The 57,671-nt window shown below is 56.1% G+C and carries 50 protein-coding genes (2 of these 50 cut by a window edge); 26 read left to right on the top strand and 24 right to left on the bottom strand.

Features of this window, described 5'->3' with window-relative positions; genetic code table 11:
- The 3 genes from fhuA to hrpB form a co-directional block, all read right to left on the bottom strand.
- On the bottom strand, positions 1-329 hold the start of the coding sequence (fhuA, locus tag C3406_RS16855; RefSeq protein WP_103823287.1) for a ferrichrome porin FhuA. Its footprint begins 1,921 nt before the window's first position; the window shows 329 of its 2,250 coding nt (coding positions 1-329); the start codon lies at positions 327-329; its stop codon lies off the left edge, out of view.
- Between the two features lie 236 nt (positions 330-565).
- Complete coding sequence (gene mrcB / locus C3406_RS16850; RefSeq protein ID WP_103823286.1) at positions 566-3,082, bottom strand: bifunctional glycosyl transferase/transpeptidase; 2,517 nt, start codon at positions 3,080-3,082, stop codon at positions 566-568.
- Between the two features lie 112 nt (positions 3,083-3,194).
- Complete coding sequence (gene hrpB, locus C3406_RS16845; protein ID WP_103823285.1) at positions 3,195-5,624, bottom strand: ATP-dependent helicase HrpB; 2,430 nt, start codon at positions 5,622-5,624, stop codon at positions 3,195-3,197.
- 73 nt (positions 5,625-5,697) lie between these two features.
- Here hrpB and thpR point away from each other — a divergent pair, with 73 nt between their 5' ends.
- From thpR to panD, 9 genes are all read left to right on the top strand, one after another.
- Positions 5,698-6,228, top strand: a complete 531-nt coding sequence (gene thpR / locus C3406_RS16840; protein ID WP_103823284.1) for an RNA 2',3'-cyclic phosphodiesterase — start codon at positions 5,698-5,700, stop codon at positions 6,226-6,228.
- A gap of 12 nt (positions 6,229-6,240) precedes the next feature.
- Entirely contained in the window at positions 6,241-6,945 is a 705-nt protein-coding gene (sfsA, locus tag C3406_RS16835; protein WP_103823283.1) for a DNA/RNA nuclease SfsA, read from the top strand.
- A 177-nt stretch (positions 6,946-7,122) separates the two neighbouring features.
- Entirely contained in the window at positions 7,123-7,578 is a 456-nt protein-coding gene (gene dksA, locus C3406_RS16830; RefSeq protein ID WP_012016093.1) for an RNA polymerase-binding protein DksA, read from the top strand.
- A 72-nt stretch (positions 7,579-7,650) separates the two neighbouring features.
- A complete protein-coding gene (gene gluQRS, locus C3406_RS16825) occupies positions 7,651-8,538 on the top strand; it encodes a tRNA glutamyl-Q(34) synthetase GluQRS (RefSeq protein WP_103823282.1) in 888 nt (295 codons plus the stop codon).
- Positions 8,539-8,591: 53 nt separating this feature from the next.
- Entirely contained in the window at positions 8,592-9,989 is a 1,398-nt protein-coding gene (gene pcnB, locus C3406_RS16820; RefSeq protein ID WP_231604294.1) for a polynucleotide adenylyltransferase PcnB, read from the top strand.
- Positions 9,986-10,465, top strand: coding sequence for a 2-amino-4-hydroxy-6-hydroxymethyldihydropteridine diphosphokinase (gene folK / locus C3406_RS16815; RefSeq protein WP_103823280.1), 480 nt, complete (start codon positions 9,986-9,988; stop codon positions 10,463-10,465). The genes pcnB and folK overlap by 4 nt, the downstream gene beginning before the upstream one ends.
- 122 nt (positions 10,466-10,587) lie before the next feature.
- Positions 10,588-11,379 carry a 3-methyl-2-oxobutanoate hydroxymethyltransferase gene (panB, locus tag C3406_RS16810; RefSeq protein WP_103823279.1) on the top strand — a complete coding sequence of 264 codons (792 nt, stop codon included), beginning with the start codon at positions 10,588-10,590 and terminating at the stop codon, positions 11,377-11,379.
- Between the two features lie 11 nt (positions 11,380-11,390).
- Positions 11,391-12,245 carry a pantoate--beta-alanine ligase gene (panC, locus tag C3406_RS16805; RefSeq protein ID WP_103823278.1) on the top strand — a complete coding sequence of 285 codons (855 nt, stop codon included), beginning with the start codon at positions 11,391-11,393 and terminating at the stop codon, positions 12,243-12,245.
- A gap of 85 nt (positions 12,246-12,330) precedes the next feature.
- Positions 12,331-12,711: an aspartate 1-decarboxylase gene (gene panD / locus C3406_RS16800; RefSeq protein ID WP_032616579.1), complete on the top strand. Its 381-nt coding sequence runs from the start codon at positions 12,331-12,333 to the stop codon at positions 12,709-12,711.
- A gap of 3 nt (positions 12,712-12,714) precedes the next feature.
- Here panD and C3406_RS16795 read toward each other — a convergent pair whose 3' ends face one another.
- From C3406_RS16795 to C3406_RS16780, 4 genes are all read right to left on the bottom strand, one after another.
- Positions 12,715-13,962 carry a polysaccharide deacetylase family protein gene (locus C3406_RS16795; protein ID WP_103823277.1) on the bottom strand — a complete coding sequence of 416 codons (1,248 nt, stop codon included), beginning with the start codon at positions 13,960-13,962 and terminating at the stop codon, positions 12,715-12,717.
- 62 nt (positions 13,963-14,024) lie between these two features.
- Positions 14,025-14,465 carry a PTS sugar transporter subunit IIA gene (locus C3406_RS16790; RefSeq protein ID WP_103823276.1) on the bottom strand — a complete coding sequence of 147 codons (441 nt, stop codon included), beginning with the start codon at positions 14,463-14,465 and terminating at the stop codon, positions 14,025-14,027.
- 105 nt (positions 14,466-14,570) lie between these two features.
- A complete protein-coding gene (locus tag C3406_RS16785; RefSeq protein ID WP_103823275.1) occupies positions 14,571-15,341 on the bottom strand; it encodes an ABC transporter permease in 771 nt (256 codons plus the stop codon).
- Complete coding sequence (locus C3406_RS16780; RefSeq protein ID WP_103178306.1) at positions 15,338-16,264, bottom strand: ABC transporter ATP-binding protein; 927 nt, start codon at positions 16,262-16,264, stop codon at positions 15,338-15,340. Before C3406_RS16780 ends, C3406_RS16785 begins: the two co-directional genes overlap by 4 nt.
- 107 nt (positions 16,265-16,371) lie before the next feature.
- Here C3406_RS16780 and can point away from each other — a divergent pair, with 107 nt between their 5' ends.
- Positions 16,372-17,034 (top strand): carbonate dehydratase, encoded by a 663-nt coding sequence (gene can / locus C3406_RS16775; protein ID WP_103178305.1) that lies wholly within the window; start codon positions 16,372-16,374, stop codon positions 17,032-17,034.
- A 76-nt stretch (positions 17,035-17,110) separates the two neighbouring features.
- Here can and hpt read toward each other — a convergent pair whose 3' ends face one another.
- A complete protein-coding gene (gene hpt, locus C3406_RS16770) occupies positions 17,111-17,647 on the bottom strand; it encodes a hypoxanthine phosphoribosyltransferase (RefSeq protein WP_103178304.1) in 537 nt (178 codons plus the stop codon).
- Between the two features lie 205 nt (positions 17,648-17,852).
- Between hpt and C3406_RS16765 the strand changes: the two genes are divergently transcribed.
- Positions 17,853-20,243: a glucose/quinate/shikimate family membrane-bound PQQ-dependent dehydrogenase gene (locus tag C3406_RS16765; RefSeq protein WP_103823274.1), complete on the top strand. Its 2,391-nt coding sequence runs from the start codon at positions 17,853-17,855 to the stop codon at positions 20,241-20,243.
- A gap of 84 nt (positions 20,244-20,327) precedes the next feature.
- Here C3406_RS16765 and cueO read toward each other — a convergent pair whose 3' ends face one another.
- On the bottom strand, positions 20,328-21,881 hold the full coding sequence (gene cueO, locus C3406_RS16760; RefSeq protein ID WP_103823273.1) for a multicopper oxidase CueO: 1,554 nt from the start codon (positions 21,879-21,881) through the stop codon (positions 20,328-20,330).
- A 145-nt stretch (positions 21,882-22,026) separates the two neighbouring features.
- Between cueO and C3406_RS16755 the strand changes: the two genes are divergently transcribed.
- The 3 genes from C3406_RS16755 to speD all read left to right on the top strand — a co-directional run bounded on the left by C3406_RS16755 (position 22,027) and on the right by speD (position 24,142).
- The gene (locus C3406_RS16755) at positions 22,027-22,374 is read left to right on the top strand and encodes a YacC family pilotin-like protein (RefSeq protein ID WP_103178301.1); all 348 of its coding nucleotides are present in this window, start codon (positions 22,027-22,029) and stop codon (positions 22,372-22,374) included.
- Between the two features lie 110 nt (positions 22,375-22,484).
- On the top strand, positions 22,485-23,342 hold the full coding sequence (gene speE / locus C3406_RS16750) for a polyamine aminopropyltransferase (RefSeq protein ID WP_103178300.1): 858 nt from the start codon (positions 22,485-22,487) through the stop codon (positions 23,340-23,342).
- 5 nt (positions 23,343-23,347) lie between these two features.
- A complete protein-coding gene (gene speD, locus C3406_RS16745; RefSeq protein WP_103181029.1) occupies positions 23,348-24,142 on the top strand; it encodes an adenosylmethionine decarboxylase in 795 nt (264 codons plus the stop codon).
- 30 nt (positions 24,143-24,172) lie between these two features.
- On the opposite strand, the gene yacL is transcribed toward speD, so the two are convergent.
- Together yacL and acnB are read right to left on the bottom strand one after the other, a co-directional pair.
- Positions 24,173-24,535 (bottom strand): protein YacL, encoded by a 363-nt coding sequence (yacL, locus tag C3406_RS16740; protein WP_103178299.1) that lies wholly within the window; start codon positions 24,533-24,535, stop codon positions 24,173-24,175.
- 157 nt (positions 24,536-24,692) lie between these two features.
- Positions 24,693-27,290, bottom strand: coding sequence for a bifunctional aconitate hydratase 2/2-methylisocitrate dehydratase (gene acnB, locus C3406_RS16735; protein ID WP_103823271.1), 2,598 nt, complete (start codon positions 27,288-27,290; stop codon positions 24,693-24,695).
- A gap of 890 nt (positions 27,291-28,180) precedes the next feature.
- Between acnB and C3406_RS16725 the strand changes: the two genes are divergently transcribed.
- Both C3406_RS16725 and C3406_RS16720 read left to right on the top strand, forming a co-directional pair.
- Entirely contained in the window at positions 28,181-29,716 is a 1,536-nt protein-coding gene (locus C3406_RS16725; protein WP_103823270.1) for a DUF3300 domain-containing protein, read from the top strand.
- Between the two features lie 10 nt (positions 29,717-29,726).
- Entirely contained in the window at positions 29,727-30,521 is a 795-nt protein-coding gene (locus C3406_RS16720) for a DUF2950 family protein (protein ID WP_103823269.1), read from the top strand.
- Between the two features lie 56 nt (positions 30,522-30,577).
- On the opposite strand, the gene lpdA is transcribed toward C3406_RS16720, so the two are convergent.
- The 4 genes from lpdA to pdhR all read right to left on the bottom strand — a co-directional run bounded on the left by lpdA (position 30,578) and on the right by pdhR (position 37,667).
- Positions 30,578-32,002 (bottom strand): dihydrolipoyl dehydrogenase, encoded by a 1,425-nt coding sequence (gene lpdA, locus C3406_RS16715; protein WP_103178294.1) that lies wholly within the window; start codon positions 32,000-32,002, stop codon positions 30,578-30,580.
- Between the two features lie 199 nt (positions 32,003-32,201).
- Entirely contained in the window at positions 32,202-34,103 is a 1,902-nt protein-coding gene (gene aceF / locus C3406_RS16710) for a pyruvate dehydrogenase complex dihydrolipoyllysine-residue acetyltransferase (protein ID WP_103823268.1), read from the bottom strand.
- Positions 34,104-34,117: 14 nt separating this feature from the next.
- Positions 34,118-36,781, bottom strand: coding sequence for a pyruvate dehydrogenase (acetyl-transferring), homodimeric type (aceE, locus tag C3406_RS16705; protein WP_103178292.1), 2,664 nt, complete (start codon positions 36,779-36,781; stop codon positions 34,118-34,120).
- A gap of 121 nt (positions 36,782-36,902) precedes the next feature.
- Positions 36,903-37,667 carry a pyruvate dehydrogenase complex transcriptional repressor PdhR gene (gene pdhR, locus C3406_RS16700; RefSeq protein ID WP_039030352.1) on the bottom strand — a complete coding sequence of 255 codons (765 nt, stop codon included), beginning with the start codon at positions 37,665-37,667 and terminating at the stop codon, positions 36,903-36,905.
- Between the two features lie 538 nt (positions 37,668-38,205).
- Here pdhR and aroP point away from each other — a divergent pair.
- The 3 genes from aroP (at position 38,206) to C3406_RS16685 (ending at position 42,089) form a co-directional block, all read left to right on the top strand.
- Complete coding sequence (aroP, locus tag C3406_RS16695; RefSeq protein ID WP_146052349.1) at positions 38,206-39,576, top strand: aromatic amino acid transporter AroP; 1,371 nt, start codon at positions 38,206-38,208, stop codon at positions 39,574-39,576.
- 160 nt (positions 39,577-39,736) lie between these two features.
- Positions 39,737-41,128, top strand: a complete 1,392-nt coding sequence (locus C3406_RS16690; protein ID WP_103823266.1) for a glycoside-pentoside-hexuronide (GPH):cation symporter — start codon at positions 39,737-39,739, stop codon at positions 41,126-41,128.
- Between the two features lie 10 nt (positions 41,129-41,138).
- Positions 41,139-42,089 carry a glycoside hydrolase family 43 protein gene (locus C3406_RS16685; protein ID WP_103823265.1) on the top strand — a complete coding sequence of 317 codons (951 nt, stop codon included), beginning with the start codon at positions 41,139-41,141 and terminating at the stop codon, positions 42,087-42,089.
- Positions 42,090-42,107: 18 nt separating this feature from the next.
- Here C3406_RS16685 and ampE read toward each other — a convergent pair whose 3' ends face one another.
- Both ampE and ampD read right to left on the bottom strand, forming a co-directional pair.
- Positions 42,108-42,962, bottom strand: coding sequence for a beta-lactamase regulator AmpE (gene ampE / locus C3406_RS16680; protein WP_103823264.1), 855 nt, complete (start codon positions 42,960-42,962; stop codon positions 42,108-42,110).
- On the bottom strand, positions 42,959-43,522 hold the full coding sequence (gene ampD, locus C3406_RS16675) for a 1,6-anhydro-N-acetylmuramyl-L-alanine amidase AmpD (protein WP_103823263.1): 564 nt from the start codon (positions 43,520-43,522) through the stop codon (positions 42,959-42,961). Before ampD ends, ampE begins: the two co-directional genes overlap by 4 nt.
- A gap of 87 nt (positions 43,523-43,609) precedes the next feature.
- On the opposite strand from ampD, the gene nadC reads away from it, so the two are divergent.
- The 4 genes from nadC (at position 43,610) to hofC (ending at position 47,707) form a co-directional block, all read left to right on the top strand.
- Positions 43,610-44,503, top strand: coding sequence for a carboxylating nicotinate-nucleotide diphosphorylase (gene nadC / locus C3406_RS16670; protein WP_103823262.1), 894 nt, complete (start codon positions 43,610-43,612; stop codon positions 44,501-44,503).
- 183 nt (positions 44,504-44,686) lie between these two features.
- A complete protein-coding gene (gene ppdD / locus C3406_RS16665) occupies positions 44,687-45,139 on the top strand; it encodes a prepilin peptidase-dependent pilin (RefSeq protein WP_103823261.1) in 453 nt (150 codons plus the stop codon).
- Positions 45,136-46,521: a type II secretion system protein GspE gene (gspE, locus tag C3406_RS16660; RefSeq protein WP_103823260.1), complete on the top strand. Its 1,386-nt coding sequence runs from the start codon at positions 45,136-45,138 to the stop codon at positions 46,519-46,521. Before ppdD ends, gspE begins: the two co-directional genes overlap by 4 nt.
- Positions 46,511-47,707 (top strand): protein transport protein HofC, encoded by a 1,197-nt coding sequence (hofC, locus tag C3406_RS16655; protein ID WP_103823259.1) that lies wholly within the window; start codon positions 46,511-46,513, stop codon positions 47,705-47,707. The genes gspE and hofC overlap by 11 nt, the downstream gene beginning before the upstream one ends.
- Before the next feature lie 31 nt (positions 47,708-47,738).
- Here the strand turns inward: hofC and C3406_RS16650 are convergent, their stop codons facing one another.
- Positions 47,739-48,782, bottom strand: coding sequence for a GMP reductase (locus C3406_RS16650; protein WP_103823258.1), 1,044 nt, complete (start codon positions 48,780-48,782; stop codon positions 47,739-47,741).
- A 235-nt stretch (positions 48,783-49,017) separates the two neighbouring features.
- Between C3406_RS16650 and coaE the strand changes: the two genes are divergently transcribed.
- From coaE to yacG, 3 genes are read left to right on the top strand one after another with little or no spacing between them, the layout of a single operon-like run.
- Complete coding sequence (gene coaE, locus C3406_RS16645; protein WP_103823257.1) at positions 49,018-49,629, top strand: dephospho-CoA kinase; 612 nt, start codon at positions 49,018-49,020, stop codon at positions 49,627-49,629.
- Positions 49,629-50,372 (top strand): cell division protein ZapD, encoded by a 744-nt coding sequence (gene zapD, locus C3406_RS16640; protein WP_103823256.1) that lies wholly within the window; start codon positions 49,629-49,631, stop codon positions 50,370-50,372. Before coaE ends, zapD begins: the two co-directional genes overlap by 1 nt.
- 9 nt (positions 50,373-50,381) lie before the next feature.
- Positions 50,382-50,576: a DNA gyrase inhibitor YacG gene (gene yacG / locus C3406_RS16635; RefSeq protein ID WP_103823255.1), complete on the top strand. Its 195-nt coding sequence runs from the start codon at positions 50,382-50,384 to the stop codon at positions 50,574-50,576.
- Positions 50,577-50,614: 38 nt separating this feature from the next.
- On the opposite strand, the gene mutT is transcribed toward yacG, so the two are convergent.
- From mutT to ftsA, 6 genes are all read right to left on the bottom strand, one after another.
- Positions 50,615-51,004, bottom strand: a complete 390-nt coding sequence (gene mutT, locus C3406_RS16630; protein ID WP_103178278.1) for an 8-oxo-dGTP diphosphatase MutT — start codon at positions 51,002-51,004, stop codon at positions 50,615-50,617.
- A 57-nt stretch (positions 51,005-51,061) separates the two neighbouring features.
- A complete protein-coding gene (gene secA, locus C3406_RS16625) occupies positions 51,062-53,767 on the bottom strand; it encodes a preprotein translocase subunit SecA (RefSeq protein ID WP_103823254.1) in 2,706 nt (901 codons plus the stop codon).
- 60 nt (positions 53,768-53,827) lie between these two features.
- The gene (gene secM, locus C3406_RS16620; RefSeq protein ID WP_139157116.1) at positions 53,828-54,331 is read right to left on the bottom strand and encodes a secA translation cis-regulator SecM; all 504 of its coding nucleotides are present in this window, start codon (positions 54,329-54,331) and stop codon (positions 53,828-53,830) included.
- 250 nt (positions 54,332-54,581) lie between these two features.
- Entirely contained in the window at positions 54,582-55,499 is a 918-nt protein-coding gene (gene lpxC, locus C3406_RS16615) for a UDP-3-O-acyl-N-acetylglucosamine deacetylase (RefSeq protein ID WP_103178276.1), read from the bottom strand.
- Between the two features lie 101 nt (positions 55,500-55,600).
- Positions 55,601-56,752, bottom strand: coding sequence for a cell division protein FtsZ (gene ftsZ, locus C3406_RS16610; RefSeq protein ID WP_103823253.1), 1,152 nt, complete (start codon positions 56,750-56,752; stop codon positions 55,601-55,603).
- Positions 56,753-56,815: 63 nt separating this feature from the next.
- A protein-coding gene (gene ftsA, locus C3406_RS16605; RefSeq protein WP_103823252.1) for a cell division protein FtsA crosses the window boundary here: on the bottom strand, positions 56,816-57,671 show its 3' portion. The gene runs 401 nt beyond the window's last position; 856 of the gene's 1,257 nt are visible here — the last part of the coding sequence; its start codon lies off the right edge, out of view; it ends in the stop codon at positions 56,816-56,818.

The following is a 57,671-nucleotide window of genomic DNA, read 5'->3' as shown; positions in this document are numbered from 1 at the left end:
CCTGGCGTGTAGCTCAGTGCTTCTTTCACCGAGCGCGGCTGGTGCAGCGCCATCTCTTCCGCGGTCACGACGGAAATCGACTGCGGCACCTTCTCAATGGAGGTATCCGTCTTGGTGCCGGTAGCGGACTGGCGTGCCGCAATGGTCGCCGCCGGTCCCCAGGCGCTCTCCTGCGGAGCAGGCGCTGCGGTGACGGTGATGGTTTCTTCTTTTTTAGGGGTTTCGGCAGCGTGAGCGTAAGCAGACATGCCGCTAACCGCTGTGGCTACAACAACTGCGATTTTACGCAGTGAAGATTGCATTGGCTGAGCAGTTTTTGAAAGCGCCATTGGTATATCTCTGATGAAAGCGTGAATGATAACGTAAACGAGAATTATTATTATGACCGCAGCATATTATGCGAAACATTCACGGCATAGCAAGTGATATGCGCCCCTACAGGAAATAAGGGTATAAGAATTAAACAATGGAAAATAGAGGGTTAATAAATGGAGATTTGAGTGTTGGAGGGATGTTTAATTGAGGTGAAAATTCCCTCTCCCGCAGGAGAGGGAATAGTGGTGAGTTAACCGCCGAACATATCCTTGATCCAGCCCGCGACACCGTCGCTCTCCTTCTTCTCGGGCTGCTGCGGCTGCTGTTGTTGCGGCTGCGACTGCGGCTGAGAAGACTGGTCAAACGGATTGCCCGATGGTTCCGGGGCAGCCTGCTGACACAGGGAGTCCGGGTTGCTGGTCCAGACCGGCACACGGCGCATCCCGCCGCCACACACAAAGTTGCCCGACTCATCCACGCCCATATCGACGATATCTTCCGGTGGCGTCAGGGTTAACGGCACCGGCGACTGGTTAGCCAGATAGCGCTGGTAGATAGACATCGCCCCGCTAGCGCCGTACAGCTTCGTCGGCTGGTTGTTATCGCGCCCTACCCAGGTGATCACCACTTCACGTCCGTCGATACCCGCAAACCAGGTGTCGACGTTGTTATTGGTGGTCCCGGTTTTACCCGCCAGATGCAGGCCAGGGTACTTCGCTCCCAGCTGACGCCCGGTACCGCGCTGCACAACCTGCTGCATGGTCCAGAGGGTCATATAGGCAGCCTGCGCCGGTACGGCACGCTCCGCCTGCGGGAAGCTCTGGTACAGCGGAGTGCCGTCTTCGGCAATCACTGAACGTAGCGCAGAGAGCGGAGCACGGTTCCCGCCGCTGGCGATGGTCTGGAACGCCTGCGCCACTTCAATTGGCGTCAGGTTCAGGGCCCCCAGCAGCATGGCCGGAACCGGATGCAGCTGATCTTTCGGCACGCCCAGCTTCAACCAGGTATCGGTGACTGCTGGCAGGCCAAGCGCCATCCCGAGGTTAACCGTCGGCACGTTCATGGAACGCGTCAGGGCATCCACCAGCATCACCTGGCCGCTGTACTGCTTATCGTCGTTCTGCGGCGACCAGACCTGGCCATTTGGCTGACGCAGGGCAATCGGGGCATCGGCGATCCAGGTGTTGAGACGATACTGGTTCGGCTGGCTCAAAGCGGTGAGATAGGTCGCCGGTTTAGCCAGAGAGCCGATCGAACGGCGTGCCTGCATGGCGCGGTTATAGCCCGCAAACTGCGGCTCTGCCCCGCCGACCATCGCCCGCACTTCGCCGGTGGTGCGATCGACCACCACCATCGCGGTCTCCAGATCGCTCAGCTTACGCTGTTTTTTCAGCGCCGGAATGCCTTCTACCGCCGCTTTCTCTGCGGCATCCTGCGCCACGGAGTCAAAGGTGGTGAAGATCTTCACGCCGGAGAGATCTTTAACCTTATCGCCCAGTTTGGCCTGCAGCTCCTGACGCACCATCTGCATAAATGCAGGCTGCGGGGAAATGACGCCGCCGCGCGGCTGTACGCCTAACGGACGCGCGCTGAGCATGTCATACAGCTCCTGGTCGATCACCTGCTGCTGTTGCAGCAGACGCAGCACCAGATTACGCCGCTCCAGAGCCAGTTTCGGGTTACGCCACGGGTTGTAGATGGAGGCACCCTTAACCATGCCCACCAGCAACGCCTGCTGGTCGAGGCTCAGCTCTTCCACCGGACGGCCAAAGTAATAAAGACTCGCCAGCGGGAAGCCGCGGATTTCATTGTCGCCGCTCTGACCGAGGTAGACCTCGTTCATATAGAGCTCAAGAATGCGGTCTTTGCTGTAGCGCGCATCCATCAGCACGGCCATGTAGGCTTCGTTGGCCTTACGCCAGTAGGAGCGTTCGCTGGAGAGGAACAGATTCTTCACCAGCTGCTGGGTCAGGGTACTTGCCCCCTGCACCGTGCGTCCTGCGGTGAGGTTCGCCAGCACCGCACGACCAATGGAGTAGAGGCTGACGCCATCGTGCTCATAGAAGTGACGGTCCTCGGTCGCCAGCAGGGTGTCCACCAGCAGATCCGGGAAGCCATTACGCGCAACAAAGAGGCGCTGCTCGCCGTTTGGCGAGGAGAGCATGGTGATCAGCCGCGGATCGAGACGGAAGAAACCGAACTGACGGTTGTTCTCCATGTTCTCAATGGTTTCCAGATGATCGCCATCGAAGGTCAGACGCGCACGCACCTGCCCTTCTTTGCTGTCCGGGAAGTCAAACGGACGGCGGATCATCTCAATGCTCTTCGCCTGCACCGTAAACTCGCCGGGACGGGTCATCTTCGTCACCTGGCGGTACTGGGTCGCCTCCAGCAGCTTGACCATCTCATTCTTGCTGATGGACATATCCGGCTCAAGGTTAACCATCCGGCCATAGACCGCCGCCGGCAGCTGCCAGACTTTGCCGTCAATACGGCTGCGGATCTTCTGATCCAGATAGACGCCATAGATCGCCAGCAGGATGAGGAAAACAATAAACAGCTTCAGCAGCAGCCAGAACCAGCCGCGCTTGCCACGAGGTTTACCTTTTTTGCCTTTTCCTTTACGTGGCGCAGGTGCGTCATCGTCATACTCATTATCAACATCGTCGTACTCTTCATCTCTGAGGCGTCGACGGCCTGCCTTTTCTTTTGCCGGACGGGCAGGTCTTCCTTTACGTCCAATTGGCTCGCGGTCATTCCCCGCCATGCTTTCTCTCCGCAACTATCAGGCGCAAAGGCCCGATTCTCTGGTCTTCCCCCTGATGGAGGAAGAAGAAATCTCTCAAATTTACCCTCTCAGAGGGTATTGCCGGGTGGCGCTACGAATACTTCTTCGTGCGACGGGTCGGCGCGGTATTTGCCGGGTCGTCCGGCCAGACATGTTTGGGATAACGCCCTTTCATCTCTTTTTGCACCTCGCGGTAGCTGCCAGCCCAGAATGCACCCAAATCCCGGGTGATCTGTAGCGGACGCTGGGCCGGTGACAACAGCTCCAGCACCAGCGGCACCCGCCCCTGCGCAATGGCAGGCGTGGTCGCCTCGCCAAACATATCCTGCATGCGTACTGCCAGCGCCGGAGGATTATCTTCATGATAACGAATGGCTATCCGGCTGCCGGTGGGCACAGTGTAATGCCCCGGAAGCTCGGTATCCAGACGTTGGCGTAACGACCAGTCGGTTAAGTTCTGTAACGCCGCCTTAACATCCAGCGCTTTTAACGCGCGCAGGGAGTGTACGCCACTCATTTGCGGCAGTAACCAGTTTTCCAGATTTGCCAGCAGCGAGGCTTCATCTACCGCGGGCCACGCGTACTCCGGCAGCCACTGGGCTGCGCAGTGCAGGCGGAGCCGGTACTGCTCCGCCTCCGGGGTCCAGTTCAGTACGCTGAGCCCCTTATCGCGGATGCCGTTAAGCATCGCCTGATGCAGCTCCTCTTCCGAGGGCTTTGCCAGCGGCTTAACGCTCACCGTCAGGCGGCCAATCTGCGAACGCCGCAGCGCCTTCAGCGTGCCTTGCGCTTCATCCCACTCTACGGTGTCAGACTGTGCCACAAGGCCCGGAGAAGCGGCGATCAGAGTATCAATATCCACTGCTATGGCCTGCAGAATACGGGCATCCGGCGACTGGCTGCCCTGCAACAGCAGCGGGGCAATCAGCCACTCGTGACGGGTCATGGCGTCGTCGCTCTGTAGCATCGCGCCCATGCCGTTCGCCAGTTGATAGCGTCCATCAAGCCCACGGCGGCGGGCAATCCGGTCAGGAAAGGCCTTCGCCAGCAGCACGGGCACCCGGTCGCTGTCCGGTGCCCCGCCCCGGCTGTTCAGGCGTGCACTCAGCTGTCGGGCGCGCTGCTGCCACTCCGGCTGATTGCGGGAGAAGGCCTGAGTCAGATCGCTACTGGCGCCACGCGGCGGCTGTTCAAGGATAGCGGCCAGCTTTGCCGCCGTCGCAATATCGTCGTCATCCGTCGCGCTGGCCAGCATGGCCGCCAGCCGCGGATCGTTGCCAAGCGTCGCCATCTTCTGACCAAAGGCGGTGAGCTGCTCTCCCGCCAGCGCCCCAAGCTGCGTTAATAAGCGCCGGGCCGCCGCAAGGTTAGTCGCAGGCGGCAGATCCAGCCAGTTTAATTGCGAGGGCTCCCGGCAGCCCCACTGCAACAGCTCCATCAGCAGGCCGCTGAGATCGCTTTGCATAATTTCGGGTGTGCCCTGCGCCGCGGCGCGTTCTGCCTGTTCAAACGACATAAGATGCAGGCAGATACCCGGCTCCAGTCGCCCGGCACGCCCGGCGCGCTGGGTCATGGAGGCCTGGCTCACGCGCTGGGTCAGCAGGCGGGTCAGGCCGGTGCGCGGGTCGAAATTCGCCACCCGCTCCTGGGCGGAGTCCACCACCAGCCGGATGCCCTCGATGGTCAGGCTGGTTTCGGCAATATTGGTCGCCAGCACCACTTTGCGCTGCCCTGGCAGGGCTGGCAGGATCGCTTTACGCTGCTCGGCCAGCGGCAGCGCGCCATACAGCGGGCAGAGCACCACGTCATCACTTACGCGACGTGACAGCTGCTCCTGCACACGCTGGATCTCAATCACGCCGGGTAAGAACAGCAGCAGCGAGCCCGGCTCCTGGCGCAACAGTTCGGCGGTCGCCACCGCCACCGCCTCGTCGAAGCGCAGCTGGGCGGAGAGCGACTGATAGCGCCGCTCCACCGGAAACGTCCGGCCCTCAGACACAATGGTGGGTGCCTCCGGCAGCAGGCGCTGGAGCCGCTCGTTATCCAGCGTCGCAGACATGATCAGCAGTTTGAGATCGTCCCGCAGCCCCTGCTGGACATCCAGCAGCAGCGCCAGCGCCAGATCCGCCTGCAAACTGCGCTCGTGGAACTCATCGAGGATCACCAGCCCTACGCCGTTAAGCTCAGGATCCTGCTGCAGCATCCGGGTGAGGATCCCCTCGGTGACCACCTCCAGCCGGGTGTTGGCCCCCACGCAGGTTTCGGCGCGCATCCGGTAGCCGACCGTCTCGCCGGGCTTTTCCCCCAGCAGCTCCGCCAGGCGCTGCGCCACATTGCGGGCCGCGAGCCTGCGCGGTTCGAGCAGGATAATTTTGCCGTTGATCGCCCCCTGCGCCAGGATCTGCAGCGGCAGCCAGGTCGATTTACCCGCACCGGTTGGCGCGTTCAGCAGCACCTGGGGGGCGTGTTGTAAGGCGAGAAGGAGATCGGGAAGGACAGCGGCGACCGGCAACAAGGACACGAATGGCTCCAGAGGGTTAACTTTAGACGGCGTACATTGTAGCATCGCCACAATTCATTACCGAGTGCGCCGTATGTCCGAGTCAAAAAGGTTGTTTTTTGCCATTGAAATGCCTGCCCCGCTCCAGCGGCAGATCGTCCGCTGGCGCGCCGACCATTTTGCGCCGGAAGCGGGCCGTCCGGTGGCGGGCAGTAACCTGCACCTGACGCTGGCGTTTTTAGGGGATGTCAGCCCCGAGAAGCAGCAGGCGCTGGCAGCAATGGCCGGACGCATCCGCCAGCCGGAGTTTACCCTGACGCTGGACGATGCCGGACAGTGGCTGCGCTCCCGCGTGGTCTGGCTGGGTACCCGCCAGCCGCCGCGGGGGTTATTGCAGCTAGCCAATATGTTGCGGGCCCAGGCGGCGCGCAGCGGCTGCTATCAAAGCCCCCAGCCGTTTCATCCGCATATCACCCTGCTGCGCGATGCCAGCCACGCCGTCGCCATTCCGCCACCGGGTTTTCACTGGTCGTTTGCGGTGAAAGATTTTGTCCTCTACGAGAGCCGTTTCGCAGGCGGGCGCACGCGCTACACGCCGCTCCAGCGCTGGACGCTTACCGAATAACAAGGAATTTGCATGCAGTTTACCCCTCCCCTACAGCCCGCCACGCTGATACAACGCTATAAACGTTTTCTTGCCGACGTGGTAACGCCCAACGGTGAAACCCTGACCCTGCACTGCCCCAATACCGGGGCGATGACCGGCTGCGCCACGCCGGGGGATACCGTCTGGTACTCCACCTCCAGTAATATCAAACGTAAATATCCTCACACCTGGGAAATAACCCAGACCGCGGACGGAGAATATATTTGCGTCAATACGCTGCGAGCGAACCAGCTGGTCAAAGAGGCGATTAGTCTGGATTTTATTCCGGAACTGCGCGGCTATAACCTCTTAAAAAGCGAAGTAAAATATGGCAGCGAAAGCAGCAGAATCGACTTTATGTTGCAGGCAGATGATCGCCCTGAGTGCTATATTGAAGTGAAATCAGTGACGTTAGCTGAGAAAGATAACGGTTATTTCCCGGATGCGGTGACGCTGCGAGGGCAGAAGCACCTCCGGGAGCTCATGAGTGTAGCGGCGGCGGGCAAACGCGCCGTGCTGTTATTTGCGTTATTGCACAGCGCAATTGGGCGATTTTCACCTGCTCGCCATATTGACCTTAAGTACGCGCAACTGTTGAATGAGGCACAAAAGCAGGGGGTAGAGGTTTTGGTGTATAAAGCTGAACTTTCTGCCGATAATATCACTCTGAGATCCGCTCTCCCCGCCACGTTATGAAAGGGGTTGAGCGTTGGCTAATAAGTATTCTGGTCGTGTGCGCAAATACGCTTTTCCTCACAGGCTTGTCAAGTGTTACGTTTAGATAATTGCCATACGGAAAAGCATCTGCTATTTATAGCGGCCTGATTTTTCCCCCAACACGGGGATCGATAGTGCGTGTTAAGGAGAAGCAACATGCAAGAAGGGCAAAACCGTAAAACATCGTCCCTGAGTATTCTCGCCATCGCTGGGGTGGAGCCGTATCAAGAGAAGCCGGGCGAAGAGTATATGAATGAAGCCCAGCTATCACACTTCAAGCGAATCCTTGAAGCATGGCGTAATCAACTCCGGGATGAAGTGGATCGCACCGTTACACATATGCAGGACGAAGCGGCTAACTTCCCGGATCCGGTAGACCGTGCCGCCCAGGAAGAAGAGTTCAGCCTCGAACTGCGTAACCGTGACCGCGAGCGTAAGCTGATCAAAAAGATTGAGAAAACGCTGAAAAAAGTCGAAGACGAAGATTTCGGCTTCTGCGAGTCCTGCGGTGTCGAAATCGGCATTCGTCGTCTGGAAGCCCGTCCGACAGCCGACCTGTGCATCGACTGTAAAACGCTGGCAGAAATCCGCGAAAAACAGATGGCCGGTTAATGCCAGCCCTGTTATGACGCTACCACAGGCGGGAGTTCTCTCCCGCCTGATTACTTTCTGCGCCGTGTAATTATGCCTGCTGACTATATTGGGCGCTTCGCGCCATCCCCCTCTGGCGAACTGCATTTCGGCTCGCTTATTGCCGCCCTTGGCAGCTATCTGCAAGCCCGTGCCCGACAGGGTATCTGGCGCGTGCGGATTGAAGATATCGACCCTCCGCGTGAAGTTCCCGGTGCAGCAGAGTCCATTCTGCGGCAACTGGAACATTACGGCCTGCACTGGGACGGCGACGTTCTCTGGCAATCCCAACGCCACGAGGCCTACCGGGAACGCCTGGCCTGGCTGCACGCCCAGGGCCTTTCCTATTACTGCACCTGCACCCGCGCCCGCATTCAGAGCGTCGGCGGCGTCTATGACGGCCACTGCCGCACCCTGCATCACGGCCCGGAAAATGCGGCGGTGCGCGTGATGCAACAGCATCCCGTCACCTGCTTTACTGACCGGTTACAGGGTGAGCTCCACGCCGATGCGCGCCTGGCGGGCGAGGATTTCATTATCCATCGGCGGGACGGGCTGTTTGCTTATAACCTGGCGGTGGTGGTGGATGACCATTTCCAGGGCGTAAGCGAAATTGTGCGCGGGGCCGACCTGATTGAACCTACCGTCCGGCAGATTTCACTCTACCGGCTGTTTGGCTGGCCGGTTCCGGACTACATTCACCTGCCGCTGGTGGTGAATGAAAAAGGGATGAAACTCTCGAAACAGAATCATGCCCCCGCATTACCAACCGGCGATCCTCGCCCTGTTCTTATCAATGCTTTACAATTTCTAAACCAGGATGTAACAAATGAGTGGCAGGATCTGCGCACCGAAGAATTGCTGGAAAAAGCGGTGGCCAACTGGTCGCTCATTCGCGTGCCGAAAATCCAGCATTCTCAAATGCGTCTCGCTGAGCTATGATTAGCCGCTATTTTTTGTCCTGAATTCTGAAACACACACTACCGAGGTGTACTATTTTTACCCGAGTCGCTAATTTTTGCCGTAAGGTGCTGAGCCGCGATGAGAGCATGGCGGATGACGTCATTGTTCAAAATACGATGTCGGTTATTCCGCGCGAACAGCATGCTATTTCCCGCAAAGATATCAGTGAAAACGCCCTTAAGGTGCTTTATCGCCTGAATAAAGCTGGCTATGAGGCGTATCTCGTTGGTGGCGGGGTGCGTGACCTGTTGCTGGGCAAAAAGCCGAAAGATTTTGACGTGACCACCAGCGCCACGCCTGAGCAGGTGCGTAAATTATTCCGCAACTGCCGTCTGGTTGGCCGCCGCTTCCGTCTTGCTCACGTGATGTTTGGGCCGGAGATCATCGAAGTGGCCACCTTCCGTGGTCATCACGAAGGCACGCCAACCGATCGCACCACCTCCCAGCGCGGCCAGAACGGTATGCTGCTGCGTGACAATATCTTCGGTTCTATCGAAGAAGATGCCCAGCGTCGCGATTTCACGATTAACAGCCTTTATTACAGCGTGGCTGACTTTACCGTCCGCGATTTCGTTGGTGGGGTGCCGGACCTGAAAGCCGGTCTGATTCGCCTGATCGGCAACCCGGAAACCCGCTACCGTGAAGATCCGGTGCGGATGCTGCGTGCCGTGCGTTTTGCCGCCAAGCTGGGTATGCGCATCAGCCCGGAAACCGCCGAGCCGATCCCGCGCCTGGCGACGCTGATCAACGATGTGCCCCCGGCGCGTCTGTTTGAAGAGGCGCTGAAGCTGCTGCAGGCTGGTCACGGTTTTGCCACTTATCAGCTGCTGCGCGAATACAGCCTGTTCCAGCCCCTGTTCCCGACCATTACGCGCAACTTCACCGAAAAAGGTGACAGCGCGATGGAACGTATCATCGACCAGGTGCTGAAGAATACCGATAACCGCATTCAGAACGATATGCGCGTTAACCCGGCATTCCTCTTTGCGGCGATGTTCTGGTATCCGCTGCTGGAAACGGCGCAGAAGATTGCTCAGGAGAGCGGTCTGGCCTACTACGATGCCTTCGCCCTGGCTGCTAACGATGTGCTGGATGAAGCCTGCCGTTCGCTGGCGATCCCGAAACGCATCACCACGCTGGTGCGTGATATCTGGCAGCTTCAGCTGCGGATGTCCCGTCGTCAGGGTAAACGCGCATGGAAGTTAATGGAGCATCCAAAATTCCGTGCGGCTTACGATCTGATGGCCCTGCGTGCCGAAGCGGAGAACAACCGTGAGCTGCAGGCGCTGGTGCAGTGGTGGGGTGAGTTCCAGGTTTCTGCGCCACCGGCACAGAAGGACATGCTAACCGGTCTCGATGAAGAGCCGGCGCCGCGTCGCCGCCATCGTCGTCCACGTAAGCGTGCTCCACGCCGCGAAGGGGCCGCATGACGCTGGCCTATATCGCCATCGGCAGTAATCTGGCCTCTCCGCTGGAGCAGGTCAATGCTGCCGTCCAGGCGCTGGGCGACATTCCGCAGACCCGCGTTGTCGCCCTCTCCTCTTTCTATCGTACGCCTCCTCTGGGCCCGCAGGATCAGCCCGACTACCTCAACGCCGCCATTGCGCTGGAAACCGCCCTTAGCGCTGAGGCGCTGCTGGACAACACCCAGCGTATTGAGTTGCAGCAGGGGCGCGTGCGTAAAGAAGAGCGCTGGGGACCGCGCACCCTCGATTTAGATATCATGCTGTTTGGTGATGCGGTGATTAACACCGAACGCCTGACCGTGCCGCATTACGACATGAAACGCCGCGGCTTTATGCTCTGGCCACTGTTCGAAATCGCCCCCGATCTGATCTTCCCTGACGGCGAAAGTCTCAGCGCCCTGCTGACGCAGCTTAACGCCGAAAAACCGGCCAACTGGTAACAGCAAATTTTAGTTGATTAACCACGAAATATTTGTGGTTAATCGGTTGCCTAAAATCATTGTTCCCCCGAATGTTACTGTTAGAATGCGCAAAGATTCGCTTTGGGCTATCAGGAAACAGTATGAAACCAACCACCATCGCCACCCTGCAGAAATGCAAACAGGACAAGCAGCGCTTCGCCACCATTACCGCCTATGACTACAGCTTCGCCAAACTCTTTGCCGAAGAGGGCATTAACGTCATGCTGGTCGGCGACTCGTTAGGGATGACGGTCCAGGGACATGACTCCACTCTGCCGGTAACGGTCGAGGATATTGCTTATCATACCCGGGCAGTTCGCCGCGGTGCGCCAGCCTGTCTGCTGCTCGCCGATCTGCCGTTTATGGCCTACGCCACGCCTGAGCAGGCGTTTGAAAGTGCCGCCACGGTGATGCGCGCCGGCGCCAACATGGTCAAAGTAGAAGGCGGTGCCTGGCTGGTTGAGACCGTGCGTATGCTCACCGAGCGCGCGGTACCGGTCTGCGGCCATCTGGGATTAACCCCGCAGTCGGTCAATATCTTTGGCGGCTATAAGGTGCAAGGGCGCGGTGACGCCGCCCAGACGCTGTTTGATGATGCGCTGGCAATTGAAGCAGCGGGCGCACAGCTGCTGGTGCTGGAGTGCGTACCGGTTGCACTGGCGAAACGCATTACCGAGGCGCTCTCTATTCCGGTGATTGGCATTGGTGCCGGTAACGTCACCGACGGACAAATTCTGGTAATGCACGATGCCTTTGGCATTACCGGCGGGCATATCCCGAAATTTGCGAAGAATTTCCTTATCGACGCAGGCGACATGCGCGGCGCAGTCAGGCAGTATATTGCCGACGTTGAATCGGGTGTTTACCCGGGTGAAGAACACAGTTTCCAGTAAGGAGTCTTGTTGTGCTAATCATTGAAACTCTGCCGCTGCTGCGCCAGCATATTCGTCGCCTGCGCCAGGAAGGTAAACGTATCGCGCTGGTTCCCACCATGGGCAACCTGCATGACGGTCACATGAAGCTGGTGGACGAAGCCAAAGCCCGCGCCGATGTGGTGGTGGTGAGCATTTTCGTTAACCCGATGCAGTTTGACCGCGCCGACGACCTGGCCCGCTACCCGCGCACGCTGCAGGAAGATTGCGAGAAGCTGAAAAAGCATCAGGTCGATTTCGTCTTCGCCCCGGCACCGAATGATGTCTATCCGAAGGGCACGGAAGAGACGACCTATGTGGACGTACCGGGCATCTCCACCATGCTGGAGGGCGCCAGCCGTCCGGGTCATTTCCGCGGCGTCTCCACCATCGTCAGCAAGCTCTTTAACCTTGTGCAGCCAGATATCGCCTGCTTCGGCGAGAAAGATTTCCAGCAGCTGGCCCTGATCCGCAAGATGGTGGCCGACATGGGCTACGACATCGACATCGTTGGCGTGCCGATTGTGCGTGCCAAAGATGGCCTGGCGCTGAGCTCCCGCAACGGCTACCTCACCGCTGACCAGCGCAAAATCGCGCCGGGCCTGTATAAGGTGATGAGCGCGATGGTTGAAAAGCTGCAGCAGAAAGCCCTGAGCAGCGAAGAGATTATCGCCATTGCTGAACAGGAGCTGAATGACAAAGGTTTCCGGGCTGATGATATTCAGATCCGCGATGCCGATACGCTGCTGGAACTCTCTGCCACCAGCAAACGCGCGGTGATCCTGGTTGCTGCGTGGCTCGGTCAGGCGCGCCTGATCGACAACAGTGTCGTTGAACTGGCTCAGTAATGACTGAGCTGATAGATAGCTAATGGATTAGTTTCCCTTCCCACTTGCGGGCAAGTGGGTTACGAAGAAGAGTAAAGGTAACATCATGATTCGCAAAATGTTGCAAGGTAAGCTTCACCGTGTGAAGGTCACTCAGGCCGATCTGCACTATGAAGGCTCCTGCGCGATCGATCAGGATTTTCTCGACGCGGCGGGTATTCTTGAAAACGAAGCCATTGATATCTGGAACGTGAGTAACGGCAATCGTTTCTCAACCTATGCTATCGCGGCTGAACGGGGTTCTAAAATCATCTCCGTGAACGGTGCGGCCGCGCACTGTGCCAACGTGGGTGATATCGTCATCATCGCCAGCTTCGTTATGATGTCCGACGAGGAAGCCCGCCGCTGGCAGCCGAAAGTGGCCTACTTCGAGGGCGACAACGACATGAAACGCACCGCGAAAGCGATCCCGGTACAGGTCGCCTGATCGTTATCCTTGCGGCTGATTACTGATCAGCCGCGACATGGTCTCTAAAGAGTCCGTTCTGAGAACGTATAAACGCTTCAGCAGGAATGGATTATCCCCCGGTTTTACCTTCCCTTTCACCGTTGTCACCGCCAGGTGAAATCCTGCATCATTCGCCGCTTTCACCGCGTTATCGTTGTAACCGCCAAACGGGTAGGAGAGATACAGTACGTGCGGGTTAAACTGCGCCAGCGCGCGGCGGGAGTGTTTGAAATCCATCAGGATATTATGATAACTGCGGCTGAGCAGGATCGGATGGCGGTTATTGTCCACCCGGTGCAGGAAATGGGTATGCGACTGCACGTCGAAAACATCCTGGATCTCCTGCAGCTCGGAGATGCTCATAAACTGCAGCGTCTTTGGATCCCACTTCAGCGGATGCGCTTTGATCCGTGAGGAGATGATAAACGCCGTGGCGTGAAAGCCGTACTGCCTGAGGATTGGCCAGGCGTAGCGGCTGACCGATTTCAGGCCGTCGTCAAAGGTGATCACCACTGCCCTGGCGGGCAGGTTCATTTTGTTACGCACATAACCTTCGAGCTGATACATCGTCAGCGTGGTGTAGCCCTGGTCGCGCAGCCAGGTCATCTGGTTACTGAAAGCGCGTACGCTGGTGGTGGTTGAGGTGTGGCGGAAACGGGTGTTCTCTTCATCGCGCAGGATATGGTGATAAGTGAGCACCGGCAGGCCATTATCTTCCTGCGCATCCAGACTGCTGACCCAAGCCAGGCGGTTAGCGATGCGGATCTGATACCACGTCTGATTCAGGCGATCCTTGAGTTTATTGAGGATCGGATAGCGCAGATTATCTGCCAGCGTACCGAACGGGGCGCTGCCGGCGCTGGGGGCGTTGTAGACCGGCGTATCCTTCCACGTAATTAAATTCTGGTTGCTGAGCGGCTTGTTCAGATCGCCCAGGCTATCCTCCACCCGCTGTTTGCCCTGCACTTCGCCCAGATGCCCTTTGTCGATAAAACCGGTGCCAAAGCCAAACCGGAATTCATAGTAATCCGCCGGGGTGGGAGAAACGGCGATGATCTGCCCGGCGCGCACATTGCCGACGGTCACGACGCGGTTACCTACCTGCGCCCAGATGGTGGCATCTTCGGTGGTTTGCATATAACGGGCCGGAGCCCCTTGCTGGCTTAGCAGACTGGCAGAAGCGCCGCCGGAAACCAGCAGCAGAAGCAGAAGAAAAATACGCGAGAACATAGTGAATTATTCAGTACGAAAATCGGACGACATTGTAGCAAAAGCGACCGTAATACCAATGCTTAATATTTCTCCGGTCCATGCAGCAGAACGAAGGGCGGGTTTTTCTGCTGCTGGTGCCAAAGGCTGCTGACGTCCGGCGCGCCGTGGGCCACGATGGCGTTACGAAAGCTGGCGCTGTCGGTCGTTTCACGCAGGGGGTACATCATCTCCAGCAGCGGATAGCTTATCCCGGAGATCACTTCGCAATTCTCATGCTTATGGCTGAGCAGCGCTGCTGCACGATAGGGCGCTGCGCCGGAGATGTCGGTCAGGAAGATCACCCCATCACCGCTGTCGGCATGGTGCTGGGCATCACACAACATACGGCTGAGCATATTGCAGCTTAAGCCGCGCCAGAAATTGACCACCTGGCACTGCACCAGCGGCCCAAAGCGAGCGGCAAGCCGATCCGCCATCAGCTGCGCGTGTTCTTCATGGCACGTTATTACCCAACCCAGCATCGTCACCTCTCATCAGAAAGGGGTAGTGTAGCGGGAGAGATAAGGTATGGGGGTGACGGTGGTCAATAAAGCGGCCCGGCAGCAGAACGCCGCCGGGCCTGATGGTTAGCTACGCAGCCCGCGTCCGCGCTGGATCAGGTTCCAGCACAGCAGATAGAAGGCAACGATAAAGATCACCAGCACGGCAACGGTGGTCACCAGCGGCACGTCGGAAATGCCGAGGAAACCAAAGCGGAAACCGCTGATCATATAGACGATGGGGTTCAGGTGTGACAGCCCCTGCCAGAACGGCGGCAGCAGCGTCAGGGAGTAGAAGACCCCACCGAGGTAGGTGAGCGGCGTCAGGACGAAGGTCGGGATCAGGCTGATATCGTCAAAGGTTTTGGCGAAAACCGCGTTCAGCAGCCCCGCCAGGGAGAACAGTATCGCCGTCAGCAGCAGCGTCAGGCCGACAAACAGCCAGGAGTGCACCTGGAACGGCACAAAGAACAGCGAAACGGCGGTGACCAGAATGCCGACGCACAGGCCGCGCGCTACCCCGCCGCCGACGTAACCGGCGATGATGACGTGGGTAGGCACCGGCGCCACCAGCAGCTCTTCAATGTTGCGCTGGAACTTGGCGCTGAAGAACGACGACGCCACGTTAGCGTAGGCGTTGGTGATGACCGCCATCATGATCAGACCCGGCACGATAAACTGCATATAGGTAAAGCCGTGCATCTCGCCGATGCGCGAGCCAATCAGGTTGCCGAAGATAATAAAGTAGAGGGTCATGGTGATCACCGGCGGAACCAGGGTCTGGATCCAGATACGCATGAAACGGTTGATCTCTTTGGCCCAGATACTTTTCAGCGCCACCCAGTAAAGCTGCATCATGCGCGATCTCCTTGTTTCTCATGGACCAGCGAGACGAACAGCTCTTCCAGTCGGTTTGCTTTGTTACGCATACTTAATACCTGAATCCCCTGCTCGCTCAGCTGGCTGAAGACGCTGTTGATCCCCTGCTCGCGCAGCACTTCCACTTCAAGCGTGGAGGTATCCACCAGACGGTACTGATAGCCTACCAGCTTCGGCAGCGGACTTTTTGCCGCCAGGTCGAGAATGAACGTCTCTGATTTCAGCTTGGAGAGCAGATCTTTCATTGAGGTGTTTTCCACCAGCTCGCCGTGCTGAATGATGCCGATATTGCGACAGAGCATCTCAGCCTCTTCCAGATAGTGGGTGGTGAGGATAATGGTGGTGCCTTTGTCGTTTAAATCCTTCAAAAAGCTCCACATTGAGCGGCGAAGCTCGATATCCACCCCGGCGGTGGGCTCATCGAGGATCAGCAGCTTTGGCTCGTGCATCAGGGCGCGGGCAATCATCAGACGACGCTTCATGCCGCCAGACAACATCCGCGCACGTTCGTTGCGTTTCTCCCACAGATCGAGCTGCTTAAGATACTTTTCGCTGCGCGCGACCGCCTCTTTGCGCTCCACGCCGTAGTAACCCGCCTGGTTGACCACAATCTGCTGTACGGTCTCAAACGGATTGAAGTTAAACTCCTGCGGCACCAGCCCCAGCTGGCGTTTGGCATTGACTACATCTTTCTCCAGGTCGTAGCCAAACACGCTCACCCGGCCGGAGGATTTGTTAACCAGCGAGCTGATGATACCGATGGTGGTGGATTTACCTGCCCCGTTAGGCCCCAGAAGCGCATAAAAATCACCGGCTTCTACTTTGAGATCTATCCCGCGCAGCGCCTGGACGCCGCCCGGATAGGTTTTTTTAAGTTGCTCAAGCTCAAGTGCAATCGCCATGAAATAAACTTACCTATAGTTCTGACACACGTTGTGTGGTTTCATTAAAAGTCGGGTTACCCTATAGTAGCGCAACGCAATCACTCGGTTACAGGCCGTTAGCCTCCATGAATGACATAGATACACTCATCAGCAATAACGCACTATGGTCAAAGATGCTGCTGGAAGAAGATTCCGGATTTTTTGAGAAACTGTCTCAGTCGCAGAAACCACGCTTTCTCTGGATTGGATGCTCCGACAGCCGCGTTCCGGCTGAACGTCTTACCGGCCTTGAACCTGGCGAACTCTTCGTTCACCGCAACGTTGCGAACCTGGTGATCCACACCGACCTGAACTGTCTCTCCGTGGTGCAGTATGCGGTGGATGTTCTGGAAGTCGAACACATCATCATTTGTGGTCACTACGGCTGCGGCGGCGTGCAGGCAGCGGTTGAAAACCCGGAACTGGGCCTTATCGACAACTGGCTACTGCACATTCGTGATATCTGGTTCAAACATAGCTCACTGCTGGGGCAAATGCCGCAGGAACGCCGCCTGGACACCCTGTGCGAGCTGAACGTGATGGAACAGGTCTACAACCTCGGCCACTCCACCATTATGCAGTCGGCGTGGAAACGCGGGCAAAAAGTGACGATCCACGGCTGGGCGTATGGCATTCATGATGGCCTGCTGCGCGATCTGGAAGTGACCGCCACCAACCGGGAAACGCTGGAGCAGCGCTACCGTCAGGGTGTCTCTAACCTGACCCAGAAGCACGTTAACCACAAGTAAACGCAAAACGGCAACGCAAGTTGCCGTTTTTAGTCCGCAGGCCCGTTAAGCGTAGCGCCGCCGGGCAATACCTACTTTACTCGTCCAGCAGCACCACTTTGCCGACATACGGCAGATGGCGATAGCGCTGCGCGTAGTCAATCCCGTAGCCCACCACAAATTCGTCCGGGATCGAGAAACCGACAAACTCCACGGGAACGTCCACTTCACGGCGGGTCGGTTTATCCAGCAGGGTACAAATCGCCAGCGATTTTGGGCCGCGCAGGCTGAGAATTTCGCGTACTTTTGACAGGGTGTTACCGGAATCGATGATGTCTTCCACAATCAGAACATCTTTGCCGCGAATGTCTTCATCCAGATCTTTGAGAATTTTAACATCACGGGTGGTCGACATGCCGCTGCCATAGCTGGAGGCGGTCATAAAATCGACTTCATGGGAGACCTGCACTTCGCGGCAGAGATCGGCCATAAACATGAAGGAACCGCGTAACAGACCCACCAGCACCATCTCACTGCCGCTGTCTTTATAATGTTCGGTGATCTGACGACCGAGTTCGGCGATACGCGTTTTGATCTCCGCTTCAGGGATCATCACTTCAACAGTATGTTTCATTTTACTAACCGTATGTTTTTATAACGAATTTCTCAATGCCTTTGGATTCGCGTCCGGCATCGCTTCATAAGCCCTGAAGTATACCAGCAAATGGATCCTCCTGGCGCGTGAGTTCACAAAAGCCATATTTGTGATTCCGATCACACTTGTTAAGTCCTATAATTAATTGCTACTAAATAATTAACAAACTTATCGAGTGTCTTTTATGGCGGAAACAAAAAATCAACATTCACGTTTACTCGTGAGGCTAACAGCCCTGTTCGCTGCATTTTGCGGACTGTATCTGTTAATCGGCGGGGTCTGGCTGGTAGCCATTGGCGGCTCCTGGTACTACCCGGTAGCAGGTGTGGTTATGCTCGGCGTCACCCTGCTTCTCTGGCGCAGTAAACAATCGGCACTGTGGCTCTATGCGGCCCTGCTGCTGGCTACGATGATCTGGGGCGTATGGGAGGTCGGCTTCGACTTCTGGGCCCTGACCCCGCGTAGCGACATCCTGGTCTTCTTCGGTATCTGGCTGATCCTGCCTTTCGTCTGGCGTCGCCTGCTTGTGCGCTCCAGCGGTGCGGTTGCCGCTCTGGTCGTGGCGCTGCTGATTAGCGGTGGCATTCTGACCTGGGCTGGCTTTAACGATCCGCAGGAGGTGAAAGGTACCCTGAATGCGGAATCTACGCCTGCGGCGGCGATCTCCGACGTGGCAGATGGTGACTGGCCTGCCTATGGCCGTAACCAGGAAGGTCAGCGTTACTCCCCGCTGAAGCAGATCAACGCGGACAACGTGAAAAACCTGAAAGAAGCCTGGGTATTCCGTACCGGCGATCTCAAGATGCCGAACGATCCGGGCGAACTGACCAACGAAGTGACCCCAATTAAAGTAGGCAACATGCTCTACCTGTGTACGGCGCACCAGCGTCTGTTCGCGCTTGACGCGGCCACCGGTAAAGAGAAATGGCACTTCGATCCGCAGCTTAAAACCAACAACCAGTTCCAGCACGTGACCTGCCGTGGCGTCTCTTACCACGAAGCGCGTGCCGATAACGCCAGCCCGGAGGTGATTGCCGACTGTCCGCGCCGCATCATGCTGCCAGTAAACGACGGTCGTCTGTTCGCCATTAACGCCGAAACCGGCAAGCTGTGCGAAACCTTTGCCAACAAAGGTGTGCTGAACCTGCAGACCAACATGCCGGATCAGACTCCGGGTCTGTATGAACCTACTTCACCGCCAATCATCACCGATAAAACCATCGTGATTGCCGGTTCGGTAACGGATAACTTCTCCGTTCGCGAAACCTCTGGCGTGATCCGCGGTTTTGACGTTAATACCGGTAAGCTGTTGTGGGCCTTCGATCCGGGTGCGAAAGATCCAAACGCTATCCCGTCGGATGAACACACCTTTACCTTTAACTCGCCAAACTCCTGGGCGCCAGCCGCCTATGACGCGAAGCTGGACCTGGTCTACCTTCCGATGGGCGTCACCACGCCAGATATCTGGGGTGGCAACCGCACGCCAGAGCAGGAGCGTTATGCCAGCTCTGTTCTGGCGCTGAATGCGACCACCGGTAAACTGGCGTGGAGCTACCAGACCGTTCACCACGATCTGTGGGATATGGACATGCCGTCCCAGCCGACGCTGGCAGACATTACCGTCAACGGTAAAACCGTACCGGTGATCTACGCCCCGGCGAAGACAGGTAATATCTTTGTGCTGGACCGTCGTAACGGCGAGCTGGTCGTGCCGGCACCGGAAAAACCGGTTCCGCAGGGCGCGGCGAAAGGCGACTACGTCACTAAAACCCAGCCGTTCTCCGATCTGAGCTTCCGTCCGAAGAAAGATCTCAGCGGCGCGGACATGTGGGGCGCCACCATGTTCGACCAGCTGGTGTGCCGCGTGATGTTCCACCAGCTGCGCTATGAAGGCATCTTCACCCCACCATCCGAGCAGGGCACGCTGGTTTTCCCGGGTAACCTGGGGATGTTCGAATGGGGCGGTATCTCCGTTGACCCGAACCGTCAGGTGGCGATTGCCAACCCGATGGCGCTGCCGTTTGTCTCTAAACTGATCCCACGCGGCCCGGGCAACCCGATGGAACAGCCGAAAGATGCCCAAGGCACCGGTACGGAATCCGGTATTCAGCCGCAGTACGGCGTGCCGTATGGCGTGACGCTGAACCCGTTCCTCTCTCCGTTTGGCCTGCCGTGTAAACAGCCTGCATGGGGTTATATCTCTGCACTGGATCTGAAAACCAACCAGGTCGTCTGGAAAAAACGTATTGGTACGCCACAGGACAGCATGCCGTTCCCGATGCCGATCCCGGTGCCGTTCAATATGGGTATGCCAATGCTGGGTGGCCCAATTTCCACCGCCGGTAACGTGCTGTTCATCGCGGCAACCGCCGATAACTATCTGCGCGCTTACAACATGAGCAACGGTGAAAAACTGTGGCAGGGCCGTCTGCCTGCGGGTGGACAGGCTACACCGATGACCTATGAAGTGAATGGCAAGCAGTACGTTGTCATCTCTGCGGGGGGTCATGGTTCGTTTGGGACGAAGATGGGCGACTATATTGTCGCGTATGCGTTACCTGACGAAAGTAAGTAACTAAAAAGCCCGGTGGCGCTGCGCTTACCGGGCCTACGGGTACGCTATCCAGGCCGGGTGAGGCGACGCCGCCACCCGGCTTTTTTATACCGTGAATCCGAGCATCATCCCGGTATCTTCATGCTCTAACAGATGGCAGTGCGCCATATAGGCATACTCTTTCGGCGCGTCATGATCGAACTTCACTAGCACCTCGCTTACCCCGCCCTCCACGCGCACCGTATCCTTCCAGCCCGCGCGATGCACCGCTGGCGCTTTGCCGTTTTCCGTGAGGATGCGGAACTGGGTGCCGTGAATATGGAACGGATGCAGCATCATGTCCCCTTCCCCGGAGATCGTCCAACGTTCATATTGCCCTTTAGCGGCGGCGAACTGCGGCGTGTGCATATCAAAGGCTTTGCCGTTGATCCGGTTGCCGTTACGGAAATCGAACCCATGCATGCTGTGATCCATTCCCCCCATCTGACCATGATTCATATGGCCCTTCATCTGGCCATGATGCATCCCCGCCATCGCCTGATCGCCATACTTCTTCATTAACGCCTGCATGCCCATCATGTCGAGCATGGGGTCCATGGAGAGCTGGAGTTTGCGCTGGGTCAGTCCTTCCAGCGACGGCAGAGCGGGCAGCGTGGTCAGGGTGTCCGGCAATACGCCCGACACGGTCACCAGCAGCGGCTGAATGCGCAGCACCGGCTGCGGTTTATCGAACGGCGCCACCGCCATCCCCATCTGGCTTACCGGCAGGGTTATCAGGTCAAAGGGCTTGCCGTCGCTAATGTCCACCAGCACCTCAAAACGCTCCCCCATCAGCATTGGCAGTTCGGTCACTTTTACCGGCTCAGCCAGCAGCCCGCCGTCGCTGGCGACGACATAGAGTGGACGCTTATCGCTGGCGGCGAAATTGAGCGAACGGGCATTACAGCCGTTGAGCAGGCGCAGGCGCAGCCACCCTTTCGGGGCATTGTGCTGCGGGTAGATGGCCCCGTTGGTCAGCAGCGTGTCGCCAAACCAGCCCACCGCGGCGCTCATCACATCCAGCTGATAGTCAATTTGCCCGTCGGCAGTAAATTTCTTGTCCTGCACAATCACCGGAACATCGTCGATGCCCCACTGCTTTGGCAGGCGCAGCAGACGACTCTCGTCATCCTCAATCAGTACCAGACCGCCTAACCCCATCGCCACCTGATGGCCGGTTTTGCCGTGCTGATGGGGATGAAACCAGCAGGTTGCCGCTCGCTGATCCGGAGTAAAGGTCACCGTCCGCTGGCCGCCGGGCTTAATGATGCCGTGCGGTCCGCCGTCTACCTCGCCCGGCACTTCCAGACCGTGCCAGTGGACGGTGGTCTCTTCGTTCAGGGTGTTGTGGATGTTAACGGTCAGCGCTTTTCCCTTGCGTAGCTGAATGGCCGGGCCGAGCAGGTTGCCGTTGTAGCCCCAGGTGGTGGCGTTGTGCCCACCGAAGGCGGTTTTCCCCGCCTGCACCACCAGATTCACCTGATTGCGTGCATCGGGCGTGAGTAAATTCGGGATCGGCAAAACGGGCCGCTCGGCGGCAAAGGCCGCGCGGCTCCAGAGCGGCAGCGCACTGGCGACGCCCAGTGCGGCAGAATATTTTAAAAAATCACGGCGTTGCATGTTCATCTCCTTATTCGCAGCAGTCAATCGCCTGAGCATAAACCCTCCCCTTGCCGGAAGGTCAAGAAAAGCCGCAATAATAAAGATCGTCGTGCCGACGGGAAGTGTGCTAACGTTGAATTTCCGTGACGTATTGGTAGAAGCAATGAAGACGTTTTTCCGAACAATTCTGTTCAGCACCCTGATGATTAGTTGCGCAAACAGCTATGCGCTGAGTGAAAATGAAGCCGAAGATATGGCGGATTTAACGGCGGTGTTCGTATTCCTGAAAAACGACTGCGGCTACCAGAATTTACCCAACGGTCAGATTCGCCGTGCCCTGGTCTTTTTTGCTCAACAGAACCAGTGGGATCTGAGCAACTACGACAGTTTTGACATGAAAACCCTCGGTGAAGACAGCTACCGCGATCTCAGCGGCATCGGCATTCCCACAGCAAAGAAATGTAAAGCCCTGGCTCGCGACTCGCTGAGCCTCCTTGCCTACGTTAAGTAAATCCCTACCCGATGCCCCTTTGCTGAATTTATGACCGTGCAACCACGGTCATAGTTAGCTATGATGTTGCCCCCGTTTTATGCGGGTGTTAACAAAGGAGGTATCATCCCATGGCCGAAAAAAATATGTGGCATGAAACGCTGCATGACCATTTTGGACAGTACTTTGCCATTGATAACGTGCTCTATCATGAGAAAACCGATCATCAGGATCTGATCATTTTCGAAAACGCGGCCTTTGGCCGGGTGATGGCGCTGGATGGCGTGGTGCAAACCACCGAGCGTGACGAGTTCATTTATCATGAAATGATGACTCACGTCCCGCTGCTGGCACACGGCAATGCGAAACATGTGCTGATCATCGGCGGCGGCGACGGCGCTATGCTGCGCGAAGTCTCCCGCCATAAATCCATTGAAAGCATCACCATGGTCGAGATTGATGCGGGCGTCGTCTCTTTCTGCCGCCAGTACCTGCCGAACCACAATGCTGGCAGCTACGACGATCCACGCTTTACGCTTGTGATCGACGACGGCGTCAATTTTGTTAACCAGACGACGCAGACCTTCGATGTGATCATCTCCGATTGCACCGATCCGATTGGTCCCGGCGAGAGCCTCTTTACCTCGGCGTTCTATGAAGGCTGCAAACGCTGCCTGAACCCTGGCGGTATCTTCGTTGCCCAGAACGGCGTCTGCTTCCTGCAGCAGGACGAGGCCATCGACAGCCACCGCAAGCTGAGCCACTACTTTACCGACGTCAGCTTCTACCAGGCGGCAATCCCGACCTATTATGGCGGTGTCATGACCTTTGCCTGGGCGACGGACAACGATGCCCTGCGCCATCTCTCCACCGGCATCATTCAGGCGCGCTTCCAGCAGGCGAATCTGACCTGCCGCTATTACAATCCGGCCGTCCATACCGCAGCCTTTGCCTTACCGCAATATTTGCACGATGCTCTGAGGGGGTGAACGAATTGAAAAAGCTGAAACTGCATGGCTTTAACAACCTGACCAAAAGCCTGAGTTTTTGTATTTACGATATCTGCTATGTAAAAACGGCGGAAGAGCGCGATGGTTATATCGCCTATATCGATGAACTCTATAACGCCAACCGACTGACCGAGATCCTGTCAGAAACCTGCTCTATCATTGGCGCCAATATCCTGAACATTGCGCGTCAGGATTATGAACCCCAGGGCGCCAGCGTCACCATTCTGGTCAGCGAGGAGCCGGTCGATCCCACCCTTATCGACCATACGGAGCACCCCGGTCCGCTGCCGGAAGCGGTGGTTGCCCATCTCGATAAAAGCCATATCTGCGTACATACCTACCCGGAGAGCCACCCTGAAGGCGGGCTGTGTACTTTCCGCGCCGATATTGAAGTGTCGACCTGCGGCGTGATCTCCCCGCTTAACGCGCTGAATTACTTAATTCATCAGCTTGAGTCCGATATCGTGACCATTGACTACCGCGTACGCGGTTTTACCCGTGATATCAACGGCATGAAGCACTTTATCGACCATGAAATTAACTCCATTCAGAACTTCATGTCCGAAGACATGAAAGCGCTCTATGACATGATGGATGTGAACGTTTATCAGGAGAATATCTTCCATACCAAGATGCTGCTGAAGGAGTTCGACCTGAAGCACTACATGTTCCATACCCGGCCGGAAGATTTAAGCGAAGATGAGCGCAAGGTCATTACTGACCTGCTGTGGAAAGAGATGCGCGAAATTTACTACGGCCGCAATATCGCGACCGTATAAGATGCGTCAGGAGCAGGGATGCTCCTGATACTATTTCTGCTTCACAAACTCGCGGTAGGCCGCCACCACCTGCAAGAAATCCTCTACGCCGCACAGCGACAGACTCTCTTCATCGTAGTAGCTCATCCCCTCTTCCATCTCGTCGCCGGAAAACTCCAGCTGATTGGCGCGAACCATGACCTCTTCGCCATCCATCCACAGCGTGTATTCATGCCCGGCGCGTTGCCAGGATCGTTCACTGCCTTTGACCGTGCGCGCAGCCTGTTCCACTTCATCGAGCAGGCCCAGATTCTCTTTTACTTCTTCGTTGAACCAGTGACCGACCACCTCGTGGCCCATCGACATCCGCACTTTCACCACACCGGTGATATCACGCAGAAATTCGTAATCCATAGTATTTTCCTCTGCAAAGCTCTTGCAGTAATTATCGCAGCAGCGGGGAAGAAAAAAAGCCGAACGGGTGGAAGGAATGAAAATAAAAAACCCACCGCGTGGGCGATGGGTTTGACAGGCCCGGTAAGCGTCGAGCCACCGGGCAATGAGGCGTTGATTACACCGCCGTCTGGAAGATCACCCCGTCCGCTTTCTCGGTGTACTGAGAGAGCTGGTCGAAGTTCAGATAGCGATAGGTATCCACCGCGGTCTTATCTACCTGCGACACGAAGGTCTGGTACTCTTCCGGCGTTGGCAGTTTACCAATCAGCGCTGCAACCGCCGCCAGCTCCGCAGAGGCCAGGTAGACGTTTGCACCGGTACCTAAACGGTTCGGGAAGTTACGGGTAGAGGTGGAGACCACCGTCGCACCGTCAGCCACGCGCGCCTGGTTACCCATACAGAGGGAACAGCCAGGGATTTCGATACGCGCCCCGCTCTTACCAAACACGCTGTAGTAGCCCTCTTCCGTCAGTTGAGCCGCATCCATACGGGTTGGCGGCGCCACCCACAGACGGGTTGGCAGCTGGCCTTTATGGGTATCCAGCAGTTTACCGGCAGCACGGAAGTGACCGATGTTGGTCATGCAGGAGCCGATGAACACTTCGTCGATATTGTCGCCCTGAACGTCAGAGAGCAGACGCGCATCGTCCGGGTCGTTCGGCGCACAGAGGATTGGCTCTTTGATGTCAGCCAGGTCGATCTCGATCACCGCGGCATATTCTGCATCGGCGTCGGCTTCCAGCAGCTGTGGATCTGCCAGCCATTTCTCCATGCCCTGAATACGACGCTCCAGGGTACGGCGGTCACCGTAGCCTTCAGCAATCATCCACTTGAGCAGCACGATGTTGGAGGTCAGGTACTCGATAATCGGCTCTTTGTTGAGCTTGATGGTACAGCCCGCAGCGGAACGCTCGGCGGAAGCATCGGTCAGCTCGAACGCCTGCTCCACTTTCAGATCCGGCAGACCTTCGATCTCCAGAATGCGGCCAGAGAAGATGTTCTTTTTGCCTTTCTTCTCAACGGTCAGCAGGCCCTGTTTGATGGCGTACAGCGGGATCGCATGGACCAGGTCGCGCAGGGTGATGCCCGGCTGCATTTTGCCTTTGAAACGCACCAGCACCGATTCCGGCATATCCAGCGGCATCACGCCTGTTGCAGCCGCAAAGGCCACCAGACCGGAGCCCGCCGGGAAGGAGATCCCAATCGGGAAGCGGGTGTGGGAGTCACCACCGGTACCGACGGTATCCGGCAGCAGCATACGGTTCAGCCAGGAGTGGATCACGCCGTCACCCGGACGCAGGGAGACACCGCCACGGTTCATGATGAAGTCTGGCAGCGTGTGGTGGGTGGTCACGTCAACCGGCTTCGGATAGGCCGCGGTGTGGCAGAAGGACTGCATCACCAGGTCAGACGAGAAGCCCAGGCACGCCAGGTCTTTCAGTTCGTCACGGGTCATTGGACCGGTGGTGTCCTGAGAGCCCACGGAGGTCATCTTCGGCTCGCAGTACGCCCCCGGACGGATACCGGCTACGCCGCACGCGCGACCAACCATTTTCTGCGCCAGAGAGTAACCACGGTTGCTTTCCGCCACGTCTTTCGCCTGACGGAACACGTCTGAATGCGGCAGACCCAGCGCTTCACGCGCTTTGGTGGTCAGGCCACGACCGATGATCAGCGGGATACGGCCACCAGCACGCACTTCGTCGATCAGCACGTCGGTTTTCAGCCCGAAGCTCGCCAGCAGCTCGTTGGTTTCGTGGTTACGCACTTCGCCTTTGAACGGGTAAACGTCAATCACGTCGCCCATGTTCAGGTTAGAGACATCCACTTCAATTGGCAGTGCGCCCGCATCTTCCATGGTGTTGAAGAAGATAGGCGCGATTTTGCCGCCGAGGCACAGGCCACCACCGCGCTTGTTCGGCACGTGTGGGATATCATCACCCATGAACCACAGCACGGAGTTGGTCGCGGACTTACGGGAAGAGCCGGTACCGACTACGTCACCGACGTACGCCAGCGGGAAGCCTTTTTTCTGCAGGGCTTCGATCTGTTTGATCGGGCCGACAACGCCTGGCTGATCCGGCTCAATGCCTTCGCGGGCGTTTTTCAGCATCGCCAAAGCGTGCAGTGGGATATCCGGGCGTGACCACGCATCCGGCGCCGGAGAGAGGTCATCGGTGTTGGTTTCGCCAGTCACCTTGAAGACGGTAACGGTCATTTTTTCCGCCAGCGCAGGGCGGCTCAGGAACCACTCGGCATCGGCCCAGGACTGCATCACCTGCTTCGCGTAGCTGTTGCCCGCTTTGGCTTTCTCTTCTACGTCGTAGAAGTTATCGAACATCAGCAGCGTGTGGGACAGGGCTTTGGCGGCGCCAGGCGCCAGCGTGTCGCTGTCCAGGGCATCAATCAGCGGATGAATGTTATAACCACCCTGCATGGTGCCGAGCAGTTCAATGGCTTTTTCAGGAGTAACCAGTGGGGACGTTGCTTCGCCTTTGGCAATCGCAGCAAGGAAACCGGCTTTTACGTAGGCAGCTTCATCTACGCCTGGCGGTACGCGGTTGATCAACAGATCTAACAGGAATTCTTCTTCGCCTTTTGGCGGATTCTTCAGCAGCTCGACGAGCGCGGCCATTTGGGTTGCATCTAACGGTTTGGGTACAATCCCCTCGGCGGCACGTTCTGCTACGTGCTTACGGTATTCTTCTAGCACGACGGTTCTCCTCGCTCTCATTGTCATATGCGGCGGGCGTTCTCTTCACGCTCCTGTGAGACAGCAGTTTGTAGGGTATATGCCCGATACCGCGTCGGGCAGCATAGCAGGATTTTCAGACAGTGTTAATCCGTTTACAAAAAAGCAACATTAAATTGTTTGCTGAATCGTTAAGCATGGTATAGCAGCGAGGCGGGACGAATTTCGGGCACAAAAAAACCGCCCTGAGGCGGTTAGTTTGTTGCCTTGCGGTGGTAGCACACCGGGTTGGCAGATTTGCGGCAAAGTCCCAACGAGAAAGATTTTGCTACCAGGCCTGCTCATTTGCAACTCTGTCACTCACTTTTGCGTAGCGTTATCCAATTTCGGATGAAGCCGCATGTCATTGTCTCTTTCCGCTTCTGAGCAAAATATTAATCCGCTATTGTTTGTATCGGCCTGCTTCGCTGGTGTAGCAACCAGTCACCGGGCCCGGGAGCAGTTCCGTAACCTACGTGGCAAAGTCCCAATTTGCCTGGTTCTGCCTTTCCCGGTGGAGAATGAACCCGCGTAGCCTGCAAAGGAACGCACGCAATGGAGATGCGAATCTATGCGCTGATCGTTGTGACCGGTTTACTGCTTACCGCGCTGCACGGTGGCTGGAGCATATCCGACATCACAGTGCTGTTTGTCATTAACCTCGGCAACTAGCTACTGGCCGCTCGCAAGAGCGGCCATTTGAAACCCCGGCGCGTTTTTCGCTATCCAGTATAATCTGTGTAATAACTGCTCACACTCTTTATCCGGTCATTCGGCGCGGTTCCCAGTTTAAGTCAAAAAAGTCATCCCCGGGTGCATATACTCGCGACAACGTAAATGCCTCACGGCCTCGCTTTCGTCGGAGTCTTATTATGAAGTTGACCTTTAAGCCACATCTGCTTGTTCTCCTGTGTAGCGCCGGGCTGTTAGCCGCATCTGGCGTCGTCTACGTAAATAGCCGCGCGCCGGAGACCGTCACTCAGCCACCACAGCCCGCGCCGACAGCGCAAGCCGCACCGGTGCCTGCTCCCACGCAGCCAGCCCCGGTGGTCTATACCGCCGCGCAAATCGACCAGTGGGTGGCGCCCATCGCCCTCTATCCCGACACCCTGCTGTCGCAGATTCTAATGGCGGCGACCTACCCGACGAACGTGATACAGGCGGCCCAGTGGTCCCGTGACAACCCACGTATGCAGGGAGATGCCGCGATACAGGCCGTTGCAGGGCAACCCTGGGATCCCAGCGTAAAATCGCTGGTCGCCTTCCCGCAGCTGATCTCCCTGATGGGCGAAAATCCGCCGTGGGTACAGAATCTGGGCGATGCGTTCCTCGCGCAGCCGAAGGACGTGATGGACTCCGTTCAACGCCTGCGCTTGCTGGCGCAGCAAACCGGGGCATTACAATCGACGCCCCAGCAGACTGTCACCACCGTGACAAAACCTGCGCCCGCGAAAACCACCACCCGCGAGTCGGACACATATACTCCCCAGGCAAACCCAACGGTGATCAAGATAGAATCGGCCGATCCGCAGGTGGTTTACGTCCCCACCTATAACCCTAATACCGTGTACGGTACCTGGCCGAACACCGCCTATCCGCCGGTCTATTTGCCCCCTTCTCCCGGCGAGCAATTTACCAACAGTCTGGTTAAAGGGTTAGGCTTTAGCCTGGGGGTAGCAACAACCTACGCCATCTTCAGCAATATTGACTGGGACGACGACGACTGGGATCACCATCACCACGATGATGACTGGGATCATCACGGCGGCTATAACCGCAACGGTGATAATAATATCAATATCAATGTAAATAATTTCAATAAGATAAGTGGCGAACATCTGACTGACGCTAACCGCACCTGGCAGCATAACCCGGCCTACCGTGAGAACGTGCCCTATCCGACGAACCCGCTTAACAACCGTTTTCACGCCACAAATACGGTAACGGGGCTCAGTTCCACACAACAAAAAACGGTCAATCGCGATAGCCAGCGTCAGGCTGCCCTGAGCCAAATGGAGAAGTCGACGGGCAAAACCTTCCCACAGACAGTCCATTCCGGAAACAGAGATACGCAGCGTCAGGTCTCGAATCAACAGTTAAAACAGCTATCTCAACGCAACAACTTCCGTGGCTACGATACCCAACCGCAGACCACACACAGAGCAACCATGCGGCATCAGATAACAACCCAGGGACAAGAGAAACGGGTTTCACACCCTGCGCAACAGCGCAGCGTACATGCCCTGCCCACCCGCGCAAATGCGTTAAGCGGCAACGACAGCCGTTCCGCCAGCTGGCAAGCGCAACAGCAGCGCGGGGCGCAGAGCAGACAGATAGCAGCTCAACATCAGCAGCTACGGCAGATGCCTGCCGGGCGGGTTGAACACCGTGAATTCCGTCATCGTTAAGGGAGCCGACATGAAAAGCAAACTACTCTGTGGAATGGTGTTGTTCATGGTTTCAGCCACAACGATGGCGCAGCAATCCTTCAACACGCCAGACCAGGCGACCGATGCCCTGGCAAGCGCCATCCGGGAGCAAAATGAAAGCGCAATGAATAATCTGCTGGGGGATAACTGGCGCGATTTTCTGCCACCTGAAGGGGTCGAGCCTGATGCCGTCGATCGCTTCCTGCGTGACTGGAAAGTCCGGCACAATACGATCATCGAGGGCGATACGGCACATCTTGTGGTCGGAAACAGCGACTGGCAGCTGCCGATCCCGGTTGTCAAAACCGCTGCTGGCTGGCAATTCGACATCAAGGAGGGGGCCGAAGCGATCCTGACCCGTGAGATTGGACGCAACGAGTTGGCCGCCATCGAAGCGCTGCATGCCTATGTGGATGCGCAGGAGCGCTATTACGCCCTTACCACACACTATGCGCAGAAGATTGTCAGCAGCGAGGGCAAAAAAGATGGCCTCTACTGGCCTGTGCAGCCTGGCGAAGCGCCCAGCCCGCTCGGCCCGGCCTTCAGCCCGAAAAAGCCTGGTCAGGGGTATCACGGCTATCACTTCCGCATTCTGCCGGACAGTCAATCAGGCTTTGCGATGATCGCCTGGCCGGTGAGCTACGGCGAGACCGGGGTAATGAGCTTTATGATTAACGGCGACGATCGGGTCTGGCAGGCGAATCTGGGCGAGAAGTCAGCGGAGGAAGCGAAAGCGATCCCGACGTTTAACCCGGACGATCGCTGGCAGCAGGTCGCGCAGTAAGTTTTCAGAATAAAAAAAAGCGGCTCAGGAGCCGCTTTTTTCATGCCGGAAGAAAATTATTTCTTCTTCGCTTTCGCGTTTGGCAGGTCGGTGATGCTGCCTTCAAACACTTCTGCCGCCAGGCCAACAGACTCGTGCAGAGTAGGGTGAGCGTGGATGGTCAGCGCGATGTCTTCAGCGTCACAGCCCATTTCGATCGCCAGACCGATCTCACCCAGCAGCTCGCCGCCGTTGGTACCGACAATTGCACCACCGATCACGCGGTGAGTCTCTTTGTCGAAGATCAGTTTGGTCATACCGTCTGCGCAGTCGGAAGCGATAGCACGGCCAGAAGCAGCCCACGGGAAGGTGGCGGTTTCGTAGCTGATGCCTTTCTCTTTCGCTTCTTTCTCGGTCAGACCGACCCATGCCACTTCTGGCTCGGTATAGGCGATAGATGGGATCACTTTCGGGTCGAAGTAGTGCTTCATACCGGCGATAACTTCTGCGGCAACGTGACCTTCGTGAACACCTTTGTGCGCCAGCATTGGCTGACCGACGATATCGCCGATAGCAAAGATGTGCGGCACGTTAGTGCGCAGCTGTTTATCAACACGGATGAAACCACGGTCGTCAACTTCCACGCCCGCTGCACCTGCATTGAGGTTTTTACCGTTCGGCACACGACCGATCGCCACCAGCACCGCGTCGTAACGCTGCGCTTCAGCAGGGGCTTTTTTGCCTTCCATGGAAACGTAAATACCGTCTTCTTTCGCTTCAACGGCAGTCACTTTGGTTTCCAGCATCAGGTTGAATTTCTTGCTGATGCGTTTGGTGAAGACTTTAACGATGTCTTTGTCAGCAGCCGGGATAACCTGGTCGAACATCTCAACCACGTCAATGTCTGAACCCAGCGCATGGTAAACGGTACCCATTTCCAGACCGATGATACCACCGCCCATAACCAGCAGGCGTTTTGGTACTTCTTTCAGCTCCAGCGCATCGGTGGAGTCCCACACGCGCGGATCTTCATGTGGAATGAATGGCAGTTCGATCGGACGGGAGCCCGCCGCGATGATCGCGTTGTCGAAGTTGATCACGGTTTTGCCGTTTTCGCCTTCCACTTCCAGGGTGTTGGCCCCGGTGAATTTACCCAGACCGTTAACCACTTTCACTTTACGGCCTTTAGCCATACCCGCCAGACCGCCGGTCAGCTGATTGATGACTTTCTCTTTCCAGGTACGGATTTTATCGATATCGGTTTTCGGCTCGCCGAAGACGATACCGTGTTCAGCCAGCGCTTTAGCTTCTTCGATAACTTTCGCTACGTGCAGCAGCGCTTTAGAAGGGATACAGCCGACGTTCAGACAAACACCACCCAGGGTGTTGTAGCGTTCTACGATGACGGTTTCCAGACCTAAATCAGCGCAACGGAAGGCAGCAGAATAACCTGCCGGGCCTGCCCCAAGTACCACGACCTGAGTTTTGATTTCAGTACTCATCATGACCTCTTATTGATTTCCGGCGGTCCAGGTACTTTGTCGCCCTTCATCCACCGGGACGTTCTATCCGCCCGCAGTTTACAAAATTGTTAACAATTTTGAAACAACAAACGGCTCACGAATTTCCGCTTTCGCCAATAACCTCACGAACTGCATGAGATTAACAGAAAAAAGCCGGCCGTCAGGCCGGCTTTTTTACTTACATCACCAGGCGGCGAATGTCGCTCAGCATGTTGTTGATGATGGTGATAAAGCGCGCACCATCAGCACCGTCGATCACGCGGTGGTCGAAGGAGAGAGAAATTGGCATCATCAGACGCGGCACAAACTCTTTGCCATTCCACACCGGCTCCATCGCGGACTTGGAGACACCCAGGATCGCCACTTCCGGCGCGTTCACGATCGGCGCGAAGTGGGTGGTACCCAGGCCGCCGATGCTGGAGATGGTGAAGCAGCCGCCCTGCATTTCGCCGGCAGTCAGCTTACCATCACGCGCTTTCTTGGAGATGGTGGTCAGTTCACGAGACAGCTCGGTAACGCTCTTCTTGTTCACGTCTTTGAAGACCGGAACAACCAGACCGTTTGGCGTATCAACCGCAACACCGATGTTGATGTATTTCTTCAGCGTCAGCTTCTGGCCATCTTCGGACAGGGAGCTGTTGAAGCGTGGCATCTGCTCCAGGGCAGCGGCAACGGCTTTCATGATGAAGACCACTGGGGTGAATTTCACGTCCAGTTTACGCTTCTCAGCTTCGGCGTTCTGCTGTTTACGGAACGCTTCCAGATCGGTGATATCGGTTTTATCGAAGTGCGTAACGTGCGGGATCATTACCCAGTTACGGCTCAGGTTAGCACCAGAGATTTTCTGGATACGGCCCAGTTCCACTTCTTCAATTTCGCCGAACTTGCTGAAGTCCACTTTCGGCCAAGGCAGCATGCCCGGGATACCGCCACCGGTGGCAGCAGCAGGTGCCGCTTCAGCGCGTTTAACCGCTTCTTTCACGTAAGCCTGAACGTCTTCGCGCAGGATACGACCTTTACGGCCAGTTCCTTTCACTTTCGCCAGGTTCACACCGAATTCGCGCGCCAGGCGACGAATCAGCGGAGTCGCGTGGACATAAGCGTCGTTCTCAGCGAACTCAGATTTGCCTTCCGCTTTAGCAGCCGGAGCCGCAGCAGGTTTAGCCGCCTGAGCCGGAGCAGCAGCAGGTGCTGGCGCAGCAGCGGCAGCCGGAGCAGCAGCAGGCGCAGCGCCTTCCACTTCGAAGACCATGATCAGGGAACCGGTAGAGACTTTGTCGCCGGTGCTGATTTTGATCTCTTTAACGGTACCGGCGAATGGCGCAGGCACTTCCATGGAAGCCTTGTCGCCTTCAACGGTGATCAGTGACTGTTCAGCGGCAACTTTGTCGCCCACTTTTACCATCACTTCGGTGACTTCAACTTCGTCACCACCGATGTCCGGTACGTTAACCTCTTTCGCACCGCCAGCCGCAGCTGGAGCAGCCGCAGGTGCCGGAGCAGCAGCCTGAGCTGGTGCGGCAGCAGGCGCGGCGCCTGCCACTTCGAAGACCATGATAAGGGAGCCAGTAGAGACTTTGTCACCGGTGTTGATCTTGATCTCTTTAACGGTACCGGCGAACGGCGCCGGAACTTCCATAGAGGCTTTGTCGCCTTCTACGGTGATCAGGGACTGCTCAGCCGCAACGGTATCGCCCACTTTCACCAGGATCTCAGTGACTTCAACTTCGTCACCGCCGATGTCAGGCACGTTCACTTCTTTCGCTGCCGCGGCAGCTGCTGGAGCAGCGGCGGCCGGAGCGGCTTCTTTCTTCTCTTCCTGCGCAGGTGCAGCTGCTGCTGCACCGTCGGCGGAATCGAAAATCATGATCAGTTTGCCCGTCTCGGTTTTATCGCCAACAGAGACTTTGATCTCTTTAACGATGCCAGCCTGAGGAGACGGAACTTCCATAGAGGCTTTGTCGCCTTCTACGGTGATCAGCGACTGTTCAGCTTCAACTTTGTCGCCCACTTTGACCAGGATCTCGGTGATTTCAACTTCATCAGCCCCGATGTCCGGTACATTGATTTCGATAGCCATTATTCTTTTACCTCTTACGCCAGACGCGGGTTAACTTTTTCTGCATCGATGTTGAATTTGGTGATTGCGTCCGCAACCACTTTCTTATCGATTTCGCCACGTTTAGCCAGTTCGCCCAGGGCTGCTACAACCACGTAAGAAGCATCAACTTCGAAGTGGTGACGCAGGTTTTCGCGGCTGTCAGAACGACCGAAGCCGTCAGTACCCAGTACGCGATAATCATCAGCTGGAACGTAAGTACGAACCTGCTCTGCGAACAGTTTCATGTAGTCAGTAGATGCTACGGCCGGAGCGTCGTTCATCACCTGAGCGATGTACGGAACGCGCGGAGTTTCCAGCGGGTGCAACATGTTCCAGCGCTCACAATCCTGGCCATCACGCGCCAGTTCAGTGAAGGAGGTTACGCTGTACACGTCGGAGCCCACACCGTAGTCTTTCGCCAGGATCTGCGCTGCTTCACGAACGTGACGCAGGATAGAACCGGAGCCCAGCAGCTGAACTTTACCTTTGCTACCTTCAACGGTTTCGAGTTTGTAGATACCTTTACGGATACCTTCCTCGGCGCCTTCCGGCATGGCCGGCATGTGGTAGTTTTCGTTCAGGGTAGTGATGTAGTAGTAAATGTTCTCTTGCGCTTCACCGTACATGCGCTGCAGACCGTCATGCATGATGACTGCCACTTCGTACGCGTAAGACGGATCGTAAGAGATACAGTTCGGGATAGTCAGAGACTGAATGTGGCTGTGACCATCTTCGTGCTGCAGACCTTCGCCGTTCAGGGTCGTACGACCGGAAGTACCACCGATCAGGAAGCCGCGAGCCTGCTGGTCGCCTGCCTGCCAGCACAGGTCGCCGATACGCTGGAACCCGAACATGGAGTAGTAGATGTAGAACGGGATCATCGGCAGGTTGTTGGTGCTGTAAGAGGTCGCAGCAGCCAGCCAGGATGCGCCTGCGCCCAGCTCGTTGATACCTTCCTGCAGGATCTGGCCTTTCTCGTCTTCTTTGTAGTATGCAACCTGCTCACGGTCCTGCGGGGTGTACTGCTGGCCGTTCGGGCTGTAGATACCGATCTGACGGAACAGACCTTCCATACCGAAGGTACGCGCTTCGTCCGCGATGATTGGTACCAGACGATCTTTGATCGACTTGTTCTTCAGCATCACGTTCAGGGCACGCACGAAGGCGATAGTGGTAGAGATCTCTTTGTTCTGCTCTTCCAGCAGCTGAGAGAAGTCTTCCAGCGCTGGCAGTTCCAGTTTCTCAGTGAAGTTCACCTGACGGGACGGCAGGTAGCCGTTCAGTTTCTGACGCTGCGCGTGCAGATAGGTGTGCTCTTCAGAACCTTCCGGGAAGGTGATGTAGGAGAGGTTTTCAACCTGCTCGTCGGTCACTGGAACGTTGAAACGGTCGCGGATATAACGCACGCCGTCCATGTTCATTTTCTTAACCTGGTGCGCGATGTTTTTACCTTCGGCAGTGTCACCCATGCCATAACCTTTAACGGTATGAGCCAGGATGACGGTTGCTTTGCCTTTGGTTTCCTGCGCTTTTTTCAGTGCAGCGTAGACTTTCTTCGGATCGTGACCACCACGGTTCAGGGCCCAGATCTGCTCGTCAGTCCAGTCTGCAACCAGGGCTGCGGTTTCAGGATATTTACCGAAGAAGTGCTCACGAACATAGGCACCATCTTTGGATTTGAAGGTCTGGTAGTCACCGTCAACGGTTTCGTTCATCAGCTGGATCAGCTTACCGCTGGTATCTTTACGCAGCAGCTCGTCCCAACGACCGCCCCACATCACTTTGATAACGTTCCAGCCAGCACCTGCGAAGATGCCTTCCAGTTCGTTGATGATCTTGCCGTTACCGGTTACCGGACCATCCAGACGCTGCAGGTTACAGTTGATGATGAAGCAGAGGTTGTCCAGCTTCTCACGAGTCGCGATGGTGATCGCGCCTTTGGATTCTGGCTCATCCATCTCGCCGTCGCCCAGGAAGGCGTAAACGGTCTGCTGAGAGGTATCTTTCAGGCCACGGTGTTCCAGATATTTCAGGAATTTAGCCTGGTAGATCGCACCGATTGGGCCCAGACCCATGGAAACGGTCGGGAACTGCCAGAATTCTGGCATCAGTTTCGGGTGCGGATAAGAAGAGAGACCTTTACCGTGAACTTCCTGACGGAAGTTGTTCATCTGCTCTTCAGTCAGACGACCTTCTAGGAACGCACGTGCGTAGACGCCCGGAGAGATGTGACCCTGGAAGTAAACCAGGTCGCCGCCATCTTTTTCAGTGCGCGCGCGGAAGAAGTGGTTAAAGCACACTTCATAAACGGTTGCAGAGGACTGGAAGGATGCCATGTGGCCACCCAGCTCCAGATCTTTTTTGGATGCGCGCAGAACGGTCATGATGGCGTTCCAACGGATTGCAGAACGGATACGGCGTTCCAGATCCAGATTGCCCGGGTATTCCGGTTCGTCTTCAACGGCAATCGTGTTTACGTAGTTGTTAGCCCCTGCACCTGCAGCTACTTTCACGCCGCCTTTGCGGGCTTCAGAAAGCATCTGTTCAATCAGATACTGAGCGCGCTCAACACCTTCTTCACGGATGACCGATTCGATCGCCTGTTGCCAGTCGCGGGTTTCGATCGGATCCACGTCATTTTGGAGACGTTCTGACATGGGGGTATTCCTTATCTATCTAATACGTTGATTTGTCTGGAACCTGTCCCATTGCATTTTCGCCAGAAAACGCAATAAGACAGGTTCTGCGTTTAGTTGCCGCGCTCTAAAAAACTGGCGCTTAATCCTTTCGTTGCTGTATGCGGCGTAATGAACGTTCGCGACGCGACTGTTCACGGCTGCGGTCCAGCAAGATTTCCTCAATGAAAGCCAGGTGACGGTGCGACGCTTCACGCGCCTGCTCCGGCTCCCCGGCCATTATCGCCTCGAATATTCGGGTGCGATGGTTGCTGACCAGCGGAAGCATCTCCCGGCGGGCATACAACAATTCAAAATTCTGACGAACGTTCTGGGCAAGCATTGGCTCCATGCAGCGTAGCAGATGGAGGAGCACCACGTTGTGGGCCGCTTCAGTGACGGCGATTTGATACTGGACGACGGCGTCGGACTCGGCGTCAAGATCGCCGGATTCCTGAGCCCGTTCGATGGCCTGATGCAGTTCGCGGATGCGCTCGCGATCGGCATCATTGCTGCGCAGCGCCGCGTAATAAGCCGCGATGCCTTCAAGCGCGTGACGGGTCTCAAGCAGATCAAACTGGGATTCTGGGTGGTCGGAGAGCAGCTCCACTAACGGGTCGCTGAAACTCTGCCACAGGCTATTTTGCACAAAGGTTCCGCCACCCTGGCGACGAAGCAGCAGGCCCTTGGCTTCAAGGCGTTGGATCGCCTCACGCAGCGAGGGACGGGAAACGTCGAACTGTTTAGCCAGTTCGCGTTCAGGTGGTAGTTTTTCACCGGGGCGCAGGGTCCCCTCAAGGATCAAAAACTCCAGCTGCTGCTCAATCACATCGGATAATTTTGGTTGGCGAATTTTGCTGTAGGCCATATTCCCTGTCTTACGCCTTTTTGCCCGGAGTCAATTGGTCTTACCAATTTCATGTTCGTATCGCTAAAGTAACAAAGTATTCACCTTGTGTCCATATTGGTTTTGATTGAAATCATTAAACCCTGCTTATTTTAACAACCTTACAGAAATAACGTTTCAAAAGTGTAACTCTGCACAAATGAATTGATTACCCCGAAAGAGGCAGTTTTAACTTTATTGAAACGGTGAAAAGTGCGATCTGAACCGATTTAGCGGAGTAAAAAATGAAAATCTGCCCACTTATGGCGCATTTTTATTCTATAGGTTGATAAAGGGACTTAAACGGGACGATTTACAAATGCTTTCTTTTTATTCGAACTCGCTTTCTCCTCGCATAAAGCAGGTGCATTCGCCGTCGCTTACCACTATTCTTCCGAATACGGAAGACACAGCCGGTTATTTCAGCCAATTGAACCGTAAACTAATAAATACATGAAATGGAATTTCATAATTACACACGCCAGAGCGTGAACATAACAACCACACACGAGGTTTTATAATGGAAGGTCAACAGCACGGCGATCAGCTAAAGCGCGGCCTTAAAAACCGCCATATCCAGCTTATTGCCCTCGGTGGTGCGATCGGTACCGGCCTGTTTCTGGGTAGCGCATCGGTTATTCAGTCTGCCGGGCCGGGTATTATTCTGGGCTACGCCATTGCCGGTTTTATCGCATTCCTTATTATGCGTCAGTTAGGTGAGATGGTGGTCGAAGAGCCGGTAGCCGGTTCCTTCAGCCATTTTGCCTACAAATACTGGGGCAGTTTTGCCGGCTTCGCCTCCGGCTGGAACTACTGGGTACTCTATGTTCTTGTCGCGATGGCGGAACTGACTGCGGTCGGTAAATATATCCAGTTCTGGTGGCCTGAAATCCCAACCTGGGCCTCAGCGGCGGTCTTCTTTGTGGTGATCAACGCCATTAACCTGACCAACGTGAAAGTGTTCGGCGAGATGGAGTTCTGGTTCGCCATTATTAAAGTTATCGCCGTTGTGGCGATGATTCTGTTCGGCGGCTGGCTGCTCTTCAGCGGCAATGGCGGCCCGCAGGCAAGCGTCAGCAACCTGTGGGATCAGGGCGGCTTCCTGCCGCACGGCATGACCGGGCTGGTGATGATGATGGCGATCATCATGTTCTCCTTCGGGGGGCTGGAGCTGGTGGGCATCACCGCCGCGGAAGCAGACAACCCGGAGCAGAGCATCCCGAAAGCAACCAACCAGGTTATCTACCGTATCCTGATCTTCTATGTGGGCTCGCTGGCCGTGCTGCTCTCCCTGCTGCCATGGACCCGCGTCACCGCAGATACCAGCCCGTTTGTCCTCATCTTCCACGAGCTGGGCGACACTTTCGTGGCGAACGCGCTGAACGTAGTAGTACTGACCGCGGCGCTGTCGGTTTACAACAGCTGCGTCTACTGCAACAGCCGTATGCTGTTCGGCCTGGCCCAGCAGGGTAACGCCCCGAAAGCGCTGCTTTCTGTTGATAAACGTGGCGTACCGGTAAACACCATTATCGTGTCGGCTATTGTGACGGCTCTGTGTGTGCTGATTAACTACCTGGCACCGGAATCGGCCTTCGGCCTGCTGATGGCGCTGGTGGTCTCTGCCCTGGTGATCAACTGGGCGATGATTAGCCTGGCGCACATGAAGTTCCGTCGTACCAAGCAGCAGCAAGGCGTGAAAACGCGTTTCCCTGCCCTGCTCTACCCGCTGGGTAACTGGATTTGCCTGCTGTTCATGGCCGCCGTACTGGTTATCATGCTGATGACCCCAGGCATGGCCATTTCGGTCTACCTGATCCCGGTATGGATTGTGATCCTCGGGGTGGGCTACATGTGTAAGCAGAAAAATGCTAAAACGGTAAAAGCGCACTAACCCTCTTCCCTCTGTGTCCTCCCGGACGCAGAGGGTTGTTACCTTCCTCACACTTTCCCGTCAACAGCAATTTTATCCATATCAGCGACGTTATACTGCAACGCATATTTTCCTTTGCCAGCGAATAATTCTCTCCATACCGCTACTCGGAGAAACGTCGATGGATAACAATAAATTATCAGTGAAAGAAAAGATCGGCTATGGGATGGGTGATGCCGGGTGCAACATCATCTTTGGCGCCATCATGTTGTTTGTGAATTATTTTTATACGGATATCTTTGGCCTGGCACCCGCCCTGGTGGGCGTACTGCTGCTCTCGGTACGCGTAATTGATGCCGTTACCGACCCGATTATGGGTGCCATCGCCGACCGTACCCGCAGTAAGTATGGGCGATTTCGTCCATGGCTGCTGTGGATCGCCTTCCCCTATGCGCTGTTCAGCATCCTGATGTTCACCACTCCGGACTGGACCTACAACAGCAAAGTTATCTATGCCTTCGTTACCTACTTCCTGCTCTCTCTGACCTATACGGCGATTAACATTCCTTACTGCTCGTTGGGCGGGGTGATCACCAACGATCCTAAAGAGCGTGTTGCCTGCCAGTCCTACCGCTTTGTGCTGGTAGGTATTGCCACGCTGCTGCTGTCGCTGACGCTGCTGCCGATGGCCGACTGGTTCGGCGGCGAGGACAAAGCCAAAGGTTATCAGATGGCCATGACCGTGCTGGCACTGATTGGCACCTGCATGTTCCTGTTCTGCTTCGCCACGGTGCGCGAGCGTGTGCGCCCGGCGGTACAGACCCATGACGAACTGAAAAACGATCTGAAAGATGTCTGGAAGAACGACCAGTGGGTGCGCATCCTGCTGCTGACCCTGTGTAACGTCTGCCCTGGCTTTATCCGCATGGCGGCCACCATGTATTACGTCACTTGGGTGATGGGCCAAAGCACCCACTTCGCGACCCTGTTTATCAGCCTGGGTGTGGTGGGCATGATGCTCGGCAGCGTTATGGCAAAAGTGTTGACCGACCGCTGGTGTAAATTGAAGGTCTTTTTCTGGACCAACATCGCGCTGGCGATCTTCTCCTGTGCCTTCTATTTCTTCGATCCAAAAGCCACCGTGACCATTGTGGTGCTCTACTTCCTGCTGAACATCCTGCACCAAATCCCGTCCCCGCTGCACTGGTCCCTGATGGCCGACGTGGATGACTACGGCGAATGGAAAACCGGGAAACGCATCACCGGGATCAGCTTCTCCGGCAACATCTTCTTCCTCAAGCTGGGGCTGGCCATTGCCGGTGCCATGGTGGGCTTCCTGCTCTCCTGGTACGGTTATGATGCAGGCGCAAAAGCGCAAAGCGCGGACGCCATCAACGGCATCGTCCTGCTCTTTACCGTTATTCCTGGCATTGGATATCTCATTACCGCTGGCGTGGTGCGTCTGCTGAAAGTTGACCGTGAGACGATGAAGCGGATCCAGGAAGATTTGGAGAAGCGTCGCAATAACTACCGCGAGCTGAATGACTATCAGGAACTCAAAGCCGCTGAATAAGGAAAGCCGAATGCAAACCTGGCCAAACCCGTTTATTGAACAACGCGCTGACCCGTACATTCTTCATCATGAAGGACAGTACTACTTTATCGCCTCGGTTCCGGAGTATGACCGGCTGGCGATCCGCCGCGCCGACTCGCTGGAAGGCCTGCGCAGCGCGGAAGAGGTCGTGGTCTGGCGCAAACCCGACAGCGGCCCGATGGGTAATCTGATCTGGGCACCGGAACTGCACGCTATCGACGGCAAATGGTACATCTACTTCGCGGCTGCCCACACCCAGGCGCTGGACGAGCTGGGCATGTTCCAGCACCGGATGTATGCCCTGGAGTGCACCGACAGCGACCCACTCACCGGCAAATGGGTAGAGAAGGGGCAGATCAAAACGCACTTTGATACCTTTGCGCTGGATGCCACCACCTTTGTCCATCAGGGTAAACGCTGGTATCTCTGGGCGCAAAAAGCCCCGGATATCACCGGTAACTCGAACCTTTATCTGTGCGAAATGGAAAACCCATGGACGCTCAAAGGCGATCCGGTGATGCTCAGCAAACCGGAATATGACTGGGAGTGCCGCGTTTTTTGGGTCAACGAAGGTCCGGCGGTGCTGTTCCACGGCGATCGGCTGTTTATCAGCTACTCCGCCAGCGCCACCGATGAGAACTACTGCATGGGACTGCTGTGGATCGACCTCAATGCTGACCCACGTAACCCGGCGAACTGGCATAAATCCCCGCAGCCGGTGTTCACCACCAGCTACGAGAACCGCCAGTACGGACCGGGTCATAACAGCTTTACCCAAACGCCGAAGGGGGAAGACGTGCTGGTTTACCATGCACGCAACTACACCGAAATCGAAGGCGATCCGCTGTACGATCCAAACCGCCACACCCGCCTGAAAACCGTACGCTGGAACGAAAACGGGATGCCCGATTTCGGCATCCCGTCAGCTGATACAGTCTGAAGCCTGCGGCGCGCTGGTTTAGATCAGCGTGCCGTAAATGGTCAGCAGCGCCACAATCACCACCACCACAAAAGAGGTTTTCTTAGCCATCGAAACGGCCGCTTTCGGCGTTGCGATCTTATCCGTGTGCGGCTCGCGGGCCAGGGAGAACTGGGCCAGACGTGTTAACACCAGATATTGCGAGGTGTGGCGATCGCCCAGCGAGGCGAACCATGCCGGCAGGGCTTTCTCGCCGTGGCCGATCAGGGCATACACCACGCCGAACAGCCGCACCGGCAGCCAGTCTACCACGTGCAGGATCGCATCGATGCCGGACTGCAACCGCTCGTGCGGGGTCAGATAACGTGCCAGCCAGCTCTGCCAGGCGCGTAAAAACGCATAGCCCATCAGCAGAACCGGACCCCACGCGCCGCCCACCACAAACCAGAACAATGGCGCCAGATAGAAGCGGAAGTTAATCCACAGCAGCGCATTCTGCAGTTCGCGTAAAAACTCGCGCTCATCGCACTCCGGCGGTACGCCGTGAATTAAGGTCAGCTCGCTGGCCATTGCCCCACGGGCATGGGCGTCTCCGTTAGTGGCCGCCTTCAGATAGGCATGGTAGTGCAAACGCACCTTGCCCGCGCCAATACAGAGCACACCGAGCAGGATCCACACCACCAGCAGCGGCACGTTGAAGAAGAGACCATACAGCGACCGCAGCAGCAGGAATACCACCACCATCACGCCCGCCGTCATCAGCAGTGTGCGAAGCATGGAAAAGTGGCGGATGCGACGAAACAGCACTTCCATCCGATGATCCAGATGCCAGTGCTCGCCCAGCTTAAACAAACGCTCGGCAATCAACACCAGCAGCATGGTAAATAACGTCATGTCATCTCCTTTTCTGACAGGGCGGTAAGCAGGGTTTTGAATCGTTCCCAGTCAAACGCCGGGCCGGGATCGGTCTTGCGCTGCGGCGCAATATCGCTGTGACCGGTCACGTTGTGGGCGATAGCCGGGTAGAGTGAAATCAGCGTGCGCGTTACCGCAGCCAGTTGCTGATATTGGACATCGGTGTAGGGCAGCGTATCTGTCCCTTCGAGCTCAATACCGATGGAAAAATCGTTGCAGCGTTCACGCCCCTGATACTGAGAAACGCCTGCATGCCAGGCACGTTTATCAAAAGGAACATACTGGACGATCTCGCCGTCACGACGAATCAGACAATGGGCAGAAACGCGCAGGTGGGCAATTTCTGCGAAAAAGGGGTGAGCATCGGGATCGATTGTCCCGGTGAATAACGCGTCAATCCACGGGCCGCCGAACTCGCCGGGCGGCAGGCTGATGTTATGCACAACCAGCAGTGACGGAATTTCATCCTCCGGGCGGCAATCGTGGTGTGGCGAAGGAACACGCCGAGCCTCCACCAGCCAGCCATGTTCTGAGTGCATGCAGGATCTCCTTATATATGGTGCTGATTCCCGGTTCAGAGTAGCATGTTTCAATCTTATGATTCGTTACCAATTTGGAGTTTTAACATGCCGCCACGCCGCTACAACCCCGACCACAGACGTAACGTACTGCTGGAACGTATAAATATGGATATTCCAGCAAGCGTCGCCAATGCGCTGCGCGAAGATCTGGGTGGAGACGTCAATGCTGACAACGACATTACCGCCCAGCTGCTGGCGGAAGATGCCCGTTCCCATGCGGTTGTCATCACCCGTGAGGATGGCGTTTTCTGTGGCAAACGTTGGGTGGAAGAGGTCTTTACGCAACTGGCCGGGGACGGCGTTCAGGTGACGTGGCATGTCGAAGATGGCGACAGCATTGTGGCTAACCAGCCGCTCTTTGAACTTGAAGGGCCGTCTCGCGTCCTGCTCACCGGTGAACGCACTGCGCTGAACTTTGTCCAGACGCTCTCGGGCGTAGCAAGCGAAGTGCGCCGCTACGTCAACCTGCTGGAAGGCACAAACACCCAACTGCTGGATACGCGCAAAACCCTGCCCGGCCTGCGTACCGCGCTGAAATATGCCGTGCTGTGCGGCGGCGGCGCCAACCATCGCCTGGGGTTGTCCGATGCCTTCCTGATTAAAGAGAACCACATTATCGCCTCCGGCTCCGTTCGCCAGGCGGTGGAAAAAGCCTTCTGGCTGCATCCGGATGTGCCGGTCGAAGTGGAAGTAGAAAGCCTGCAGGAGCTGGAAGACGCGCTGAAAGCGGGTGCCGACATCATCATGCTGGATAACTTCGAAACTGAGCAGATGCGTGAGGCCGTGAAGCGTACCAATGGTCAGGCCCGTCTGGAGGTCTCCGGCAACGTGACGCGTGAAACCTTACGTGAATTTGCCGAAACCGGCGTCGACTTCATCTCCGTTGGTGCACTGACTAAACACATTCGCGCCCTCGATCTGTCGATGCGCTTTCGCTAGCTGACTTCAGCCCGGTCTGCCAGGGCCGGGCTCGCCCGATTTACGACCCCTCTCGCAAACCCGCTGCACCACGCTGTAACGTCAACACTCCTCGCTGAATCCTGCTTCCCGAAATGATTTTTGCCGCTCGCTCCTGTTTTGCCGTACTGCCACAGTAGTGCCAGTTCACATAAGGAGAGACTCATGGAAAGACAAAAAGGATTTACCCTCATCGAGCTAATGGTCGTCATCGGCATCGTCGCCATACTCAGCGCCATCGGCATTCCGGCCTATCAGAACTACCTGCGAAAAGCCGCCCTCACCGATATGCTGCAAACCTTCCTGCCCTACCGTACCGCCGTTGAACTTTGTGCGCTCGATCATGGCGGAACAGAAAGCTGTGACGCAGGCGTCAACGGCATTCCCTCCCCTGCCACCTCCCGCTATGTCTCAGCCATGAGCATTGCCAAGGGTACCGTGACCCTGACGGGTCAGGAGAGCCTGAACGGTCTGGAGGTCGTGATGACGCCGCAATGGAATAATGGCAACGGCATCACCGGCTGGACGCGCGTTTGCACCATTGCCAACGACAGCGCGCTGAAGCAGGCCTGTGAAGAGGTGTTCCGGTTTACGGCTGGCGAGGAGAACGTGCAATGAATTCTGACCAGCTCACCGCGCTGTGTCAGCGTCACAACGCCTTGTTGCTGACCAGCGCCCCGGACAGAGTCACGATTGCAGTGGTCGGTAACCCGCCTGCTGAGCTGCTGGAGGCGTTACGTTTCGCGACGCAGAAAAGGATAGATATCGAATGCTGGACCAGCGAGAGAATGGAAAAGCACCGGCAAACCGCGTCAGACTCGCATCTGCCTGTGGCCGCCATCTCCACCCGCTCCGCCATTGAGATCCTCAACCGCACCCTGATGCAGGCGATGAGCCAGCGGGCATCGGATATTCACATCGAGCCCGCCGACGAGAGCTGGCAGATCCGGTTACGCATCGACGGCGTGTTGTATCCGCAACAGCCTCTTTCGTCCGAGCTGGGCACTACGCTTATCGCCAGGCTGAAGGTGCTGGGCAATCTGGATATCGCCGAGCGGCGCTTACCCCAGGATGGACAATTTACGGTTGAGCTATCCGGCGCCCCCGTCTCGTTTCGTATTGCCACCCTCCCCTGTCGCAACGGGGAAAAAATTGTGCTGCGGCTTTTGCAGCAGGAGCAGCAGGCGCTCCTGCTGGATCAGCTGGGCATGAGCACCATCCAGCAGCGATTATTCGCCGAAGCGCTGCATAAATCCCAAGGGCTGATTCTGGTGACCGGCCCCACCGGCAGTGGTAAAACCGTTACCCTTTACAGCGCCTTACAGGCCCGGAACACGCCCGCTGTGAACATCTGCAGCGTAGAAGATCCTGTTGAAATCCCGCTCGAGGGGCTAAACCAGACCCCCATAAACCCCCGGGCGGGGTTGACCTTTCAGAGCGTATTGCGGGCATTTTTACGTCAGGATCCAGACATCATCATGGTGGGCGAAATACGCGATGGCGAAACGGCCGAGATCGCCATCAATGCCGCCCAGACCGGCCATCTGGTGCTGTCGACGCTGCATACCAACTCTACCGCCGAAACGCTGGTTCGCCTGCAGCAAATGGGGGTGGCGCGCTGGATGATCTCTTCGGCATTGTCTCTGGTGATCGCCCAGCGGCTGGTACGTCGGCTGTGCCCGCACTGTCGTCAGGAGGCCCGCCGGGATACCCCTCTGCCCCAGGCGTTGTGGCCTCGCCCGTTGCCGCACTGGCAGCCGGTGGGTTGCGACCGCTGCTACCACGGTTTTTATGGCCGGGTGGCAATCTTCGAGGTGATGGTAATCACCCGCGAGCTGCGCACCGCCATTGCCAGCGGAGCATCGGTGGACGAGATCGAAAAGCTGGCCCGACAGACGGGTATGACCACGCTGTTTGAGCATGGCTGCATGGCGGTAGAACAGGGCCACACCACCCTCGAAGAGCTAGTGCAGATGCTGGGCGCGCCGGATGGCAGGTAATCAGCTCTGGCGCTGGCGGGCACTCAGCCCGCAGGGGGAACGGCAGGCGGGCGCGCTTTGGGCACCCGACAAACAAACGGCATGGGCTATCCTGCATGGCAAAGCGCTCGTTCCCCTGGAACTCAGGCGATGCGCGCAACAGACACGGTGGCAGGCGCAGCATCGCTACGACATTATCCACCAGCTGGCGACACTGCTGCAGGCGGGGTTAACCCTGTCGGCAGGGCTGGCGCTTCTGGCGCAGCAGCACCCGGCCAGGCAATGGCAGGCGTTGTTGCAAAGCGTCGCCGACGACCTCAGTGCCGGGTGTGCCTTCTCTGACGCCCTGAAAAAATGGCCGCATGTTTTTCCGCCGCTTTATGTTTCAATGATCAAAACCGGGGAGCTGACCGGCAAGCTGGATGAATGTTGTCGCCAGCTCGCGCAGCAGCAAAAAACCCAGCAGCAACTCAGCGCAAAGGTAAAAAAAGCGCTGCGTTATCCGGTGATCATTCTCGGCCTGGCTTTCGCCGTAGTGCTGGCGATGGTCACGCTGGTGCTGCCGGAGTTTGCCGCTATCTATAAAACCTTTAACACCCCATTACCTGCCCTGACCCGGGCAGTGATGGGGCTGGCAAACGTGCTTCAGGAACGGGGGGTGGCGCTACTGTTCATTCTTATAGCGATAGCATCCGGTCTGCTGTTTCTTCGCCGCAAACGACGGTGGCGATACGCTACCCAGCGTCTGCTGCTGAACAGCCCGGTGATTGGCCCGCTGGTTCGGGGGCAAAAGCTCAGCCAGATATTTACCGTTCTCTCGCTCACGCAGCAGGCGGGCATCGCCTTTATACAAGGGCTGGAAAGTACGGAGGAGACGCTGGAGTGCCCCTTCTGGCAGGAGAAATTACAGGCGATACGGCATCGCATCATGCAAGGGATGCCCATCTGGTCAGCCCTGAATGAGGCAGAAATTTTTACGCCACTCTGCATTCAATTGGTACGCACAGGCGAAGCATCGGGCGCGCTGGACACCATGCTGAGCAATCTGGCGCAGCATCATAATGAGCAGACCTTTCAGCAGGCCGACAATTTAGCCTCACTGCTGGAGCCAGTATTGTTGATTGTGACGGGGTTGATTATCGGCACGCTGGTGGTCGCGATGTATCTGCCGATTTTCCATCTGGGGGATGCGATGAGTGCGGGATAACGCTGGCGCGAAAACGCGCCAGCGAGAAGCATTACAGGCTGTTGAAAACGCGGTTTTCCTGCTCCTGAACGCGGATAAAGGTCGTGCGCTTGGTCAGCTCTTTCAGGCGGGATGCCCCCACGTAGGTACATGCTGAACGCAGGCCACCCAGGATATCACGCGCGGTATTCTCAACCGGGCCGCGCAGAGGCAGCTTAACGGTTTTACCTTCCGCGGCACGATACTGCGCAACACCACCTACGTGGCGGTTCATGGCCGATTCTGAGCTCATGCCATAGAACAGCATGAATTTTTCACCGTTTTCTTCAACAACGGTACCGCCGCTCTCGTCGTGGCCCGCCAGCATACCGCCCAGCATCACGAAGTCTGCGCCGCCGCCGAATGCTTTTGCCACGTCGCCCGGCATGGTGCATCCACCGTCACTGATGATCTGGCCACCCAGACCGTGGGCTGCGTCAGCACACTCGATCACTGCTGACAGCTGCGGATAGCCAACGCCGGTTTTTACGCGCGTGGTGCAGACAGAACCGGGGCCAATGCCCACTTTCACGATATCTGCCCCGGAGAGGATCAGCTCTTCACACATTTCACCGGTAACCACGTTACCTGCGATAATGGTTTTGGTCGGCCAGGCCTGACGCGCCTTGCTGACGAACTGAACGAAGTGCTCAGAATAGCCATTCGCAACATCAATACAGACGAAGTTCAGGTTTGGGTTAGCAATCAGGATCTGTTTCGTTTTTTCGAAATCGGCATCAGAGGTGCCGGTAGATACCATCACATGCTTCAGCACGTTTTCAGATACGGAGCCTGCAAACGCATTCCACTCTTCCACGCTGTAGTGCTTGTGTACAGCGGTCAGAATGTCGAAGGAAGCCAGCGCTTTTGCCATCGCAAACGTTCCAACGGTATCCATATTAGCGGCGATAACGGGTACGCCAGACCAGGTCTGACCGGAATGCTTAAAGGTGAATTGACGTTCAAGTTCAACGTCGGAGCGACTTTTCAGAGTAGAACGTTTAGGGCGGATAAGAACGTCTTTGAAACCTAACTTCAAATCTTCTTCGATACGCATTTGCGGATTCCTGGGGTACTGGGGTAAATGTCGAAAAACGTAACACACAACTCCAGTGACGCTATCATACGCACTAATACCTGTTGCGCAAGACTGCGAAAATCACTTTTTTTACGCTACAATCCTATAAATTTACCTGGTAAAAAGTACGTAAGCAGAGCTTACTCTTTGCTGATAAAAGATTAAATCTTAAGCAATTGATATCAATAATGAATATTTCCCAGGATTTTATTTAATGGGGTACATCGTTGCATTAACGGGAGGCATTGGCAGTGGCAAAAGCACTGTGGCTGAAGCCTTCTCTCGTCTGGGTATCACGATAATTGATGCCGACATTCTTGCCCGCCAGGTGGTAGAGCCAGGTACACCCGCACTACGCGCTATTGCAGACCATTTCGGCAGCGACATTATTGAGCCTGATGGCACCCTTAATCGTCGAATGCTGCGCGAACGCATTTTCACGCATCCTGAAGAGAAAGCCTGGCTTAACGCCCTGCTTCACCCGCTTATCCAGCAGGAGACGCAGAAACAGATAGCACGCGCCACTTCCCCTTATGTGCTCTGGGTTGTCCCGCTTCTTGTGGAAAATAATCTCCATGATAAAGCGGATCGGGTACTGGTTGTTGACGTCTCTCCGGCAACACAAATTCAGCGCACCATCGCCCGTGATAACGTCGGGCGTGAACATGCGGAAAAAATTCTTGCCGCGCAGGCCACGCGTGAAGCGCGCCTGGCCGTCGCGGATGATGTGATTGATAATAACGGCTCACCGGATGCCATTGCATCGGATGTGGCTCGCCTGCATCAGCAATATCTGGCGCAGGCCGTTTTACAGGAAAAAGCCTAATGCACACCCATGTTCTTTTCGAGCATCCCCTCAACGAAAAAATGCGCACCTGGTTGCGTATCGAATTTTTGATCCAGCAGCTTTCTGGCCTGCTTCCGATTCATGACCACACCTCGGCGCTGCACTTTTTCCGCAACGTGAGCGACCTGCTGGACGTGTTAGAGCGTGGCGAAGTTCGCACAGAACTGCTGAAAGAGCTGGAACGTCAGCAGCGTAAACTGCAGGCCTGGGCGGAAGTGCCGGGGGTGGATAACAGCCGTATCGACAGCCTGCGCCAGCAGCTGAAACACAGCAGCGGCGTATTAATGGCGGCACCGCGTATCGGCCAGTTTTTGCGTGAAGACCGCCTGGTCGCACTGGTGCGTCAGCGCCTGAGCATTCCCGGCGGCTGCTGCAGTTTCGATTTACCGACCTTACACATCTGGCTGCATATGCCCCAGGAGCAGCGCGATATCCAGGTGCAAAGCTGGCTGAACAGCCTTGAGCCGTTGAACCAGGCGCTGTCGCTGATCCTGGATTTGATCCGCAACTCCGCGCCATTCCGCAAGCAAACCAGCCTGAATGGTTTTTATCAGGATAACGGGGAAGATGCGGATCTCCTGCGCCTGCAGCTCTCCCTTGCCGATCAGCTTTACCCGCAAATTTCAGGCCATAAGAGCCGCTTTGCGATCCGTTTCATGCCGCTCGACAGTGAACATGGTCTGGTGCCGGAACGCCTCGACTTTGAACTGGCGTGCTGCTAAGGAGTTAAGATGTCTGATGTCACCACCGTGAACTGCCCCACCTGTGGCAAGCCCGTTGTCTGGGGCGAACAGAGTCCGTTCCGCCCTTTTTGCAGCAAGCGCTGCCAGCTAATCGATCTGGGCGAGTGGGCTGCGGAAGAGAAACGTATTCCCAGCTCAGGCGATATGTCTGACAGCGATGACTGGAGCGAAGAGCAGCAGTAACATCACCATGGCCTGCCGGCACCTCGCTCGCAAGCCAGTCAGTCCGCCACTAAACGCGCGATGACAGGCGCATTTGCCGGTGGGAATTTATCGGCATCCAGCGCGTTCAGCGTCACCCAGTTTCCAGGCTGTCCCTCTTTGCCCCAGGGTTCGCCTTCCCAGTTTTCCACCAGCCAGAACCACAGCGTGATATGGCGATCGGGAAAGGTATATTCCAGTTTGTCGAACAGGGTCGCACCGCGCGGCGTGATGCCCACCTCTTCCTGAAGCTCGCGGATAAGCGCCTGTTCCGGGGTCTCGCCGGACTCAATCTTACCGCCAGGAAACTCCCACTTATTCGCCATGTGCGCATCGGCCGCACGCTGGGTAATAAAAATTTGGTTATCGGAATTACGAATGATCCCGACAGCGATTTGCAGTATTTTCATTGACTTACATCCATAAAAAAGGCGCAGATATCTGCGCCTTTTCAGTTGGTTTAATGCTTAGCTCAGACGGCCATGGCACTGTTTGTATTTTTTACCGGAACCGCACGGGCACGGATCGTTACGACCGACCTTACGCTCACCGGACTGCGCGGCAATCGCGGCAGCGGCGGCTTCTTCGTCGTCCTGATGGCTGAGCTGCTGCATCTGAGCCAGACGTTCGGCTTCTTCACGACGCTGCTGTTCCATCTCTTCCACTTCTTCCGGCATGCGCACCTGGACCTTGCTCAGGGTGCTGATCACTTCGTACTTCAGGGATTCAAGCATAGAGGCAAACATGGCAAAGGATTCGCGCTTGTACTCCTGCTTCGGATCTTTTTGCGCATAGCCACGCAGATGGATCCCCTGACGCAGATAGTCCATCGCCGCCAGGTGCTCTTTCCACAGGGAGTCCAGGGTTTGCAGCATCACGCCTTTTTCGAAATGACGCATCATCTCGGCGCCAACCACTTCTTCTTTACGCTTATAGACTTCCAGGGCGTTAGCGAAAATACGCTCGCGCAGGGTCTCTTCATGCAGCTCCGGCTCTTTATCCAGCCACTCCTGAATCGGCAGATCTAGGTCGAAGTCGTTTTTCAGACGCGCCTGCAGACCTTCAACATCCCACATCTCTTCCAGAGATTGCGGTGGAATATGGTTATCGATAGTCGCTTTGAAGACATCTTCGCGAATGCTGTTGATGGTTTCACTCACGTCGGAAACGTCCAGCAGTTCGTTACGCTGAGTGTAGATAGCGCGACGCTGGTCGTTGGCCACATCATCGTACTCAAGCAGCTGCTTACGAATATCGAAGTTACGGCTTTCCACTTTACGCTGGGCGTTGGCGATGGCTTTGGTCACCCACGGGTGTTCAATCGCTTCGCCCGGCTTCATACCCAGTTTACGCATCATGCCCGACACACGGTCAGAGGCGAAGATACGCATCAACGCATCTTCCATCGACAGATAGAAGCGTGAAGAACCGGCATCACCCTGACGACCCGCACGGCCACGCAGCTGGTTGTCAATACGACGAGATTCGTGACGTTCCGTACCGATGATGTGCAGACCGCCCGCAGCCAGAACCGCATCGTGACGAACCTGCCAGTCGGCTTTGATCTGCGCAATCTGTTCCGGGGTTGGGTTTTCCAGCGCAGCCACTTCAGCCTGCCAGCTACCGCCCAGCATAATGTCGGTACCACGACCCGCCATGTTGGTGGCGATGGTCACGGCTGCCGGATAACCCGCCTGGGCAACAATATCGGCCTCTTTAGCGTGGAACTTGGCGTTCAGCACGTTGTGTTTGATACCGGCTTTGGTCAGCTCATTGGAGACCACTTCCGATTTTTCAATGGAGATAGTCCCCACCAGCACCGGCTGGCCTGCAGCGGTACGATCGCGGATATCTTCAATGATGGCCTGAATTTTTTCCGCTTCGGTCATGTAGACCAGGTCCGGCATATCCTTACGGATCATTGGACGGTTGGTTGGCACGACTACGGTATCCAGCTTATAGATGGAGCTGAATTCGAAGGCTTCGGTATCCGCCGTACCGGTCATCCCTGCCAGCTTCTCGTACAGACGGAAGTAGTTCTGGAAGGTAATGGATGCCAGCGTCTGGTTTTCGTTCTGGATATCGACACCTTCTTTGGCTTCAACCGCCTGATGCAGACCGTCGGACCAGCGGCGACCCTGCATGGTACGACCGGTGTGTTCGTCGACGATAATGACTTCGCCATCTTTAACGATGTAGTCCACGTCACGGGTAAAGAGCACGTGCGCACGCAGCGCCGCGGTCACGTGGTGCATCAGCATGATGTTGCCTGGGGAGTAGAGTGACTCGCCCTCTTCCATAATGCCCTGGGCAACCAGCAACTCTTCGATCTGCACCAGACCGCGCTCGGTCAGGTTCACCTGACGGGCTTTTTCGTCAACGGAGAAGTGACCTTCACCCTGGAAGGTGTCAGAATCCTCTTTCTCCTGACGGATCAGGTGCGGAATGATTTTATCGACTTTACGATACATCTCGGAGCTGTCTTCAGCCGGGCCAGAGATGATCAGCGGCGTACGCGCTTCGTCGATCAGAATGGAGTCCACCTCATCCACCAGCGCATAGTGCAGCTTACGCTGGACGCGCTCTTCCGGGCTGAAGGCCATGTTGTCACGCAGGTAGTCAAAGCCGTATTCGTTGTTGGTACCGTAGGTGATGTCGGCGTTATAGGCTTCGCGTTTCGCAGGCGCTGGCAAACCAGACATGTTGATCCCGACGGTCATACCGAGGAATTCGAACAGTGGACGGTTGTTTTCGGCGTCACGCTGCGCCAGATAGTCGTTGACGGTAACCACGTGCACGCCTTTACCCGACAGGGCGTTGACGTAGGCAGGCAGAGTCGCGGTCAGGGTTTTACCTTCACCGGTACGCATCTCGGCGATGCAGCGGTCGTTCAGCACCATCCCGCCCAGCAGCTGCACGTCGAAATGACGCATGCCAAACACGCGCTTACTCGCTTCACGCACAACGGCGAACGCTTCCGGGATCAGGCTTTCAACAGTTTCACCTTTTGCAAGGCGGGCACGGAATTCAGCGGTTTTGGCTTTCAGCTCTTCATCAGAGAGTTTTTCCATCGCTGGCTCAAGGCCATTGATGACACCGACGGCTTTGCGCATGCGGCGCAGGGTACGATCGTTACGACTACCGAAAACTTTAGTTAGTAATTTGATTAACATAATAAATTCTCAAACACCCCATAATGGGCAGTTAAATTAAGGTATTGAACAAGGGTTAATTTAGCTGAGGCGTTGAGGTCCGGCGCGGATGCCCTGCACCTGGCTAATCCAGGCGGAGACAGAGAAAGCGGTCTGTGGATAAAATGCTGCAAGCGCGACCTGACGGACAATAACCGGCGGCTTGCTTTGCTGCGTAAGCAGCGTTGTGAGTGTATCGAGCAGCGCCAGATGGTGCGCCTGTACCGGGAGAGGCTCTTCAACTACGGGTAACGCCTGTGGCGCCATGGCAAAGGAGAGATGCCGGATGACGGTACGAATCGCATGCTGATGCCAGTAATCCACCGTGAAGTTGGGTCGGCGGTTCGCTTCCAGCAGGGCGAGATTCGTGAAATTGACCCGCGTGCTCAGATCGTGGCGGGTGGTAGTGGTCTTTGCCGGATTTGCGGTTTCGGTGTTACTGCTGAGCGCGGGCAGGCCAAGACTCGCCGCGACCATCCCCAGAAGGAGATGCGGCCAGAAGTAACGTCTGCCAAATTGTCGCCAGCGCGTCAGAATTCCGCTCAATTGCCCCACCACAAGTAAATGAACCTTCGGCTCACCGTATGATTTTTATATTTTCGCGCAAAGATAGTAACACTAAAGCCGGGTTGCAGCAGCAGTATTGCGCCACAGAGGAGGTTAAAAATGGTGATGAAATCAGCAAACGCGCCATTGACTACAGCGATACGGGGAAGATAAAAACAAAAACGACTGGTCTCCCTGGCCGGAGAGAGTGCCAGGTCAACCAGTCGAATTTACATAACGGAATTTACCGTTACGCCAGAACCGTGCTCGGTGCTTTGAATGCCAGTGGCAGTTCAGCTTCGTCTTCGAAGGTCACATATTCCCAGGCTTCCTGTTTTGCCAGAACAGCCTGCAACAATTTGTTGTTCAGCGCGTGACCGGATTTATACGCGGTAAACGCACCAATGATGTTGTGACCACACATGAACAGGTCGCCGATTGCATCCAGCATTTTGTGACGAACGAATTCGTCTTCAAAACGCAGGCCGTCTTCGTTCAGTACGCGATAATCGTCAACAACGATGGCACAATCGAAGCTGCCGCCCAAGCACAGGCCGCGGGACTGCAGATATTCGATATCACGCATGAAACCAAACGTACGCGCTCGACTGATCTGACGCATAAACGCATCAGCAGAGAAGTTCATCGCATAGCGCTGGGTGCTTGAATCAATCGCCGGATGGTTAAAGTCGATGGTGAAATCCAACGAAAAACCATTAAACGGCTTGAATTCAGCCCATTTGTCGCCATCCTGGACACGAACGGTCTCTTTGATACGTACGAATTTCTTCGCACTGTTCAATTCTTCGATGCCGGCGTCCAACAATAGGTAGACGAACGGTGCAGCACTGCCATCCATAATCGGGATTTCCGGCGCATCGACTTCAACAATAATGTTGTCGATACCCAGACCCGCCAGGGCGGCATTCAGGTGCTCTACGGTAGAGATCCGCACGTCATGCTCATTCACCAGGCAAGTACAGAGCATGGTATCACGCACAGATTTGGCATCAGCCGGGAAATCTACCGGTGGATTCAAGTCGGTGCGACGATAGATGACCCCGGTATTGGCCGGCGCAGGGCGCAACGTCAGGGTGACTTTCTTGCCGGTATGTAAACCGACACCTGTCGCCTGAACGATACGTTTTAATGTCCTTTGTTTGATCATCGTATAATCTCGCCAAGTTACTTATCCAACCGAGAGTGTACATCACTATCGGGCGGCCAGTTTAGCACAAAGAGCGTAAATTCCCTAATTCCAGCTAATTCTTAATCAGCTTGTTTACGCAGGAATGCTGGAATGTCCAGATAATCCGGCTCTTTCTGCGTTTGTGGAGTATTGTCATTCACCACCTTAGCGGCAGGTTTCTGCTCCTGGGTCAATGGCGCCATGCCGTGCGGCTGGTAGCGATCCATCACCGGCTGCTGTGTAGTTTTGTTGGTCACCAAGGTGATCTCAGGACGTTTGTCCATGCCGATACCGGTCGCAACAACCGTTACGCGCAGCTCATCGTTCATTTCAGGATCAAGCGAAGTACCGATTACCACGGTTGCGTTATCAGACGCGAACGCACGGATGGTGTTACCCACGGTTTCGAACTCATCCAGACGCAGGTCGAAGCCCGCAGTGATGTTAACCAGCACGCCGCGCGCGCCAGACAGATCGATATCTTCCAGCAGCGGAGAAGAGATCGCCATTTCAGCGGCTTCTTCTGCACGGTCTTCACCTTTCGCCACGCCGGAGCCCATCATCGCGTAGCCCATTTCGGACATCACGGTGCGCACGTCAGCAAAGTCGACGTTCATCAGGCCTGGACGGGTGATCAGCTCGGCAATACCCTGGACTGCGCCTTTCAGGACATCGTTCGCCGCGCCAAAAGCGTCCAGCAGAGAGATGCCACGACCCAGCACTTTCAGCAGTTTGTCGTTTGGAATAGTGATCAGCGAGTCCACATGCTTGGACAGCTCGGTGATACCCTGCTCTGCAAACGCCATACGCTTCTTGCCTTCAAAGTTGAAAGGCTTAGTCACAACAGCAACAGTCAGGATACCTAAATCTTTAGCCACTTCCGCAACAACTGGCGCAGCACCGGTTCCGGTACCACCGCCCATGCCTGCGGCAATAAACACCATGTCTGCACCATCCAGTGCCGCACGCAGTGCTTCACGATCTTCTTCTGCAGCGTTACGGCCGACTTCCGGGTTTGCCCCAGCTCCCAGCCCTTTGGTGATGCCGCCGCCGATCTGAATTGTCTGGCCAACAGCCGTCTTACGCAGTGCCTGCGCATCGGTGTTCACCGCGAAGAATTCAACACCTTCGATGCGCTCGCGCACCATGTGCTCTACAGCATTACCGCCGCCGCCACCGACGCCGATGACTTTAATCACCGCGTCGTTGGTCAGTTCCATAGGTTCAAACATAGTTTCTCTCCGTTTTGTGCCTGTCGCCTGAAACCGTTAATTCTCTCCGGTCTCTTACAAAAATTAAAACTCTTTTCGCAGCCAGGTGTTGATTCGTTTAAACCACGAACCCACCGACGTGCGTTTTTCTACTTCTGCTTCGCCACTAAGATGGGTTTCCTTCCCGTAATGAAGCAAGCCCACTGCCGTTGAGTAATACGGCTCCTGAGCATAATCCGTCAGACCGGTGATGTTCAGCGGTGCCCCAATGCGCACCTGCGTATGGAACACGCGCTGAGCGCAAGCCGCAAGACCTTCAATTTGCGCCGCGCCGCCGGTTAATACAATCCCCGCCGCAAGATGATGTTTAACCCCCTGTTGGCGAAGCTGTTCCTGTAATTGCAAAATCTCTTCGTTCACGAGGTTGAGCAGCTCGGTATAACGCGGCTCAATGACCTCGGCCAACGTCTGGCGCTGCAGGCTGCGCGGCGGACGACCACCGACGCTCGGCACTTCGACGCTCTCATCTTTGCTCACGATGGAGCCCAGCGCACACCCGTGGCGCACTTTAATCGCCTCAGCATCGCTCGGTGGCGTACCAAAGGCATACGCGATATCGCTGGTGACCACATTCCCTGCATAAGGGATAACTTTAGTGTGGCGCAGCGCACCGCCGGTATAGACGGCCATGTCCATAGTACCACCGCCGATATCGACGACACAGACGCCCAGCTCACGTTCGTCTTCGGTCAGCACCGAATAACTTGCCGCCAGACCGGCGAAAATAAGTTGGTCAACTTTCAGGCCACAACGTTCCACGGCTTTAACAATGTTCTTCGCCATATCGTTGTGACATGTGATCAAGTGCACTTTTGCCTGCATACGCACGCCTGAAAGTCCTACCGGATTTTTAATGCCTTCCTGATAGTCGATGGCGTAT

The sequence above is a fragment of the Leclercia sp. LSNIH8 genome (assembly GCF_002920195.1).
GTDB lineage: Bacteria > Pseudomonadota > Gammaproteobacteria > Enterobacterales > Enterobacteriaceae > Enterobacter.
The sequence above is the reverse complement of the archived record's forward strand: the minus strand, read 5'-3'. Positions and strand labels throughout refer to the sequence as shown.

Excerpts from the sequence above, each read along its gene's own strand:
- aroP (WP_146052349.1), top strand. The coding sequence starts at position 38,206 with ATGGAAGGTCAACAGCACGGCGATCAGCTAAAGCGCGGCCTTAAAAAC.
- hofC (WP_103823259.1), top strand. The coding sequence starts at position 46,511 with ATGGCAGGTAATCAGCTCTGGCGCTGGCGGGCACTCAGCCCGCAGGGG.
- secA (WP_103823254.1), bottom strand. The coding sequence starts at position 53,767 with ATGTTAATCAAATTACTAACTAAAGTTTTCGGTAGTCGTAACGATCGT.
- gluQRS (WP_103823282.1), top strand. The coding sequence starts at position 7,651 with ATGCCTGCTGACTATATTGGGCGCTTCGCGCCATCCCCCTCTGGCGAA.
- coaE (WP_103823257.1), top strand. The coding sequence starts at position 49,018 with ATGGGGTACATCGTTGCATTAACGGGAGGCATTGGCAGTGGCAAAAGC.
- aceF (WP_103823268.1), bottom strand. The coding sequence starts at position 34,103 with ATGGCTATCGAAATCAATGTACCGGACATCGGGGCTGATGAAGTTGAA.
- speE (WP_103178300.1), top strand. The coding sequence starts at position 22,485 with ATGGCCGAAAAAAATATGTGGCATGAAACGCTGCATGACCATTTTGGA.
- mrcB (WP_103823286.1), bottom strand. The coding sequence starts at position 3,082 with ATGGCGGGGAATGACCGCGAGCCAATTGGACGTAAAGGAAGACCTGCC.
- panD (WP_032616579.1), top strand. The coding sequence starts at position 12,331 with ATGATTCGCAAAATGTTGCAAGGTAAGCTTCACCGTGTGAAGGTCACT.
- C3406_RS16720 (WP_103823269.1), top strand. The coding sequence starts at position 29,727 with ATGAAAAGCAAACTACTCTGTGGAATGGTGTTGTTCATGGTTTCAGCC.
- lpdA (WP_103178294.1), bottom strand. The coding sequence starts at position 32,002 with ATGAGTACTGAAATCAAAACTCAGGTCGTGGTACTTGGGGCAGGCCCG.
- panB (WP_103823279.1), top strand. The coding sequence starts at position 10,588 with ATGAAACCAACCACCATCGCCACCCTGCAGAAATGCAAACAGGACAAG.
- C3406_RS16780 (WP_103178306.1), bottom strand. The coding sequence starts at position 16,264 with ATGGCGATTGCACTTGAGCTTGAGCAACTTAAAAAAACCTATCCGGGC.
- ftsZ (WP_103823253.1), bottom strand. The coding sequence starts at position 56,752 with ATGTTTGAACCTATGGAACTGACCAACGACGCGGTGATTAAAGTCATC.
- ppdD (WP_103823261.1), top strand. The coding sequence starts at position 44,687 with ATGGAAAGACAAAAAGGATTTACCCTCATCGAGCTAATGGTCGTCATC.
- hpt (WP_103178304.1), bottom strand. The coding sequence starts at position 17,647 with ATGAAACATACTGTTGAAGTGATGATCCCTGAAGCGGAGATCAAAACG.
- ampE (WP_103823264.1), bottom strand. The coding sequence starts at position 42,962 with ATGACGTTATTTACCATGCTGCTGGTGTTGATTGCCGAGCGTTTGTTT.
- dksA (WP_012016093.1), top strand. The coding sequence starts at position 7,123 with ATGCAAGAAGGGCAAAACCGTAAAACATCGTCCCTGAGTATTCTCGCC.
- C3406_RS16790 (WP_103823276.1), bottom strand. The coding sequence starts at position 14,465 with ATGCTGGGTTGGGTAATAACGTGCCATGAAGAACACGCGCAGCTGATG.
- zapD (WP_103823256.1), top strand. The coding sequence starts at position 49,629 with ATGCACACCCATGTTCTTTTCGAGCATCCCCTCAACGAAAAAATGCGC.
- gspE (WP_103823260.1), top strand. The coding sequence starts at position 45,136 with ATGAATTCTGACCAGCTCACCGCGCTGTGTCAGCGTCACAACGCCTTG.
- C3406_RS16725 (WP_103823270.1), top strand. The coding sequence starts at position 28,181 with ATGAAGTTGACCTTTAAGCCACATCTGCTTGTTCTCCTGTGTAGCGCC.
- pdhR (WP_039030352.1), bottom strand. The coding sequence starts at position 37,667 with ATGGCCTACAGCAAAATTCGCCAACCAAAATTATCCGATGTGATTGAG.
- yacG (WP_103823255.1), top strand. The coding sequence starts at position 50,382 with ATGTCTGATGTCACCACCGTGAACTGCCCCACCTGTGGCAAGCCCGTT.
- sfsA (WP_103823283.1), top strand. The coding sequence starts at position 6,241 with ATGCAGTTTACCCCTCCCCTACAGCCCGCCACGCTGATACAACGCTAT.
- C3406_RS16685 (WP_103823265.1), top strand. The coding sequence starts at position 41,139 with ATGCAAACCTGGCCAAACCCGTTTATTGAACAACGCGCTGACCCGTAC.
- ampD (WP_103823263.1), bottom strand. The coding sequence starts at position 43,522 with ATGCACTCAGAACATGGCTGGCTGGTGGAGGCTCGGCGTGTTCCTTCG.
- C3406_RS16650 (WP_103823258.1), bottom strand. The coding sequence starts at position 48,782 with ATGCGTATCGAAGAAGATTTGAAGTTAGGTTTCAAAGACGTTCTTATC.
- folK (WP_103823280.1), top strand. The coding sequence starts at position 9,986 with ATGACGCTGGCCTATATCGCCATCGGCAGTAATCTGGCCTCTCCGCTG.
- C3406_RS16755 (WP_103178301.1), top strand. The coding sequence starts at position 22,027 with ATGAAGACGTTTTTCCGAACAATTCTGTTCAGCACCCTGATGATTAGT.
- yacL (WP_103178299.1), bottom strand. The coding sequence starts at position 24,535 with ATGGATTACGAATTTCTGCGTGATATCACCGGTGTGGTGAAAGTGCGG.
- lpxC (WP_103178276.1), bottom strand. The coding sequence starts at position 55,499 with ATGATCAAACAAAGGACATTAAAACGTATCGTTCAGGCGACAGGTGTC.
- C3406_RS16765 (WP_103823274.1), top strand. The coding sequence starts at position 17,853 with ATGGCGGAAACAAAAAATCAACATTCACGTTTACTCGTGAGGCTAACA.
- mutT (WP_103178278.1), bottom strand. The coding sequence starts at position 51,004 with ATGAAAATACTGCAAATCGCTGTCGGGATCATTCGTAATTCCGATAAC.
- cueO (WP_103823273.1), bottom strand. The coding sequence starts at position 21,881 with ATGCAACGCCGTGATTTTTTAAAATATTCTGCCGCACTGGGCGTCGCC.
- aceE (WP_103178292.1), bottom strand. The coding sequence starts at position 36,781 with ATGTCAGAACGTCTCCAAAATGACGTGGATCCGATCGAAACCCGCGAC.
- C3406_RS16785 (WP_103823275.1), bottom strand. The coding sequence starts at position 15,341 with ATGATGCAGCTTTACTGGGTGGCGCTGAAAAGTATCTGGGCCAAAGAG.
- thpR (WP_103823284.1), top strand. The coding sequence starts at position 5,698 with ATGTCCGAGTCAAAAAGGTTGTTTTTTGCCATTGAAATGCCTGCCCCG.
- nadC (WP_103823262.1), top strand. The coding sequence starts at position 43,610 with ATGCCGCCACGCCGCTACAACCCCGACCACAGACGTAACGTACTGCTG.
- can (WP_103178305.1), top strand. The coding sequence starts at position 16,372 with ATGAATGACATAGATACACTCATCAGCAATAACGCACTATGGTCAAAG.
- C3406_RS16795 (WP_103823277.1), bottom strand. The coding sequence starts at position 13,962 with ATGTTCTCGCGTATTTTTCTTCTGCTTCTGCTGCTGGTTTCCGGCGGC.
- C3406_RS16690 (WP_103823266.1), top strand. The coding sequence starts at position 39,737 with ATGGATAACAATAAATTATCAGTGAAAGAAAAGATCGGCTATGGGATG.